The sequence below is a fragment of the Massilia rubra genome (assembly GCF_011682065.1).
In the GTDB taxonomy this organism is placed as follows: Bacteria; Pseudomonadota; Gammaproteobacteria; order Burkholderiales; family Burkholderiaceae_D; genus Telluria_A; species Telluria_A rubra.
Map to the genome: position 1 here is coordinate 1 of NZ_VUYU01000015.1, position 57,671 is coordinate 57,671.

Below are 57,671 nucleotides of genomic sequence, written 5' to 3' on the forward strand. Positions count from 1 at the left end.
CCGCCTGCTACGCAATCTTGCAAAACGCGCGGAACAGTTGGGCATGACACTTACCCCGGCTACCGCATGAACAACACCATGGCCGGGAGGGGGCGGCGGTGTTGTTTCTTAAGAGACCTGACACCGGCGGGGGTGGGCGGGGGTGGGTGCCGTGTATTGTTGGGCCCGTGTCCGAATGTCAGACCTGACACCCGTGGGGCTGCCACACGAAAATTGATCGATAGAACGTAAAAAAACCGCCGGGCGCGCAGCCCGGCGGTTTTTTGCACAGCCAGCCGGATCGGCTTAGCGGCGCATGCCGACCACTTCCACCGTCACGCGGCGGTTCTTGGCGCGGCCTTCAGCGGTTTTGTTGTCGGCTACCGGCTGGGTTTCGCCCTTGCCTTCGGTGTACACGCGCGCGGCGTCGACGCCTTTCGATACCAGGTAGGTCTTCACCGACGCGGCGCGGCGCAGCGACAACTTCTCGTTGTACGCGTTGCTGCCGATCGAGTCGGTGTGGCCGACCGTGATCATGACGTCGGTATCCATGCCTTGCAGCTTGCCGAGCAACTCGTCGAGCGATGCCTTGCCCGCCGGACGCAGCACTGCGCTGTCGAAGGCAAACAGGGCTTCGGCCGAGAAGGTGGTTTTTTCCGACGTCGGCACCGGCTTGGCTGGCTCGACCGGCGGCTGGGCCGCCGCTGGCGCGACGGTTGGCACTACCGCCGGCGGCGGCGGTTCAACCGGGGCGGCAACCGGGCGGGCGGCCGGACGACCGATCTTGTAGACCAGGCCAACCGAGAACAGGTCGACATCGCCGCGGTTGCCCACGGCGTCGTTGACACGGTAACGCTCGACTTCGCCGCGCAAGGCCAGCGCTTCGCTGAACTTGTATTCCAGGCCGAAACCGGCCTTGGCGTTGAGCTTGCGCTCGCTCGGGCTCGGATTGGTCACCGCGAACAGGCGGTTGCCGTTAAAGCGCGTGGTCGCTTTGGCATAGTTCATGCCGGCGCGGCCGAACACCGAGAAACGCTGCGACAGCGGCACTTGCGCCACCAAGTCCAGGTTGGCGCCACGGAAACCGGCTTCGCCGTTGAGCGTGCCGTTCTGGGTGGTGGTCGACTTGAAGCCGAACTTGCCCAGGTCGAACAAGCCCGCTTCGACCGCGAAGTACTGGTTCAGCTGCTTGCCGACGTACAGCTTGTAGCCGACATCTTTTTCATCGGCCGTGAAGTTGGTCAGCGCGGCGCCGTTGGCGGTCAGGCTGCGGATCAGGCGCACGTCGTCGATATTGGCGCGCGACTGGCCGACATTGCCGCCCACGTACCAGGCGCTGTTAGCCCATTCCGGATTGATGAAGACGTCGTCCGCCGCCGTCGCCTGCCCGGCTACCAGGGCGCAACCGATGGCGCCCACAAGGCCGGCTTTTTTTGTGAATGTCATTGTATTCTCTCGAAAGTTTTTTTATTTGGTGATTTTGTTATTGAGCAGGACGACAGCCTTGCCGCTCAACAAACGACCGTTCAGGACCGACGCACCGTCGCCAACCTTGATGTCTTCGCCGCCGGCGAGGATGGTGCCCTGGAACGCGCTCTTGGCGCCCAGATTGGTTTCGCCGAAAGGAATCCAGAACACATTGTTGTGCGACGCGCCATTGGTCAGTTCGACGATCGAATTGGCAGCCGTGGTCAGGTTCGACTTGGCGCGGAAGATGTAAGCGCCGCTGCCGTTCAGGGTCAGCTTGCCGGTCAGGTTGATGGCGCCCGAGTAGCAGTACACGCCAGGTTTCAGCACCAGGCCGCCGAGGTCGATGCCGGTATCCGAAAGGACGGTGCAAGGACGGTTGTTACCATTGATAACGGCCACTTGCAGGTCCTCGAAAGGACGGCTCAGCTCGAAACCCGATTTGACGTTGATGTAACCGATCGCTTGCGGCGGTTCCACATTTTGCACAGGGCCGCCAACGTTACCTGTCACGAAGGTCGTGCCGCCGGCGTTGTTGGTAATGGTGGTGCGCGCCAACACGGCGAATTCGTTGATGCTGCCCAGGCCAATGCCGCCATCGCTCGGAAAGTCAACCACCGGTGGCGTGGTGACCGGCGGTACGGTCACTGGTGGCACCACGACTGGCGGCACCACGACTGGTGGAACGACGACAGGCGGCACCACGACGACCGGCGGCGGGTCGATGATCAGCGCAGGCGTGACAGTCAGCGCTGCGGTGGCGCTCTTGTCGCCGGAGCTGGCCGTGATCACGGCATTGCCGACGGCAACGCCGGTGGCGCTGCCCGATTGGGCGATGGTGGCAATTGCCGTGCTGCCCGAGACCCAGTTCACATTGTTCGTGATGACGGCGGTCGAGCTGTCGGAATAGGTGGCGATCGCGGTGTACTGCTGGCTGGCGCCGACACGGACGCTGGCGCTGGCCGGGGTCACCGACAGGCCGGTCAGGCTCACTACCACGGGTGGCGTGACGGGCGTCATGGCCTCGACGCGCAGGGTGGCGGCGCCGGTTTTAGCACCGAAAGCGGCAGTAATGGCTGCGCTGCCAGGGGTCAGGCCGGTAGCCAGGCCGCCCGCAGGGCTAACCTGGGCGATGGCCGGCGAGGCCGAGGCCCAGGTCGACAGGTTGGTCACGTTGCGCGAGGTACCGTCGGCGTAGCTGGCGGTGGCCAGGAATTGCTGGCTGGCGCCGACCAGAACGGTGGCCGTGGCCGGGGTGACGCTGACGCTGACCAATTCCGCAGCCGGCAGGCCCAGGATCGGATCACGGCCGTGGTCGCTGCTGCCGCCGCAGGCGGCAAGCACCGCCGCAGCCAGCAGGCCGGTTGTGCAGAGCAAAGTTCTTGTATATTTTTGGATGTTCATTAAAGCGTCCTTGGGAATGAAAATTTCTCGCCGTTACGAGGTGTATCCGACATGATTATCTTACGCACCGCGCTATTCTGTTCGATAGCGAACATAACGACTTAAAGATCGGCAACATTGTACTTAAATACAACGGAAATGTCCCGCCGACCTCCGTTCCCACCCAAGTTTGGGAAAGAACGGATGTCGGCGGGTTAAACCGGGGTCTGACCTCGGTTAAGAAATTGTTGCGGGTGAGTTACTTGTTGACGCTGCGGGTGCCGACCACTTCCACCGTCACGCGGCGGTTCTTGGCGCGCCCTTCGGCGGTTTTGTTGTCGGCGACCGGTTGCGTTTCACCCTTGCCTTCGGTGTAGACGCGCGAGGCTTCAACACCTTTCGAGACGATGTAGGCTTTGACCGCTTCAGCGCGGCGCAGCGACAGTTTCTGGTTGTAAGCGTCGGTACCGACCGAGTCGGTGTGGCCGACGGTGACCATGACTTCGGTGTTCATGCCTTGCAGCTTGTTGAGCAGATCGTCCAGTGCCGCTTTGCCTTCCGGCTTGACCACCGACTTGTCGAAGTCGAACAGCGCTTCGGCGGCAAACGAGACTTTTTCCGAGACGGCAACCGGCGCGGCCGGGGCCGGCTGGACGATGGCCGGCGCCGGCGTCACGCTCGGTGCGGCTGGCGCCATCGGCGCGACCGGGACCGGGCGGCTCGCCGCCGGGCGGCCGAGCTTGTACACAAGATTCAGCGACGCCATGTCGACATCGCCGCGATTGCCGACGGCGTCGTTGACGCGGTAGCGCTCGACTTCAGCGCGCAGCGCCAGCGCTTCGCTGAATTTGTATTCCAGCCCCAGCCCCGCCTTGGCATTGAGCTTGCGCTCGCTCGGATTGGGATTGGTCACCGCGAACAGGCGGTTGCCGCTGAAGTGGGTGCTGGCCTTGGCGTAGTTCATGCCGACCCGGCCCAGCACAGAGAAGCGATCGGACAGGGGCAACTGCCCCACCAGGTCCATGTTGACGCCGCGAAAACCCGCTTCGCCGACCAGCCTGCCATTTTGCGAGGTGGTGGCGTCGAAGCCGAACTTGCCCAGGTCGAAAAAGCCTGCCTCGATCGCAAAGTAGCGGTTCAGTTGCTTGCCGACGTACAGCTTGTAGGCCAGGTCGCGCTCGTCGACCTTGAAGGACGACAGGCTGGCGCCGTTGGCGGTCAGGCTGCGGGTCAGGCGTTCATTGTCGATGTTGGCGCGCGACTGGCCGATGCCGGCGCCAATGTACCAGGCGCTGTTGGCCCACTCCGGATTGACGAAGGGCTCGTCGGCCCGGGCGGCCTGGCTTGCCAGCAGGGCGCAGCCGATGACGCTCAGGGCGCCGATGTGTTTTGCTAATGTCATGATGTTCTTTCGGAAAAATGGAAGGTCGGCTTATTTGCTGATCTGATTATTGCGCAGGGTAACCGCGGCGCCGCTCAGCGTACGACCGCTCAGCAGGGTCGTGTTGTCACCGACGGTAATGGCGGCCGACTGGCTCAGGATCGATCCCTTGAAGACGCCGTTCGCGCCCAGGGTGGTCGGTCCGGCCGGGATCCAGTACACGCTGGAAGCCGAGGCGCCGCCGCTCAGTGCGACCACGGCGTTGGCCGTGCTGTTGAGCGTGGAGGCGGTGCGGAAGATGTACACGCCCGGACCGTTGAGCGTGAAGGTGCCGGTAATGCTGATGGCGCCTGCATAGCAATACACGCCGGGAGTGAGCACCAGGCCACCGAGATCGACACCCGAAGCCGAATTGACGGTACAGGTTTGACCGTTGGCGCTGGTGACCGCAATCTGCAAGTCTTCCAGCGCGCCGGCCAGGATCTGGCCCGAGCTGTAGTTGGCGTAACCGGCGGCCTGGACCGGCGCGGTGGTTTGCGACGGCGCGCCGACATCGCCGGTGACCAGGGTGGTGCCACCGGAATTATTGGTAATCGAGGTACCCGCGAGCACGGCAAAGTTGGCGGCGCGACCGAGACTGATGCCCGAGGTAGGCGGCACGACCGGTGGGACGGTTGGCACTTGCGGCACGCCGGGAGGTTCGATCGGACCGACAACAGGCGGCACCACGGGCGGCACAACCGGTGGCGTGATCGGTGGCGTGACCGGAATCACGGGTGGCACGGTGACATTGAGCACGGCGCCGCCGACCTGGCCGCCGCTGCTGGCGCTGATGGTGGTGCTGCCGGCTGCGACGCCGGTCGCCATGCCGGACGCCACGATGGTGCCGTTGGCAGTCGTGCCCGACGTCCAGGTCACCGAATTGGTGATGATGGCGGTCGATTTATCCGAGTAGTTGCCGATGGCGACAAATTGCTGGGTCGCACCGGGCGCGATGGTCGCGCTCGACGGCGTCACCGTGATCGACAACAGGGTCACCACGGGCGGCGGCGGCGGCAACGGGGTCGTCACGACCAGGGTGGCGGCGCCGCTTTTGCTGGAAAAGGTGGCGCTGATGGCGGCGCTGCCGGAACTGATGCCGGTGGCCAGGCCTTTGGCCGGGCTCACGCCGGCAATGCCGGGCGAGGCCGACAACCAGGCCGAGTCGGCCGTCACATCGCGCGACGAACCATCGGCGTAGGTGGCGGTAGCGGTGAACTGACGCGTCTCGGCGGTCAGCACGGTGGCGTTGGCTGGTGTGACGGCAACGCTGACCAGGTTGGCGGCGGCCTGGCCGAGAATCGGGTCACGCCCCTGGTCCCCGCCCCCGCCGCAGGCGGCGAGGAAAGAAACTGCGAGCAATCCGACGACGCACATGAGTGCCGTCGCGTGTTTTTTGATAGTCATTCTGGTTCCTTCGGGTGAGCTTGTAGCCGGAAAACAGCAACGTCAGTCACTATTGCCTTTTGTCATGCCCCGCTCCGTTCGCCACCGTACATAGCCTTTTTAATTGAGGAATATTCATTACTCCAACAACACACTCAGCCGTAAACGCAAAAAAGCCGCCGGCCCCAAGGGGCGCGGCGGCTTTTTTAGTGAGGCGAAGGATTACTTGGCGGTACGGGTACCGACCACTTCAACCGTCACGCGACGGTTTTTAGCGCGGCCTTCAGCCGATTTGTTGTCAGCAACTGGCTGGGACTCGCCCTTGCCTTCGGTGTAGACGCGCGACGTTTCAACACCTTTCGACACGATGTAAGCTTTGACAGCTTCAGCGCGGCGCAGCGACAGTTTCTGGTTGTAAGCATCCGAACCGACCGAATCGGTATGGCCAACGGTAACCATCACTTCGGTGTTCATGCCTTGCAGCTTGTTCAGCAGATCGTCCAGGGCTGCTTTGCCTTCTGGCTTGACAACCGATTTGTCGAAGTCGAACAGGGCTTCAGCAGCGAACGAGACTTTTTCCGACACTGGCACTGGGGCCGGCGCTGGTGCTGGCATTGGTGCTGGCGCCGGTGCTGGCGTCGCTTCCGGCATTGGTGCTGGCGCTGGTGCTGGCATTGGCGCCGATGCTGCCGGACGACCCAGTTTGTAGACCAGGTTCATCGAGTACAGCTTGGTGTTACCGTTGCTGCGCAGTGCGTCGTCGATGCGATAGTTTTCAGCTTCGGCGCGCAGGGCCAGCGCTTCGGTGAATTTGTATTCCAGGCCAACGCCGAATTTCGGGTTCAGCTTCTTCTCGCTCGACTTACCAGCGAACAGGCCAACAGCGCGGTTACCCGAGAATTGGGTGGTCGCTTTGGTGTAATGCATACCGGCACGGCCGTAGACCGAGAAACGCTCGCTCATCGGCACTTGTGCGATCAGGTCCAGGTTCACGCCTTTGTACTTCTGTTCAGCGTTCATGACGCCGCCCAGGTTGTTGCGGGTTTGGACGTTGAAGTTGCCCAGGTCAAAGAAACCAGCTTCTACTGCGAAGTAGCGGCTCAGTTGCTTACCAACGAACAATTTGTAACCAACGTCTTTTTCGTCGGTGCTCCACGAATTGACGAACCCGCCTTGACTGTTCAGGTTTTTGATCACTGGAGCCGCTTTGGTGTAGCTGCGCGACTGGCCGATACCAGCGCCGATGTAGGTCGCGGTATTTGCCCACTCTGGATTCACGAATTGGTCTTGTGCCGATGCTTGTGCTGCCAGCATGGCGAAACCGATTGCGCTCAGAGTACCGATTTTCTTAGTCAGGGTCATGTTGTATTCTCTCGTATGTGTGTTGCGGGCAGACTTGGCCTACCCGTTGGTTTATCGCTGATGTCGTTATCGCTAATGCCTTTGTGCTTAGCTCGGTATCCACTATTCCTTAATCACAACACAGGTTCGGTTCGGTAGCGAACATAACTGTTTGGAAACTGAAAAATTTTCACCGAAAAACCACAAAGTGTGGCGCTATTGTCACACAGCCGGGCTTGTTTCGGTGGCGAGCAACTCTTCTTCTTGTTCTTTGCGCAAGGCAGCCATGTGGATGGCGTACTGCTCGAAACGCTTGTCGTCCTCGTCGACCGGGGTCCAGGACGGCACCTTGACGGTGTCGCCGGCATTGTCGACCGCCACGAACACCACCAGGCAGCGCGTGGTGCGCTTGCGCGCACCGGTCTTCGGCTCGGTAGCCGAGACATCGATGGCGATATGCATGCTCGAGTTGCCTGTATGGACAATCATCGCCTTGACTTCGACGATCTGGCCGATGAAGATGGGTTTATAGAAGCGGATGCCGCCGATATACACGGTGACGCAGTAATAACCGCTCCAGCCGACCGCGCAGGCATAGCCGGCCTGGTCGATCCATTTCATCACGGCGCCGCCGTGGACTTTGCCGCCGAAGTTGACGTCGGTCGGCTCGGCCAGGAAACGCAGGGTGATCTCGCGCGGACGCGCGGGGGTAATGTCGTTGCTCATCCAAATACTCCCTAAAGAGATACATTCGTCGCTCCCGCGCAGGCGGGAGCCCAATTTCGTTGCGACCCAGCAGCAGCAAATGTAAGGTACGCCAGCCGCATCAAACCATTTCCTGCGCCGTCTCGCGCACCGCCTGCAACAGCAGCTCCGCGCCCGGCGACAGCAAATGGTCTTTCTGGCGAATGATACCGAAGGCATCCATCTTGCACGGCAACTCGATCGGCAGGATGCTCAGCACCTTGAGCGAGGCGTAATAGCGCGCCACCTCGACCGGCATCACATGCAGCGAATCGGTCTGCTGCAGCAGCGCCGTGATCAGGAGCAGCGCGGTGGTGTCGACCACGTTCACGGGAATGTCGAGCCCGGCGCGGCGGAACATCATGTCGAAGCGGTGCCGCAAGATGCTGCCGTGCGGCGGCAGGATCCAGGGCTGGTCGGCGATGTGCTTCAGTTCGAGCTGGTCGACGCCGAGCAGCGGATGGCCCACGCGCACGACCGCGCAGGCCGGCTCCTCGTTCAGTTCTTCGTAGATCAGGCCGGCGGAATTGTCTTTTTCGAGGATGCGCCCGATCATGAAGTCGAGCATGCCGTGCTGCAGCTTGTCGATCAGGATATTGCTCGTCTCCATATGCGCGCCGATCCGCAGCATCGGCGCCTGCTCCTTGATGCGCGCGATCGCGCGCGGCAGCAGCGCCATGGCGGGCGTCATGATCACGCCCACCTCGACCTGCCCGGCCAGCCCGGCTTTGAGGGCGACGATGTCGTCGTGCGCCAGCGCCAGGCTGGTCAGCGCCATGCGGGCGTGGCGCACCATGGTTTCGCCGAACATGGTGGGCTCCATGCCGCGCGGCAGGCGCTCGAACAGCTTAACGTCGAGCATCTCTTCCAGATCCTTGATCTGTTTCGACGCCGCCGGCTGGGTCATGTGCAGCGCCTCGGCGGCGCGGTGGATGTTGCGGTGGTCGTCGAGCGCGATCAGCAGCAGCAGCTGGCGCGTTTTCAGGCGCGCCTTCAAAAACCAGTTGGGGTTGAGTGTCTCCATCATTGAATCATACCCCTGATTGATATCGATATGCGTTGCAACATACCGATCTGGATATCATTGGCAGCCCGGCGACGGATTGGCGGCCGGCCCGCTGGCCGTCTGCGGCACGAACTTGATGCTGCCATCATGGTTGTAATGAAGTTCCTCGAGCGCCACCGAACGGCGGAATTCGCCGCCACCGGGCAATTTGGCGTTGTGATAGAACACATAGGACTTGCCGTTGAAGTCGATGATGGCCTGGTGAATCGTCTTGACCTTGTCGTTCTTGTCCATGATCACGCCTTTGAAGGTCCACGGACCGGCCGGGCTGGCGCTGGTGGCGTAGACCATCTCTTCGGGAAAAAAGCGCGAGTACGACAGGTAATACGTGGCGCCGCGCTTGTGCACGTACGGCGCTTCGGTGAAGGAATCGATCGCGAGGCTCATGATCGGGCCGTCCAGCTCGGTCATATTGGGCTTGAGTTTGGCGTATTTGAGCACCGTATTGCCCCAGTACAGCCAGGCCTGGCCATCGGTATCGATGAAGACACCCGGATCGATGTCGTCCCACAAAATGTCGGTGTGCTTGGTCATGTCGTTGCTGACCAAGGCGCTGCCGCGCGCGTCCACGAAGGGGCCGGTCGGGCTGTCGGACACGGCCACGCCGATCGCCTTGCCGGGAATGGTCTTGTGGTCGACCGTGGAATAGAAATAGTATTTGCCGTCGCGCTTGGTCACATCGCCGGCCCAGGCATCGCGCCCGGCCCATGTGAAGGTGGAAAACTGCAGCGGCGAACCGTGGTCTTTCCAGGTTTTCATGTCGCATGAGGAATACACGCGCCATTCATTCATGACGTAATCCTTGCCGTCCGCTGTCGCTTCATCGTGCCCGACGTACAGATACACGCGGCCCTTGTCGACCAGGGCGGCCGGGTCGGCCGTGAAGATATTGCTGATGATGGGGTTGGCGGCCGAAGCGATGCCCGTGGCGAAGCCGAGCGCGAGTGCGCCCAGTGCGTACTTGATCATTGTTGTCTCCTGTTGCTTGTCGTTAGAATGAGATCGGGCGACCCGCGCAGGGCGGCCCACGTCAGGGCGACCCGCGCAGGGCGGCCCGCGCAGGGTGTCAGCCCGCCGCGCGCCGCGCCGCGCCCATGGCCATCAGGCGCTGCACCACGCAGAAGATGAACAGCAAGGCGCCGATCACGATCTTGGTCCACCACGAGCTGAGCGTGCCGTCGAAGGCGATCAGGGTCTGGATCGTGCCCAGCACCAGCACGCCGGACAGCGCACCGGCCACGTAGCCATACCCGCCGCTGAGCAAGGTGCCGCCGATCACCACCGCCGCGATGGCGTCCAGCTCGGTGCCCTGCGCATGCAGGCCGTAGCCGGACAGCATGTAGAACGAAAACAGCACGCCCGCCAGCGCCGCGCAAAAGCCGCTGAAGGCGTACACCAGCACTTTGGTGCGCGCCACCGGCAAGCCCATCATCAGGGCCGATTGCTCGTTGCCGCCGATGGCATACACGCCGCGCCCGAAGGCGGTAAAGTGGCCCAGGAAAATGGCCAGCGCCAGCATCACCAGTGCAATGAGCGCGCTCGGAGACACAAAGCCGCCCAAAAAGCCGAGCTGGGTTTGCGACATGGCCAGGTACAGCGGATCTTCGATGGTGATCGAGTTAATGCTGATCAGGTAGCACAGGCCGCGCGCCAGGAACATGCCGGCCAGGGTCACGATGAACGGTTGCAGCTTGAAGTAATGAATCATGGCGCCCATGCCGCCGCCGAACAGCGCGCCCAGCAGCAGGACCAGGGCGATCACCGCCAGCGGCGGCCAGTGCGCCACTTGCAGCAGCCAGGCCGAGATCATGGTGGCCAGCGCCAGCACCGAGCCGACCGACAGGTCGATGCCGCCGGACAAAATCACAAAGCTCATGCCGATCGCCAGCACCAGCAGGAAGGCGTTATCGATCAGCAGATTCAGGATCACCTGGACCGACAGCAAGCCCGGATACACGGCGCCGCCGATGCCGAGCATGGCCAGCAGCAGGACGACCGTGACCAGCGGCGTAAAGTAAGGCGACTTCATGCAGTCCTCGCACGCGAAAACAATTGTTTGAACTCCGCCGATTGCGACAGGCAAACGAGGAACACGACCACCGACTTGACCACCATGTTCACTTCCGGCGGCACGCCGAGCGAGTAGATGGTGTAAGTTAAGGTCTGGATGATGAGCGCGCCGATCACGCTGCCGACCAGGCTGAACTTGCCGCCGGCGAGCGAGGTGCCGCCCAGGGTGACGGCCAGGATGGCGTCGAGTTCGAGCAGCAGGCCGGCATTATTGGCGTCGGCGCTTTTGATATTCGAGCTGATCATCAGCCCGGCCAGGCCGGCGCAGGCGGCGCAAAACACGTACACGAAGATCATCAGCGAGGCCGTCTTCAGGCCCGCCAGGCGCGCCGCCACCGGGTTGATGCCGACCGCCTGGATGAACAGGCCGAGCGCGGTCTTGCGCATCATCAGCGCGATGACCGCGAACACCAGCGCCACCACGGTCAGCGAAAACGGCAGGCCGGCAAAATAGCCGCCGCCGAGGAAAAAGAAGGGTTCGTAGTAGACCGTGACGATCTGTCCATCGGTGAGCAACTGCGCCAGTCCCCGGCCCGCCACCATCAGGATCAGGGTGGCGACGATCGGCTGCAAACCCAGCGCCGAGACCAGCACCCCGTTCCACAGCCCGCACAGGAGGGCCGCGCCGATGGCGGCCGCCATGGCCCAGACCAGCGGCGTTTCGGCTTGCGGACCGCCGCCGATCAGCATGGCCGCCACCGTGCCCGACAGCGCCACCACCGCGCCCACCGAAATATCGATGCCGCGCGTGGCGATCACCAGGGTCATGCCGAGCGCGGCCAGCATGAGCGGGGCGGCGCGGTTGACGATGTCGATCAGGCTGCCGTACAGGTGGCCATCCTTGATGGAGACGTGAAAGAAACCGGGGATGGCGACCAGGTCGATCAACAGCAGCACCGCCAGCGCCGCCAGCGGGCGCAACAGCGGATGGCGCAGCAGCGACGCCAGCGCCGGCGTGGCGTTTTCTTTTGCGGCGGCCTGGACCGGTGCGGCCATCATGCCGCTTCCCCGGCGATCACTTGCAGCACGGACGTGTCGTCCAGTTCGCCGCGCTGGTATTCGCCGCAGGCCTTGCGATCACGTAGGACGACCAGGCGGTCGCTACAGCGCAAAACTTCGGGGAGTTCGGAGGAGATGAACAGAATTGCCATCCCTTTACGACAAAGTCCACTCACGTAATCCATGATTTCCTGTTTGGCGCGCACGTCGATGCCGCGCGTTGGTTCGTCGAGGATCAGCATCGCCGGCTTGGTTACCAGCCAGCGCGCCAGCAGCACTTTCTGCTGGTTGCCGCCCGACAGAGAACCAATCGGCGTGTCGATATCGGCCGTTTTAATGCCCAGCCACTTCACATAATCGCGCGCCAGCGCCTCTTGTTGATGCAGCGGAATGGCGCGCAGCATGCCGGCGCGCGCCTGCAAGGCCAACATCATGTTTTCGCGTACCGACAGCTCGAGAATGGCGCCTTCGTGCTTGCGGTCTTCGGAGCAAAAGCCGATGCCCGCTTCGATGGCGTCGCGCGGCGAAGCGAAGGGGTGGCTGCGCTCGCCGATGCGCAGCGTTCCGCTGTCGGCCTTGTCGGCCCCGAACAGCAGGCGCGCCGCTTCGGTGCGGCCGGAACCGAGCAGTCCGCACAGGCCCAGCATTTCGCCGGCGCGGATATCCAGGTCGAGCGGCGCCAGCGCGCCCTTGCGTCCCAGGCCACGCGCTTGCATCAGGACGGCTGGCGGTTCCTGGGCGGCGCCAGGATGCACCAGCTCGGCCGGATGCTCGCTGGCGTCGGGCGCACCGACCATCTTGTTCACCAGCGCCAGGCGCGACAGCTCGGCGCAGGCGTACTCGCCCTCGCGCTCGCCGTTGCGCATGACGGTGATGCGGTCCGAAATCGCGTAGGTCTGGTCCAGGAAATGGGTCACGAACAGGATCGCCATGCCCTGGTCGCGCAGTTTGCGCAGCACACGGAACAGCAACTGCACTTCGGCTTCGTCGAGGCTGGAGGTTGGCTCGTCGAGAATCAACACCCGCGCGGAAATATTGAGCGCGCGCGAAATCGCCACCATCTGCCGGATCGCCAGCGGAAAGCTGGACAACTGGGCGCGCACGTCGATGCGCACTTCCAGCTGTTCCAGCAGCCTGGCCGCCTGCGCGCGCATGCCGCCCCAGTCCACCATGCCGAACTTGCGCGGATAGCGGCCGATGAAGATATTCTCGGCCACCGACAGGTTCGGGCACAGATTGACTTCCTGGTACACCGTGCTGATGCCCAGGCGCTGCGCATCCTGGGTCGAGCCGGGGCGGATTTCCCGCCCTTCCATGACAATGGTGCCGCTGTCGGGCGCGTACACGCCGGTCAGCACCTTGATCAAGGTGGACTTGCCGGCGCCGTTCTGGCCCATCAGGGTGTGGATTTGCCCCGCATACAGGGTCAGGCCCACATCGCTGAGCGCCTTCACGCCGGGAAACTGCTTGCTGATGCCGTGCAGCTCCAGCACCGGAGCGGCGGCGTTCGGTGCCTTGATCATGGCCGGGCCTAGTATTTGCGGTTCGGCAGTTCCTTGGCAGCCACTTCAGCCGGGAACACGCCCTCGACCGTTGTGATGCGCTTCGGCACAGGTTTACCGGCCACGACATCGCGCGCGATCGACATCAGTTGCGGCCCGAGCAGCGGGCTGCACTCGACGGTGACGTTCATCTTGCCGGCGATCATAGCCTGGAACGCGCCTTTGACGCCGTCGATCGAAATGACGAGGATATCGACGCCCGGTTTCAGGCCGGCTTCTTCGATGGCCTGGATGGCGCCGATGGCCATGTCGTCGTTATGCGCGTAGAGCACCTGGATATCCTTGCCCTGCGCCTTGAGGAAGGCTTCCATCACTTCCTTGCCCTTGGCGCGGGTAAAGTCGCCGGTCTGGGAACGGGTGATTTTCAGCTTGGGATTGGCGGCGATGACTTCGGCAAAGCCGTTCTTGCGGTCGATGGCCGGTGCGGAGCCGACGGTTCCCTGCAATTCAACGATGTTGAAGGTACGATCGGGCGTTTTGGCGGCACGTTCGACCAGCCAGCGAGCGGCGCGGCGGCCTTCTTCCACGAAATCGGAACCGATGAAAGCGGCGTACAGGGTCGGATCGGTGACGTTGACAGCACGATCGGTGAGGATGACCGGGATTTTGGCGGCTTTGGCTTCGCGCAGCACGGTTTCCCAACCGGATTCAACGACCGGCGAGAAGGCGATGACATCGACGCGCTGGGCAATGAAGGAGCGGATCGCCTTGACCTGGTTTTCCTGGCGCTGCTGGGCGTCGGCAAATTTGAGGTTGACGCCTTCCTTCTTGGCCGCGTCCTTGATCGAAATGGTGTTGGCGGTGCGCCATTCGCTTTCGGCGCCGACCTGGGAAAAGCCGATGGTCAGCGGTTTGGCGGCCAGCGCCGGGAAAGCGGCGAAAGCGCCGAGCAATGCGGTGGCCAGAACGGCCCTGCGGGTGATGTTCATGTTTGTCTCCTGTTTATTAGGGGGTGGAATTCGGGACTCCTTTTTATTGCCCTATCTTATGAGAAAGTCACATAGTCATCCAATCAATTTTTTGATCGATGTGATATCGAAATTGGTATCGACTTGGAGCGTTACTTTCACCGCCGTCGTTCCCGCGCAGGCGGGAATCCCAGTTTGTCGAACCGTTGGTGGCTACTCCACGAACTTGGGTTCCCGCCTGCGCGGGAACGACGGGGTGGATCAAAGGCTTCGCAATAAGCGGACGCCATACAACCCTCCAGCCAACGAACCGGGCTTTGCAACAAACTTCACGACCAGCTTGCCGCCTGAGACAGCCACGATGGACTTCGGAATCGCAACATCGCGCGTGTATATTTCCTGTCCCGGAGACGCCTCGAGGTCAAGCGATGCAACCGTCTCGCCATTGACCAGTACATCGAACTTGCGCCCGGCGTCGAGGGCAGATATTCCACCGTGCTCGCTGCGCAGCATGGTGTGCATCTGTTCGGGTGTCAGCGCGGCGATGAGCTTCAAGGCCCAGTCCGACAGTGCGATCAGCATGCTGCGTGCGTCGTCGTTGCAGGCGTAGCGACAGGCATCGCGCAAGCCGCCATCAGCGCCGCCGCCAGGAAATGTCGTTTCATGACCGCCTTATTGTTGCTTGCTCTGGTAGCGATTCAAGTCTTGCGGGTCGACTGTGGGCCAGCCGTCCTTGTCCCACTTGATGTCGAGAATCTTGAGCTTTTGCAGGTAGTTGTCGGCGGTTTCGTAGGCATGCATGACCAGCAAGTCCTTGCCGTCGATGGTGTAGGCGCTGTTGTGGCCGACGCCTTTCCATTGCGCGTTGCCGTCGATGAGCAAGGAGCCGCCGCCCCTGGCCATGTCCTTGCCGCTGCGGTCGAGGTAGGGGCCGGTGACCTGTTTCGAGCGGCCCATGACCACGTGGTAAGTGCTCGCTTCCTTTTTGCAGCACAGGCCCCAGGAGACGAACAGGTAATAGTAGCCGTTCTTTTTGAGGATGTGCGGGGCTTCGATTTCGGCCGGGCCGGCTTCTTCCTCGGGCACGCCGGCCGGGCGCGTGCGCTGGGCGATGGTGTGCCAGGCTTGCGGCTCGGCCAGGCGCGTGCGCGAGGCGTCCAGCTTGACCATCTTGATGCCGCTCCAGAACGAGCCGAACGACATCCAGGGCGTGCCGCTGCTGTCGTCGACGATGTTGGGGTCGATGGCGTTCCAGTTGTCGCGGCCGGGGATCGATTGCAGGACCATGCCCTGGTCTTGCCATTGGTAGTTAGCGGCGCGCGGGTTCAGGGTGGCGTTGGTGGTCACGCCGATACCGGAGGTGTTTTTGCCGAAGCCGGAGACGGAATAGTAGAGGTAGTATTTGCCGTCGTGGAAATAGACATCCGGCGCCCAGATGTGGTCGTTGAAGCTGGGGGCGGCCTGTTTGGCCCAGGTGGGTTGGCCCGGGAAGACGCGGCCTTCTTCCTTCCAGTTGCGCATGTCTGGCGAACTGTAGAAGGTGATGCCGGGGCCGGTGCTGAACAGGTAGAAGGTATTGCCTTCCTTGGCCATGACGGGGTCGTGGACGCTGACTTGTTTGGCATGGGCGGCGGTGGTGAAGAGCAGGCTGGCGGCGCAGAGAAGAGATGGGATCAGTGACTGCATAGTAATCTCCGAATGAACAACTTCCCGTCGTTCCCGCGCAGGCGGGAACCCAAGTTAGTACCGTAGTCACAGGCGGCGCTACGTACTTGGGTTCCCGCCTGCGCGGGAACGACGAGGTTTGAGACTGAGGGAAAAGGAAGCTGGTTACCCTTCCAGCGCCACCACCACAACCGCTTTCGCCGGCACCGTCACCGTCAGTTTACCGCCACTCGCCTTGGCACTGAACGGCGCCGGTTTGATGGCCTGCGGGTTCTGGAAGGTGTTGTGCGCGTCCATGGCTGTTGCCGTCAGCACGCGGCCAGTCGCCGCAGCCAATTGTTTACCCGACACATTCACCACCACATCAGCCGGCTTGCCCGGATTGGTGTTGACCAGCGACAGATACAGCTTGCCATCCTTGGCGCGCGCCGCCGATGCGCTGATACCCGGAATGGTGGTCTCGCCCAAGGTGTACGCCGTATCGTCCACCACCGTCACCGGCAACGAGGTCGCGTCCTGGAACGGCACATACATGTGGAAGGCGTGATAGGTCGGGGTCAGGAGCATCTTGTCCTTTTCCGTCAGAATCATGGCCTGCAGCACATTGACCATCTGCGCAATATTGGTCATGTGAACGCGGTCGGCGTGCTGGTGGAAAATGTTGAAGTTGAGCGCAGCCACCACCGCATCGCGCAAGGTGTTCTGCTGGTACAGGAAGCCGGGCGTGGTGCCGGTTTCCACGTCGTACCAGGTGCCCCACTCATCCACGTACAAGCCGATTTTCTTCTCCGGATCATTCTTGTCCAGCACGGCGATGTTGTTCTTGATCATCGAATCGATTTTCAAGGTATTCGCCAGGGTCGAGATCCAGTGTGGCTCGGCAAAGCCGGTGGCTGCGCCCTTGCCTTCCCACTTGCCGGTCGGGATGGTGTAGTAGTGGAAGCTGATGGCCGAGGTCTGCCCCTTGGCGTTCTTGCTGATCACATCGGTCCATTTGGTGTCATGATCGTTGCCGCCGCTGGCGATCATCAGGGGCCGGCTTTCCTTCGGCGCCTTGAGCATCGTTTCGTAATTCTTGTACAGATTGGTGTAGTGCTCAGGCGTCATGTTGCCGCCGCAACCCCAGGCCTCGTTGCCGATGGCGAAGTACGCGACCTTGAACGGCTTCTCGTGCCCATTCTTGCGGCGCAGGTTGGCCAGGCTCGATTTGCTGTCAGAGGTCATGTATTCGACCCAGTCCGCCATTTCCTGCACGGTGCCGGAACCGAGATTACCGTTGACGTAGGCGTCGGCGCCCAGCAGGTCGACCAGATCGAAGAATTCGTGGGTGCCAACGGCGTTGCTCTCTTCCACCCCGCCCCAGTTGGTGTTGACCTTGACCGGACGCTTGGCGCGCGGGCCGACGCCGTCTTTCCAGTGGTATTCATCGGCGAAGCAGCCGCCCGGCCAGCGCACCAGCGGCACGTGCAGTTGTTTCAAGGCGCCGATGACGTCGTTGCGCCAGCCTTTGGTGTTGGGGATGTTGGAACTGGTGCCGACGTACATGCCTTCGTAGATGCCGGTGCCGAGGTGTTCGGCGAACTGGCCGTAGACATTCTTGTTGATGACCGGACCGGGCTTGCCGGCGTCGATGGTCACGTTGACCGCGGCGAACGCCGGCCACGCGCTGACGGTCACCAGGCTGATGGCGGCGATGCTGCGTTTGATGATGTGCATGTTTGTCTCCTGAATCTTTTTTATTGTAGGTAGTGTCTTAAATCCAGCCGGCATCGACTACGAAATCCTGGCCGGTGCACATGGCGCTGTCGTCCGAGGCGAGGAACAGGATCATGGCCGCGACGTCGTCGGGCATCAGCGGGCCGGGCAGGCATTGGTTGCGCTTGATGTCGGCCTTGCCGGCTTCATCGACCCACAGGTCGAGCTGGCGCTGGGTCATGACCCAGCCGGGCGTGACTGTGTTGACGCGGATGCCATGGGCGCCGAAGTCGCGCGCCAGGCCGCGCGTGAGGCCGACGGTGGCCGCCTTGGTGGCGGTGTAGACCGGGTAGCCGCCGTTCTTGGCGTGCCAGGACATGGAGCCGACGTTGATGATCGAGCCGGCGCCCTTTTTCTTCATGCCGGCCAGGACCGACTGGCAGGTGAAGAACATGGGGCGCTGGTTGATGGCGATGCGCTGGTCGTAGAACGCGACGCTGACGTCTTCGGTCTGGTGGCGCTGGTCGTTGGCGGCGTTGTTGACCAGGATGTCGAAATCGCCCAGTTGCGCGGCCAGTTCGGCCATGGTCGCTTGCAGGGCAGGGATATCGGTGATGTCGCAGTGGCGAAACAGCGGTGCGGGGGCGCCGGATTCGGCCACGCGCAGGCACAGCGCTTCGCTGGCGTCGCGCACGATGTCGACAAAGGCGACCTGCGCGCCCTGGGCGGCGAAGGACGCGACCAGCGACTCGCCGATGCCGGTGCCGCCGCCGGTGATGAAGACCCGCTTGCCTGAGAGGCTTGGGTAGGTGGCTGATTTTTTCATGGTGTCTCCAACGTTTTTATGTCGTCGTCCCCGCGATTTCCACCGTCGTTCCCGCGTAGGCGGGAACCCAAGTTCGTTGACCAGCCTATTGCTACGGTGCGAACTTGGATCCCCGCCTGCGCGGGGATGACGGAGCTGGATTTAGCGGGAGCGCCTGCGCGAGGGCTACGCTGCTTAATCCTTCGTCAGCGCCCCATCCCGGCGGCGCCATACGCCCGCATTGACATCGCGCAGCACTTCCGGCAGCAAACCCTGCGCCAGGTTCTGGTAGCACACCGGCCGCAAAAAGCGCTGGATCGCCGCCGTGCCCACCGAGCTGCTGCGCCCGTCCGACGTGGCCGGGAACGGTCCGCCATGCACCATTGCGGTCGATACTTCCACGCCGGTCGGCATGCCATTGGCCAGAATCCGCCCCACCTTGCGCTCGAGCACAGGCAGCAAGGCACGCACCAGTTCGGTATCGCCCTCGTCCATCTGCACGGTCGCGGTCAGCTGCCCTTCCAGGCCCTCGGTAATGGCGCGCATTTCTTCAACGCTGTCGCACGCGACCAGCAGCGACGCCGGTCCGAAAATTTCGCCATGCAGCGCCTGTTCGCCCAGGAAGGCCTTGCCGCTGGTGCGGAACAGCGCGGGGCCGCCCTTGCCTTCCGCGTGCGTCGCTTCTTTCAAGGAATCGACCGCCTCATGCTGCGCCAGCTTGTGCACGCCGCTCTGGTACGCCGAGGCGATGCCCGCCGTCAGCATCGTCCCGGCGTCGATACCCGATAAGGCCTGCGCTGCCTTCTCCGCAAAACGGTCGAAATCCGGCCCTTTCAAACCCAGCACGAGGCCGGGATTGGTGCAGAACTGGCCGACGCCCATGGTCATCGATCCGGCAAAGGCGGTGGCGATCTGCTCGCCGCGCGCGGCCAGCGCCGCTGGCATCAGGTAAAACGGATTGATGCTGCTCATTTCCGCATACACGGGAATCGGCTGCGCACGCGCGGCGGCCACGGCCATCAGCGCTTGTCCGCCCGAACGCGAGCCGGTAAAACCAACCGCCTTGATAGACGGATGCGCCACCAGGCCCTGGCCGATGCCGTTGCCGGTGCCCGTCAACAGGGCGAACACGCCTGCCGGCAACTTGCACAGTGCAATCGCCTTGACCACGGCGCGCGCCACCAGCTCGGACGTGCCGGGATGGGCGGAGTGGGCTTTCAGCACGACCGGGCAGCCGGCGGCCAGCGCGGCGGCGGTATCGCCACCGGCAACCGAAAACGCCAGCGGGAAGTTACTTGCCGCGAACACGGCAACGGGACCGAGGCCGATCATGCGCAGGCGCAGGTCGGGACGCGGCAGCGGCTGGCGCTCCGGCAAGGCGCTGTCGATCCGCACATCGGCCCACGACCCTTCGCGCAGCAGGTCGGCGAACAGTTTCAGCTGGCCCATGGTGCGGCCGCGCTCGCCTTCGAGACGGGCGCGCGGCAGGCCGGATTCGGTCATCGCACGCACGATCAGTTCGTCACCGAGTTCCAGGATCTGGGCCGCGATGGTTTCCAGGAAGGTCGCGCGGGCCTCGTTGCTGGTCGCGCGGAAGGGATCGAAGGCCGCTTCCGCCAGGCGACACGCTTCGTCGATCTGGGCGGCGTCGACCATGTGGAAGGACGGTTCGATCGGCTCGCGCGTGGACGGGTCGAACGCCTGGAAGGAGCCGCCGTTGCCGCGGACTGCGTGTCCGCCGATCAGTGCTTCACCGGTAATGGTCATAAAGCGTTCACTTTCGTAAAGGTGGATTGCTGACGGTCGAGGCGGTTGCGCAGGGCCGGGCCGAACACCGGAGATTCGATCTCGAACGTTTCGCCGGCCAGGACCGTGATGTTGTCGGCCACGCTCAGGGTGGCGGTGCCGAAGAAATGGATGTGGACGTCGCCGGCGCGGTTGAACAGGCCGTACTTGAAGTGGTGGTATTCCAGGTTGGCGATGGAGTGCGACATATTCTGCTCGCCGCTGACAAACGCCTTTTCCCAGCGCACGGCGCCATCGGCGGCGATGATGCGCGAGGTGCCGGCCACGTGGGCGGGCAGTTCGCCCACCAGCAGCGCCGGGCCGAGGCCACAATTGCGCAGCTTGGAGTGGGCCAGGTACAGGTAATTCTGGCGCTCGGTCACGTGGTCCGAGAACTCGTTGCCGATGGCGTAGCCGAGGCGGTGCGGCTGGCCGTCGTCGCCGATCAGGTACAGGCCGGCGATTTCGGGCTCTTCGCCGCCATCGAGGGCGAACTCGGGCATCTGCAAGGGCTGGCCGCTGGCGCGCACCACCGAGCCGTCGCCCTTGTAGAACCATTCCGGCTGCACGCCGCGCGCGCCGGCGGTGGGCTTGCCGCCTTCCACGCCCATGCGGAACATTTTCATGCTGTCGCTCAGGGTCTCGACGTCGCCGCCGATTTTCTTGTGCATGGCGTCGCGCGTATCGGCGCTGCCGAGGTGGGTGAGGCCGGTGCCGGTGACGTAGCAGTGAGCGGCATCGAGATGGTCGAGCGGCGCCAGCAGGCGGCCGGCGCTCGCCACGGCTTCGTAGGAATGGGTTTCCGCGCCGATGGCGGCGCTGGCCAGCTCGGCCAGCCTGGTCTTGCCGGCAATGGCTTGTTGCGCCAGGGCGTAGGTGCTGGCGTAGCCGTCGACGACGCGCAGTTGGTCTTGCTCAAGCACGGCAACGCGGCGGGCGCCGGCTTCATTGGTAAATTGGACGAGTAACATGGTTTGTCTCCGTGTACATCAGCGGTGTCAGGTCTGACATTCGGACACGGGCTCATCGGCAAAGCCGATGAGCCCGTGTCCGAATGTCAGACCTGACACCGCCGCTGAAGTTAATGGGAATGGCGTGGCACGGCCGAGCCGCGACTGCCGAGCAGGAAGTCGAAGTCGCAGCCTTCATCAGCCTGCAGCACGTGGTCGATGTAGAGCTTCTGGTAGCCGCTCTTGGCCACCGGCGCTTGCGATCCGGCACGGGCGGCCAGGCGGCTGGCCATTTCTTCATCGGAAATGTCCAGGTTCAGGCTGCCGTTGTGGCAGTCGAGCGCGATGAAGTCGCCATCCTGCACGATGCCGAGCGGTCCGCCCGCCATCGCTTCCGGCGCCACGTGCAGCACCACGGTGCCGTAAGCGGTGCCGCTCATGCGCGCGTCCGAGATGCGCACCATGTCGGTCACGCCCTGGGCCAGCAACTTGGGCGGCAAGCCCATGTTGCCAACTTCCGCCATGCCCGGATACCCCTTCGGCCCGCAATTTTTCATCACCAGGATCGAGTCGGCATCGACATCGAGGTCGGGGTCGAGGATGCGGCTCTTGTAGTGCTCGAAATCTTCGAAGACGACCGCCTTGCCGCGGTGTTTCATCAGGTGCGGCGAGGCGGCCGACGGCTTGAGCACGGCGCCGCGCGGCGCCAGGTTGCCGCGCAGGATGCAAATGCCGCCATCCTCGATCAGCGGCTTGGCCAGCGGACGGATCACCTCGTCGTCGTAGATCGGTGCTTCTTCGCAGTTCTGCCACAGGCTCTTGCCGTTGACGGTCAGCGCATCCTTGTGCGGCAGAAGGTTGCCTTCGCCCAGGCGGCGGATAGCGCCCGGCAGGCCGCCGGCGTAGTAAAACTCTTCCATCAGGTAGCGCCCGGACGGCAGCAGGTCGACGATGGTGGGGGTGCCCTTGCCGATCGCGGTCCAGTCTTCCAGCTCGAGCGGCACGCCGATGCGCCCGGCAATCGCTTTCAGGTGGATCACGGCGTTGGTCGAGCCACCGATCGCGGCGTTGACCTTGATCGCGTTTTCGAACGCTTCACGCGTGAGGATCTTGGACAGGCGCAAGTCTTCCTGCACCATCTCGACGATGCGGATGCCCGACATATGCGCCAGTACGTAGCGGCGCGAATCGACGGCGGGAATGGCGGCGTTGTGCGGCAGCGAAGTGCCGAGCGCTTCCGCCATGCAGGCCATGGTCGAGGCCGTACCCATGGTGTTACAGGTACCGGCCGAGCGCGACATGCCGGACTCGGCGGACATGAACTGGTGCAGCGTGATGGTGCCGGCCTTCATCTGTTCGTGCAACTGCCAGACGGCGGTGCCGGAACCGATGTTCTTGCCGTTAAGCTTACCGTTGAGCATCGGACCGCCGCTGACGACGATGGTCGGCAGGTCGACGCTGGCCGCGCCCATCAAGAGGGCCGGGGTGGTCTTGTCGCAGCCGACCAGCAGCACCACGGCATCCATGGGATTGCCGCGAATCGATTCTTCCACGTCCATGCTGGCCAGGTTGCGGGTGAGCATGGCGGTCGGGCGCAGGTTCGATTCACCGTTGGAAAACACAGGGAACTCGACCGGGAAACCGCCGGCTTCGAGGATGCCCTTCTTGACGTGTTCGGCCAGTTGGCGAAAGTGGGCGTTGCAGGGAGTCAGTTCGGACCAGGTGTTGCAGATGCCGATGATCGGCTTGCCTTGAAACTCGTGGTCGGGGATGCCCTGGTTCTTCATCCAGCTGCGGTACATGAAACCGTTTTTATCCTGGGTGCCGAACCACTCCGCGGAGCGCAATTTCGGCTTTTTCGTCTCAGACATGTATTCCTCCTGGTTATTCTGATGCCGTCTCGAACTCATGTCGTCGTTCGGCAGCGATAGAGGGAATACTAAAGATTCTTGGGATGCCTTTCCAATCACTTTTTTGGCGATAGTGATATCTGAATTGGTATCAATCCCCTGCGAATAGCCTTGGATTGATTTCAGCTTTTGCATTGTTTGTTTTCTTTGTCCTGGCGGGATAGACTGGGGCCTACGACATCAGCCCACGGAGCTGACATGAGCAATACTTCCACGGGTGTTCCCCCAAAGGCGAAAATTCACGCCCGAAAGCCGCTCGCAAGCGGGGCACAAATGCTGGCTGACGCAGTTGCCACGTTTGCCGATCCGGTACTTTCAAAAGACCAACAACGACGCACCTGGTTTACGCCGGCATATCAAAGGATCGCGCTCGCGGTCCCCCAAGAAAAACGTCTCGCAATTTTTCGGGAAATGAAGAAGGAACTGTCGGAATTGATCGCATCGCTCCAGGCCGATCAGCCAACAGCCACGAACGACGCCAGCGAGGGGCGTTTGCTCATGGAGGAACTGCGGCGCCAGGAACGCGCCAGGCGCATGGCGGACGTCAAGGCTGGGCGACTCATATCGTCGTCGACCTTGCGCGAGCGACTGGGGATGACTGCGCAGGCTCTCGGTGCGGCCGTCAGGGCGAAACGCATGTTCAGCGTCAATGGTCCGGAAGGCGAGCGGCTGTATCCCGCTTTCTTTGCGGACCCAAAGTACGAGCATCGCGATCTGGAGACCATATCAAAGGCCCTTGCGGACCTGTCTGGCAGCATAAAATTTGCCTTCTTCACCACCCCGAGTATTTCCTTGGGAAATAGGCGGCCACTGGATGTGATACCAACCCGGATGGATAGAATATTGTCACTGGCGCAGGGCCTGGTGGAAGAATAAGGATGACGGCCGCTCCGCTGAGTTCGCCTTCCGCATCTTTTTTCAAGCAACGACTACACCTGAAACGCGTGCAGCCATCCATGCTTGTGCGTGTGTCAGGGCACACTTCCGGTGAGCCCTACTTCGGGCGGTCCGGTGCGAATCGTTTCGACGATCCCGATTCAGGCTCCCCGACAGCTTTCGGCACATGCTACTTTGGCGAAGGCTTACTTGTCGCAGTGGCCGAAACATTGCTGCACGATGTGAGGCCAAAAAACGGTAGGTATTACATTGTTGCGGACCGCATAGAGTCACGCTTTGTACTCAGCTTTGCGGGCGCGCCATTGATGCTTGCCGACTTCACCGGCGCCGCTTTGAAAAGACTTGGCCTGCATGCGGGATTTTCAGGGACTGCCTCATATAAAAAGACCCAACGATGGTCCAAAGCCATTCACGACCATCCTGCCCATGTGGATGGATTCGTCTACATGGCACGCCATCTCAACACGGGACGGGCATTCGTATTGTTCGACCGGGCGAAGCCAAAAATTCACCTTGATGGCGCTCTGGCGCTGCCATTGCACCCGGAAGTGAGACGCGTCGCTATCGAGCTGGGGATAAAGAGCGCATAACGATCACACGAACAGGAACGTAGAGTCATGTAGCCTCGCCCCGGTCAGGCCCACCGAGAGCTAACGATCAACAGACAAACCGGCTCTCCGGCAAGCCGCGCACGCCCGGCACCGTCCCCGTGAACAGCCCGCCATCGGCATCCCCCGGATTGGCCAAGCCCACCCGCGCGCTGGTCGCGTACAGCTGGTCGAGCAGCGCCCCGCCGAACGCCACGCAACTTGGCTGGCTGGCCGGCAACGCCACAGTGCGGTCGACGGCGCCGTCCGGCGCATAGCGCACCAGCTTGCCCGCGCCCCACTGGGCGTTCCACAGATACCCGCGCGCATCGACGCACGAGCCGTCCGGCTCGCCCTCACCTTCGACCTGCGCAAACACGCGCAAGTTCGACAGCGCTCCGCTGACCACGTCGTAGTCGCAGCAACGGATCACCCGCTGCGGCGAATCGCAGTAGTACATGGTGGCGCCGTCGGGACTGAAACAGATGCTGTTGGCAATCGCCGCATGCGGCAGCGGCAGGCGCTCCAGGCGCAAGTCGCGGTTGAGCCGGTAAAAGCCGCCGATCGGCAGGCGCGGCTCGACTTCGTTGAAGGTGCCGAACACAAAACGCCCCTGCCGATCGCACCGCCCGTCATTGAGGCGCGTGGTCAACCCGGCCTCGACCTCGCAGACCGGCGTCACCTCCCCGCTCCCGAGCTCGAAAAAAGCCAGCCGCGTCGCCAGCCCGACCAGCAAGCGCTCGTCGTGATCGGTCAGCGCGAACGAGGCCAGCCGCTCCGGCATCGCCCAGCTGCGCGTGACACCCGTGGCCGGATGATGCGCCCACAAGGTGGAGCCGAGGATATCGGTCCAGAACACCCTGCCGCTGCGTTCGCACCACAGCACGCATTCGCCCAGCGCATTTTTCGCGTCGACCATTAACTCAAGCATCATTTCTCCACCGAAAATTTGTATCGGGATACGGTCGCATATTCTTCACCGGGGCGCAAGATGGTATTCGGAAATGCGCTTTGGTTGGGCGAATCGGGAAAGTGCTGGGGTTCGAGGCAAAAGCCGCTGCGATAGCCATAGGCCTGGCCCTTGCCCGTCAAGCTGCCGTCGAGGAAATTGCCGCTGTAAAATTGCACGCCCGGTTCCTCGGTGAACAGTTCGAGCACCCGGCCCGAGACCGGCTCGTGCGCACGCGCGGCCAGGGTCATCGCCCTGGGGGCCGGTTTGTTGAGCACGAAATTGTGATCGTAGCCGCTGCCGTGGCGCAGTTGTTCATCTTCAATACCGATGCGCTCGCCAATCGGGTGCGGCGTGCGAAAGTCGAACGCGGTGCCGGCCACCGGCGCCAGTTCCCCGGTCGGAATCAGGGTGCTGTCGATCGGCGTGTAGGCGTCGGCGTCGATCCGCAGCAGATGGCCGAGAATGTCGCCCTGGCCCGCCAGGTTGAAGTACGCGTGCTGGGTCAGGTTGACCGGCGTCGCCTTGTCGGTCACCGCGTCGAACGTCACCACCAGCTCGTCGCCGGCCGTCAGCTCGTATACCACGGTCACGTCGAGCGTGCCGGGATAGCCCTGCTCGCCGTCACGGCTGCGGTAGATCAAGGTCAGGCCGACCGAATCGCCTTCCTGGAAGGGGATCGCGCGCCACAGCACGCGGTGGTAGCCCTGCTCGCCGCCGTGCAGGTGGTGCGTGCCGTCGTTGGCGGGCAGTTGCACCACCTGGCCGTCGAGCGTGAAGCGGCCGTCGCGCAGGCGGTTGCCGTAGCGCCCGATCAGGGCGCCGAAGTACGGCGACTCTTTCACATACGGCGCCAGCGTGTCGAAGCCGAGCGTGATGTCGGCCAGCGCGCCGTGGCGGTCGGGCGTGTGGATTTCGGTGATGATGCCGCCGAAATCGGTGATCTTCAGCAGCAGCCCGTTTGGATTGGTCAGTGTGAACAAGGTGGCCGCCCTGCCGTCGGGCAGGTGGCCGAATGCGGATTGCGTGATGCTCGCTTGCACGGTGCTTCCTCGTTAAGGTGGCTCAGGCGATTGACGGGCGTCCGAACACGGGCATGCCCTGCTCGTCCCATCGTAATGGCTTGACGAAAGTATGGCGGTCGGGGTTCCACAGGGGGTCGCCGACAATCTCGGTGTAGGTACGAGCATGGTACACCAGCATCACGGTGTCGCCATCCTCGGCATAGGTAAAACTGTTGTGGCCCGGACCGTAGATACCGTGCTCGTAGCAGGTTTGCAGCACCGGCTCGGCCAGCTTGGTCCACGATGCCGGATTGAGCAGGTCGGCGTTCTCGTCGGCCCACAGCAGGCCCATCGCGTAGTTCTCGTCGGTGGCGCTGGCCGAGTAACTGATGAAAATCTTGCCGTTGCGCTTGATGACGGAGGGGCCTTCGTTAACCCAGAAGCCACGGATTTCCCAGTCGAATTCGGGTTTGCTGAGCATGACCGGCGGCCCGCCAAGCTGCCATGGCGTGGCCATCGGCGCGATGTACAGGTTGGAGTTGCCTTCGATCGCCTCGTCCTTCTGCGCCCACAGGTAGTACAGCACGCCGTCATGGGTGAAGGTGGTGGCGTCGAGACAGAAGGTGTCGATGCCGCTGTCGACTTGCCCCATGAATTCCCACTCGCCTTCGAGCGGGTTGGGATTGGTGTTGCGCACGGCGTACATGCGGTGCTGGAACAGCTTGTGTTTGATCTCGCGGCTCGGGGCGGCGGCAAAGTAGACGTACCACGCGCCCTGGTTGAAGTGAATTTCCGGCGCCCACAGCAGTTCGCTGTACGGTCCGGCATCCGGCTTGCGCCATACATCGATTGCGGGCGCGCCTGGCAATTCCGCAATGGTGCGCGCTCGGCGCACTTCGATGCGGTCGTATTCCGGCACCGAGGCCGTGAAATAGTAATAGCCGTCGCTGTGCTTGTAAATGAACGGATCGGCGCGTTGCGCGATCAGGGGGGACAGTGTCTGCATGGTCATTGGGTTTGCTTAAGCGGGTCTGGTAAATTACGTGGTGGCGAAGCCGGCGCTGCGCAGGTCGGTCTTGACCTCGTCGTAGTAGCTGTCGGTGATGCGGTACTTGAACATCAGCACGCCCATCAGGAAGTGGAAGAAGCCGGGGATGACGGTGAGCATCAAGGCGATGCCGCTCAGCGCCAGCGGGCTTTGCGCCTGGTTCGGCACATACTGGAAATAGGTCAGCAGCAGCCCGACCATGCCGCCGGCCACCGCCATGCCGGCCTTCTGGCATACCGAAATGCCGCCGAAGGCAAAGCCGGAGACGCGCTTGCCGGTCTTGACCTGGCCGTAGTCGATGGTTTCGGCAATCGCCGACCAGAACACCGGCGCATGCAGGTCGACCACGAACGAGAGCAGGAAGTACAGGATAAACGCGAGCAGCATGTCGCCCGGCTTCACGAACACGTACATCAGCACGCTGATCAGGGCCACCCCAAGCTGGGTGTAGCGGAACAGCTTGACCTTGCAATAGGACTTGGTGATCCAGGTCGAGGCGACCATCGACAGGATCGCGGCCGCCACGCCGGTCGACAAGAACGCCGCCACGGTATCGGTGTCGCCGCCAAGGTAATACATGGCGTAATAGATGGCGACCGAGCCGCGCACCACGTAGCCGACCGTGCCGGTCAGGCACACGCCGCACAGGATCAGCCATTGGTCGTTGCGCATCAGCAGCTTGAACTGTTCCATCAAAGGCTGCCGTTCGACCACGTGCACCACCCTTTCCTTGGTAGTGAACACGCAAAACAGGAACAAGCCGACGCCCATCACCGCCATCAGCGCCATGGCCGACTGGTAGCCGACGGCCAGGTTCCCCGCACCCCATTTGTCCGCCAGCTTGGGCACGATAATGGTCACCATAAAGGCGCCGACCTTGGCGAAGAACAGCCGGTAGCCGTTGGCCGACAGGCGTTCCTGCGGATCGCTGGTCAGTCCGCTGATCAGCGAAATATACGGAATGCCGACCCCGGCCGTCATCAGGGTCATCAGGATGTAGGTCGAATACGCCCACACCAGCTTGGCGTCATAGCCCCAGCCTGGCGTGGTGAACACGAAAAACACGCTCACGCCATAGGGAACGCACAGCCACAGCAGCCAAGGGCGATAGCGCCCGAAGCGCGCCGTGAAGCGGTCGGTCACCTGCCCCATGGCCAGGTCGGCCGCGCCGCCGATGACTTTGACCACCACGAACAGCAGCGCCAGGTGCTCGGTGCGCAAGCCGTAGATATCGGTGTAGAAGAAGGTGATGAGCAGCATCATCGACGAGATCACGACGTTGAGCGCCATGTCGCCGGTGCCGAAGCCCACTTTTTCGAGGGTGGATAATTTCTGGGAATTCTTATCGAGCGTATTCATGCAAACTTTCTCAGCCATACAAGGACAGAAAGCGCTGCGTTCAATTTCCACGCAACGCTTCCGGGACGATCGCCTGACAAACTTACGGGACCTTGAAGAACCGTAGCGAGCGGCTTCAGTTTCGTCCGAGACGCGGAGCCGTACGAAGGTACGGTGAGCATCGCAGGGCGAAAATGATGCCGCGCAGTAGGTTATTCGAGGTTCCCCTACATTTTGTAGCGCAGCGACAGGCCAACCACGCGGTCGTAGCGGCGAATGTCGCGCGGGTTGCTGGCGACGCCATGGTAATCGTGGTACTTACGGTCAAGCAAATTCTCCACGTCCACGGTCACACTCATCGCTTCGCTGATCTTGTAGGAGAGCGAGGCATCCATGGTCTTGATCGGGTCGACGATCAAGTCGAAACCCAGGCCACGGTAGTTGAAGGTGTCGACATACTTGTCGCGCCAGTTGTAGGCCACGCGGCCGGACCAGCCATCGCGCTCGTACAGGCCGACCACGTTGTACGACAGCTTGGACATGCCGACGAACGGTTTGAGCACGCCGCCGGTGTCGGTCAGGTCGCCCTTCATGTAGGTCACGTTCGCTTGCAGGCCGAAGCCGCCCAGCCAGCCCGGCAGCTTGTCGTAGAACTGCTGGTAAGACAATTCCGCGCCCTGCAAGGTGCCCTTGGACATATTGCGCGGCCGGTTCACGTCGTACACGATGCCGTTATAGGTTTCCTTGGTCGAACTGGTGAGGATGTAGTTCTTGAAGTCGTGGCGGAACACGGTGGCCGTGAGCGAGCCGGTCGGGGCAAAATACCATTCTGCCGCGGCATCGAAATTCTTGCCTTCGATCGGTTTCAGGTCCGGATTGCCGCCCGTGCCCACCGCTTGCACGGTGGTGCTCGGCACGTTGTAGGACACGCCCGGATTGAACTGGTCGAAGTTGGCCCGCTGCATGGACTTGCCGGCGGTCAGGCGCGCCTGCACTTCCGGCAAGATCATGGCCTTGAGGGTGGCGTTCGGCAACACGTCGGTCGACGATGGCGTACTCGATACCGGCACGATCACGCCATTCGATTGCGAGTAGCCGCTCAGCACACCCTTGGTCTGCACAACGCGCACCCCGACCGTGCCGTCGACCGGGATGGTCCCGGCCGTAAAACCATACTTGGCCTTGGTGTAGATGGCGTAGGTGGTTTCCTGGTTGTTGAACTGGGACAGCTTGTCTTCCGCCGACTTGCTGCCATCGCCGAACAGTTTGCGCAAGTCGCCGATATGGTCGTGCATGAAGCCCGCGCATGGCGTGACCCACGAAGCCATGCCGTAGTCGCCCGCCATCGGCATCGAATTGCAGGCCAGGCCCGGCACCGAGTTCAATGGAATATTGCCCGGCGCCGGACGGAAGCCGTCCAGCTCGTGCACATAGGCCGCATTGCGTTTGGCGACCCGCACGCCGGTCGAGACGTCCTTGATGAAGCCGTCTTCTTCCGGGGTCCAGGTGGCGTCGGCGCGCCAGTCGGTCGCGCGGCTTTCGGCATGGTTGTGATTGTCGAAGAAGGTGGCGACCCGGTAATTGTTCGGGTTGCTCATGTCGTAACCGGGATAGGAAAACTGCGCTCCCCCATTCACGTAGGTGTTGCCGGTGATGGTAGGCGGCGCCGCCACCAGGTCGACAATCGGAAACTCCTGGCGCACTTTGCTCAGTGTACGCGCCAGCTCGGTCGTCACGCGCCAGGTCGGCGACACGTTCCAGCGCGCACCGATGGCGCCCTGGCTGCCCAGCGAGTAATCGTGCGGCGCCTGGGTCGAGCCGAGCGCGAACGGATTGCTGTTGGTCGATGTCACCGTCTGCACCTGCTTGGTGCCGGGAATCAGGGTGAAGGCGGAATTCTTGTTCAGGCCAAGCGCGCCGACATAGAACTGGCGTTCGGCATCGTGATGGATTTCGGTCGAGATGCCTTCGGCAAAGAATTCGAGGGCCGCGTTCGGGCGCCACTGCAGCGCAACATTGCCGGCCACGCGCTTGCGCTGGCCCTGGTACAGCACATGGCCCAGCTCGTCCGGCGCGGAGATGCCGGCGCCGATGTCGGCCGCGCGGTCCTTCGGCGGCGAATTCCAGGTAATTTCGTCGTGGTAATTGCCATCCTGGTAGGACAAGCCGGCCAGCGCGCCGATCTCGCCGTAGCCGGTTTTCCAGCGGTTCGAGATCATGCCCGACAGGTTGGGATCGTTGGTTTTCGACTTGTCGCGGTTTTCCACGCGCGCCGTGAGGCTCGACGCGAACCCCTTGGCGTCGAACGGACGCGCGGTGCGCACATCGATCACGCCGGCGGTGCCGCCCTCGACCATCTCGGCGCCCTGGGTCTTGTACACGTCCACCCGTTGCAGCATGGCGGCCGGAATGTCGGCCAGGTACAGGCTGCGGCCCTCTTTGCCGGCGGTGAACATTTCGCGGCCGTTGAGCAGGGTCACGAGGCCAGGCAAGCCACGGATGACGACCTCGCGCGCTTCGCCGTTTTCGCGGCGGATCTGCACGCCGGTGATACGACCGAGCATTTCGGCGACATTCTTGTCCGGGAACTTGCCGGCTTCCTCGGCCACGATGGAATCGATCACTTCGTCCGAATTGCGCTTGATGGCCTGGGCGCTCTGGGCTGCCTTGCGCACGCCGGAGACCGTAACCACGCTGGTGGAATCAAGCGCAGTGGCATCCTGCGCCCATACCGAGGCGCCGCTCAGCATGCCGGCGCCGGCCAGGGCCACCACGATCAGCTTCAAGGTCAAGGGGGTGCGGGAAATGGCCGCGACGGGGCCTGGTGCGTGCGATGTCATACGTCTCCTTGGCGTTCTAGTTATATGATTCTTGGGTATTTTTAGCCCTTGAACCGGATAGTAAGGAAAGCCAAAGAATCAATCCAATCATATTTTTCCGGTTTTCGATACCGTTTTCGATATGGCATCGATTACCGCGTCCAGCCCTGCCCCGGCCGCCAGGCGCTCTTTGACTGCCGAGCAACCGATATGGATCTCGGGCGATTGCAGCAGGCTGTGCAGGGCGTCGGCCAGCGTGCGGACGCTGACGCGGTTCGCTTTGAGCGTCAGGCCGGCGTGCATCGCCCTGACGCGTTCGCCGTTGTCGAACTGGTCGTAGGCCATCGGCACGACCAGCTGCGGCGTACCGGCGCGCAAGGCGACGGCCGTGGTGCCGATGCCGCCGTGGTGCACCAGCGCCGCCGCGTCCGGCAGCAAGGCCGCCAGCGGGCAGTAATCCTGCCAGAACGCCGTTGGCGGCAAGTTGGCCGGCACATGCGCCCGGTGCGCCGTCAGGAACACGATGCGCCGGCCGAGCCGCTCCGCCGCCGCCAGTGCGCTGGCAAAGAACGCGGCCGCGTGCATGTTGGCGGTACCGTGGGTGACGATGATCGGGGCGCTGCCGGCGCGCATGAATTGCACGAGGCCCGGCGCAATCGATGCCTCCGGATGCGGATCGTACAGCGGAAAATCGCCGCACAGCAGCGGCGACGGCCAGTCCGGCTGGCGCGCGCCGAACCATTCCGGAAACAGGGTCACCGACAGATCGGGCGCGCTGTACATCTCGTCCATGTAGCTGGATATGGGCGCGCGCCCCTGCGCGCGGCGTATCGCGTTCAGTTCGGGCACGACGACCGGGTTGATGGCCGTGGACTCGACCATGTTCCACAGCCAGCGCCGCACTGTCAGCGGCAGCCAGCCCGGTATCGGGAACGGTCCCAGCACCGGCAAGTCGTGCACCGTGCGCAGGTTCGATGGCGCCAGGTAGGCGGCCACGATCCGGATATCGGGCCGTTCCGCGCGGCGCAGGTCGGCATGCGCCACGGCCAGCGGATGGACCAGCAAGGTGCACGGCTGGTCCGGCGGCAGGGCCGCGACAAAGGCGCGCATCGCTTCCATGCCGTCCCGGATGGCGCGCCATACCACGCCGAAACCGCGCCGCGGATGCCACAGGTCGGGATCGTCCAGGACCACCGGATCGGCCGGCAAGGGATGGCATTCCAGGCCCGCATGACGCACCAGCGGCTCGTGCATCTGGGGCGCGAGGATCGTGACCTTGTGGCCGCGCTCGCGCAGCCCGATCCCGAGCCGCAGGAATGGAAACAGATCGCCGGCCGAGCCGGTGGTGACGACGACAATATGCGGCAAAACGGTCGAATAATCGGACATGGCGTTTCCATAGAGGGGATAGGCGGCGCAAAGCGCCGCTCATCATACAGCGTCGCTCAGCTGCCCAGCTGCGGCCATTTGCGCTATCCTGCCTGGATTCTCTTCACTCAATGTACAAGGAATCGTCATGCGTTTCAGCCTCTCCCGCCCGCTGCTCGGCACCACGGCATTGCTGGCCGTATTAACCCTGCCGGTGAGCGGCGCCAGCGCCGCGCCGGCCGCCAGCACCGCACCGGCCGCCAGCGCCGCCGCAGCGACCCGGCTTCACAAACTGGCCGACGCCTTCTATCAGGCGCGCGCGCATTTCGATCCGCTGCTGATCACCGCCAATGGCGACAGCCGCTATAACAGCGAACTGGGAATGAGCATTTCGCCGAAAAGCCGCGCACGCCAGTTTGCGCTGTACCGGCGCCTGCAGACGCAATTGAAAGCCATTCCGCGTGCCCGCCTGAGCGAAGCGGACCAGCTCAATGACGACTTGCTGGCCTTCGAACTCGATAGCGGCCTGAGCCTGGAAAAATTCCCCGAACACCTGCTGCCGCTGAACCACTTCGATAACGTGCCCGGCACCCTGGCCAATTACGCCAGCGGCACCGGCTCGCAACCTTTGAATACGGTGGCCCAGTATCAGGATTACCTGAGCCGCCTGAACCAGCTGCCGGCCTGGATCGACCAGGCGATTGCCAACATGCGCGAAGGCGTCAAGCGCGGCATCGTGCAACCGAAAGCGATCACGGTGGCGATGCTGCCCCAGTTCCAGCAACTGCGCAGCGCCACGCCGGAAGCGAATATCTTTTACACGCCGATCAAGAACCTGCCGGCGGCGTTTTCGCAGGCCGATAAAGACCGGCTCAGCGCCGCTTATCGCAAGACAGTCGCCACCGGCCTGTCCCCTGCCCTCGAGCGGCTGGCGCTGTACCTGGAAAAGGAATACCTGCCCGCCAGCCGCGCCAGCGACGGCTGGAGCGCGCTGCCGAACGGCGCCGCGTGGTACCAGGCGCAGATCAAGGACCGCACCACGGTGTCGATGAATCCCGAACAGATTCACCAATTGGGATTGAAGGAAGTGGCGCGCATCGAACAGCAATGGGCGCTGCTCGGTCCCAAGCTCGGTTACAGCGGCGCGCCGGCGGGGCTGCCGCAATGGGTGGAGGCGCAGGACAAATTCAAGTCCTTCAAGACCGAGGCCGAGGTGCTCGATGCCTATCGCCAGATCGACAGCAAGATCAAGACCAAGCTGCCGGCGCTGTTTTCGCTGCTGCCGAAAGCGCCGCTCCAGTTACAGCTGGAGCCCGAACTGACGCGCGCCACGGCGTCCGACCATTACACGCCGGCGGCGGCCGACGGCTCGCATCCGGGCGTGTTCTGGGCGGTCGTGAACGATCCCAAAGACTACAGCCGCACCGGCATGGTCACCCTGTACCTGCACGAAGGCCAGCCCGGCCACCATTTTCACGCGGGACTGCTGAAGGAGCTCGACGTACCGGATTTCCGCAAATTCAATACCGAAAATCCGAATATCGGGGCGTTTACCGAAGGTTGGGCGCTGTATGCGGAAACCCTGGGGCACGAATTCGGTCTGTATGACGATCCGGAAGCGTATTTCGGGCACCTGAACGATGAATTGCTGCGCGCCGTCAGGCTGGTGGTCGATACCGGCATGCACGCCAAAGGCTGGACCCGGGAGCAGGCCATTGCGTATGCCAGCAAGACACTCGGCTACAGCGAAGCGCGCGCCAAGAACCAGATCGAGCGTTACATGGTGTGGCCGGCGCAGGCATTGAGCTACAAGATCGGCGCGCTGAAGATCCTGGAATTGCGCGAGCGGGCGCGCACGGCGATGGGCGACAAGTTCAGCCTGCCCAAGTTTCACGAAGTGGTGATCGGCGACGGCACCTTGCCGCTGCCGCTGTTAGAGGCGCGGGTGGATCGCTGGATTGCGTCGGCAAAGTAGAGAAAGCGCATGACGGGAGCGGCTGTGAAAGAGGGGTTTTCCGGCCGGCTCGGGAGTTTTCGTTATAGTAGCGTTTTATCTACTTAAGGAAACTCAACTGAATGCAAGCATCCCGTTATCTCGTCATCGACTTTGAAGCCACCTGCTGCGACAAGAGCACAGTGCCACGCGACCATATGGAAATCATCGAAATCGGCGCTGTGATGGTCGACGGCGCCAGCCTGGCCGTGGTCGATGAATTCCAGACCTTCATTCGCCCGGTGCGCCATCCGCAACTGACACCATTCTGCACCACGCTCACCTCGATTGAGCAAAAAGACGTCGACAGTGCGCCCCTGTTTGAAGAAGCGATCGGCCACTTCAAGACCTGGCTATATCAGTACAGCGACTTCGTTTTCTGCTCCTGGGGCGACTACGACCTGAAACAGCTGCACCAGGACTGCGCCTTCCACAAAGTGCCTTATCCGATCAGCGCCTCGCACGCGAACGTCAAGCGACTGATGGCGGAACGCCAGAAATTATCCAAGAAACCGGGGCTGGGAGAAGCCATCCGCCTGGCCGGCATGAAGTTCGAAGGCGCCCACCATCGCGGCATCGACGACGCCCGCAATATCGCGCGCCTGCTGCCTTACATCGTTGGCGACGCGCGCCTGCGCCGATAAGCACATCTGCAGCGTCCCTTACCTGGAGGGACAGCACCATCGTTACCCGAACCGGTCTTTCCTCGTGCTCTCTTAACGAGCGATAAAGAGCGTGCTCCGGGTCGCCGACGTGCGCCAAGGGGCCTGAGATAGGTGTGGTGGCGTCAGCTTACCGCCGGCACGGCGGGCGTCTTCCTCGGAAATTTATCCGATATTCGGCTATATTTGGTTAGCCGCTATTCGGCTATATTGACTTTAGCTGCCATTCGGATAAAGTTCATCTGTCTGAATAGCCGATATTTTCATAAATGTCTTCCTCACCCGCGTGCCATCTTCTCCTTACCGCGCAACAGCCCTAAATACCCGCGCAGACATAAGCGTGAGTTTTTGGCGAACATAGCCGGATGCGAGGCACACGCCGCGAGGCAGTGCGTGTACTGCTAGCGGTGGGCAGCACAGCAAGGCGCCGCTTATGGAAGCTGGAAATGACAAGAATTTATGCGCACTTGCTTAGGCCGCTGCGCCGGCAGGGAATGCATTCCAACGCAAGGAAACATCCAGTCCCTCCGCGACGACCTTCGCATCGGTCAGAAACTGAACGGCGGCTGTCGGCAACGGATAACGGCTGATGATGTCAATCCGCAGCGACTTGCCTTGTGCGGCGGGATACGCCTCGTACATTTGGCCACTCTCGACAAAACCGAAGTACGCGTTCAACTTGCTTTGCAACGCCAGCAAATGATCACGTTCATCAGTCCAGTCCCACGAGTCAAGGATCGACAGGACAACGCTGCCCGATACAGTTTCAGTGCCGACAGCGTCAACCACGCTAGGATTCTCAAGGCCCATCCTTCCCACCCTTTATGGTATTAATGGCGATGTATCGTCTTTCGTCTGCGTTCGCTTTTGGCCGTCAACCGAGCATGAATCCTTGCGGGGAAAGAAATCGTCAGGAAACACCACCTGTCCCGGTTCGAGTGGCAGCGCACTGGAAGCGAGTTTCTTCCCGAGCGCCGCAATTTCCGCCACGTAGACGGTGCGATCGAAACAATAATTCAGTGCGCGCGAGCCAGCTTGCATTGTCCAGTTGACGGTGGAATCGGTCATATCCACAGCGACGCTTTCCCAGCCGCCATCGTCGGCAATGCCACAGGCGCAGGTAAAAACCAGGTAATTCCCGCGACCGGAAAGACTGTGTTTCAACTCATCAAAACAGACCAAGGCACCATCGAAGTCCGCCTCTTCAAGCATGTCTTTCGCGTCGATGAATATGCGGACTATCGAAACATCTTCAAACACGATGCCATCCCGCCTCAGTTGCCTGCCAACCACCTCGTCGAGCGCGACGCGGAACGTGTTCACGGCTTGCCGAAGAATAGATAAAACGTCTGGTTGCCTCGTTCGCCAACACCCACCGCCACAGTGAACGGTCCCAGCGCGGTATTGACCGCGCCGAACATGGAACCGGCAAACTGCGCCCGTTCCATCTGGTCGCCGTTCAACCGCCGCGTCATTTTCCCCAATTCGACCGAACCGCCCAGATACACAGCGCGCATGCCCAGCAACGTCATTTTGCGCGTGTACACGCCGCGCCCGAACAGATAATCGCCGCCGAGGAACTGGCGTGCCTGGTAACCGGACAAATTCAAAAATCCACCCAGCGAAAACAATTCCATCAGCGGTAAATCGTCGCCCCACAGATGGCCCGCGCGCCCGGCCACGCTGAACCGGTGCGGGCCCCGGTTCCAGGCCATTTCGTGCCCCATTTCAAGCCGCTTGTATTCGACCGTGGCGCCGACCGAGGTCGGGGCAATGCGCGCATTCACAAAGCTGTAATTGCCGGTCGATGGAAACACCCAATCATCCAACCGGTCCTGAACATATTCAAGCTTGATGACGCCGATCTGACTTTTCTCGGTGGTCAGCTGCGACACGCCGATGCTCGGGTCCGAGCGTTCGGTGCCGCGTTCCAGCCCCACCTTGAAAGTGCTGTCGTCATCGACGTGATTGACCAGGTCGATGCCGATGGACGCCTGCTTGGCGCTGTAAGTCGCCACCGCCTTGTCGTTGATGATCAGGTTATCCTTGTTCTGCGAAAAACGTACGGACGGCGCCACGTACCAGCGGCTTTCACCGCCAAGCGGCTGGTACAGCTGCGAGGTAAACGAGTTGACCTGGCCGAGCGAAACGGTATTGCGCCACTCCAGCCCGGAGCGCGTCAGCCATTTGCCGCGATGCGCCAGCAAGATCGTAAAATCGCTTTCGCCGGCCAGGTCGGTCGACAGGCGCACGCCGGCTTGAAGGTAATTCGGCCCCCATTCCTTTTCGACCGGTTCGATCACCAGGGTGCGCCCTTCCGGACCATGCTCGAAACGGTGCGTGACGTTTTCGAAATCACCCGTCGAATACAGGCTGTTCATATTGGCGTGCAATTCCGCCGTGCTGAACGCCTGGCCCGCTTTGATCGAGAATTTGCGGTGAATGAGCCCCTCGCTGACGTGTTTCAACTGCCTGGTATCGATGCGCACCGAATTAACCTTGACCACCGCCGGATGGCGCGCCGCGCGCGCCGCCAGGTGCGCCTTGAAATCGGCGTCGGACAAGGCCAGCGGCGCCAGCCGGTCCGCCACCACGCGCGCAGCGGCCTCGCCCATGTCGATGGTCCTGGCGGAGTTTTCGAAGTCGGCCGCGCTGAAATCGCCCAGTTGCGGCAGGATCAGCACGTCTTTCGGCGTCAGTTCGCGCAGCGAGGCTTCGACATTCTGCTCGGTGAGGATATTGAGCATCTGCTGGCCAACGCCGAAGGCCGAGACGATCTTGTCGCGCTTGAGCAGCGGCGTGCCGAGGTTGACGGCAATCACAATGTCGGCCCCCATGGCGCGCACCACGTCGACCGGGAGGTTGCGCACCAGCCCACCATCGAGCAACGCGCGGTCGTCGATCTCGACCGGGGCGAACACGCCGGGCACCGACATGCTGGCCCGCATCGCGCGCGCGATGCCGCCGCGTTCGAGCACGACCATCTTGCCGTTTTCGATATCGGTGGCAATCGCGCGGAACGGAATGTCGAGCTCGTCGAAGTGGGTGACGTCGCCGGTTTTCGCGGCGAGGGTGTTGAAGAAGAATTCGATCTGCTGGCCGTAGTTCAGGCCGCGTGGCAGGCGCATTTCGGCGTCGGAAAAGCCGATCTCGCCGCTGACGATGTTCTTGCGCTCGGTCGCCTTGGCATAGGTGGAACGCTCCAGGCGCGGCGGGCTGTCGGTGAGGACATTGTTCCATTCCACGGCGGCGATGCGCTTTTCCAGCTCGTCCGGACGGTTGCCCATGGCGTAGGCCCCGGCCACGATCGAGCCCATGCTGGTGCCGACCACGTAGTCGACCGGGATGCGCATTTCTTCGAGGACTTTGAGCACGCCGATGTGGGCTACCCCGCGCGCGCCGCCGCCGGATAACACCAGGCCGATTTTGGGGCGCTTGGGAGGGTCGGCGGCGAGGACGGTGGCGTGAAGTACTGCGAGGAAGAGGAAGACGGAGGCGTGGAAGGCGCGCATGGGTTTTCGGTTGAATTCAGCGTGCTATGGGTCCCCGCCTGCGCGGGGACGACGGGTGTGAGGGCTTGATTAACCCGCTTATTCAGGTCGCAGCGGCGAAAAAGCATCCTTGCCGACGACGGTATTCCACTGCCGGACTTTATACCCGGTCACCACGCCATGCAGCAGGTACGGATCGGCCTTGGCAAACGCCTCGACCACCGCCGGCGATTCGCTCTGGAAGAACAACACCGACATATCGGCCGGATCGGAAAACGCCCCGCCCATGATCAGTTCACCGCGCTCCTGCGCTTCCCACGCCAGTTTCAGGTGCTCGCTGCGGTACTTGCCGCGCGTTTCAAGATAATCCGGGGCCAGCTCGTAACATAACAAATAGTGCATGCAATCTCCGTCAAAACGCCATCATAAAAACCGGTCGAGAATCTTCCGGCTGTGCTTGTCGATGGTGAACATATCGCGGATCAAAAACTGGATGCCGTGGTTATCGGCCACCAGCAGCGACGCGTCGCCGATCCGGCGGATATCTTCTTCGCCCTTGAGCGTAAACGCGGTATCACCCCGGTCGGTCTTGACTTCCCATGTGCAGGGCGTGGCAAAACTGCTGACACTGACAATATGGTGAATCACCGGCATGAATTCGCGCCCATCGAGTTCATCTTGCACCAATTCGCGAATTGCCGCTGGCAGTGCCGCCAAACTGTCGATCCAGCCGACTTCCTTGCCATTGGTCAGCACCATCGAAATACCCTGGTCCGGCGCCTGGATCGGAAAGGCCCGCACCGGCGAGACGCCGACATGCACTTCGCCGTCTTCCGCCGTCAAGGTCAATTTACCGAAACTGTCGCGGCTTAATGTGAATACCGAACTTGCTGCGCTTGCCATCATCAATCCTTGTCGTCCATATCCGTATCGACGTTGCGCGCCTGCGCTTCGTACAAGCGGAAATACGCGCCTTCACGCGCCATCAATTCGTCGTGGCTACCCTCTTCCATCACCACGCCGCGGTCCAGCACCACCAGCCGGTCGGCCCGGTGCAAGGTCGATAAACGGTGCGCGATGGCGATCGTGGTGCGGCCCTGCACCAGGTTATCGAGCGCTTTCTGGATTTCTTTCTCGGTTTCCGAATCGACCGAGGAAGTCGCTTCATCCATGATCAGGATGCGCGGATCGATCAGCAAGGCGCGCGCAATCGAAATGCGCTGGCGTTCGCCGCCCGACAAGCCCTGCCCACGCTCGCCCACCATCGAATCGTAGCCCTGCGGCAGGCGCAAAATGAATTCGTGCGCATGCGCCGCGCGCGCCGACGCGATGATTTCCTCGCGCGTCGCATGCGGCTTGCCGTAGGCGATATTCTCGGCGATGGTGCCGAAGAACAAAAACGGCTCCTGCAACACCAGCCCGATATTCTTGCGGTAATCCGACACCGCGAACGAGCGGATATCGACGCCATCGAGCAGGATCGCCCCTTCCGACACGTCATAAAAACGGCAGATCAGGTTGACCAGGGTGCTCTTGCCCGATCCGCTATGTCCCACCAGGCCCACGAATTCGCCCGCCTTGATATTGAGCGAAATACCGCGATTGACCGCGCGGTTGCCGTAACGGAAACCGACTTCGCGCAAATCGATGCGGCCTTCGATTTTATCGAGCTTGACCGGATTGGCCGGCTCCGGAACGCTCGATACATGATCGAGAATATCGAAAATGCGCTTCGCGGCCGATGCCGATTTCTGCGTCACCGACACAATGCGGCTCATCGAATCGAGACGGCCATAAAACCGGCTGCTGTAGGTAATGAACAAGGTCAGCACACCAACCGTAATGTTCTTGTTCGATACCAGCCAGATGCCGAATACCCACACCACCAGCAAACCGAGTTCGGTCAGGAACGACACCGTCGGTGAAAACAGCGACCAGACCCGGTTCAATTTATCGTTGACGGCCAGGTTATGTTTGTTGGCATCGCGAAAACGCGTCGCTTCGCGCTGTTCCTGGGCGAACGCTTTGACCACGCGCACGCCGGGAATGGTATCGGCCAGCACATTGGTCACTTCGCCCCAGACCCGGTCGATTTTCTCGAAGCCGGTGCGCAGGCGGTCGCGCACGATGTGGATCATCCACGCGATGAACGGCAGCGGCACCAGGGTAATCACCGCCAGCATCGGATTGATCGAACACAGGATCACCCCGGTCATGATAATCATCAGCACGTCGGAGGCAAAATCGAGCAGGTGCAAGGACAAAAACACGCAGATACGGTCGCTGCCGCTGCCGATGCGCGACATTAAATCGCCCGTGCGCTTGCCGCCGAAATACTCCAGCGACAGCTTCATCAGGTGCTCATAGGTGGCCGAGCGCAGGTCGGCGCCCATCCGTTCCGACACCAGCGCCAGCACATAGGTCTTGCCCCAGCCCAGCAGCCAGGCCAGCACGGCCGAGCCGAACAGGCCGGCCATGTACATCCACACCAGTTGCTGGTCGACCGGCTGCCCGTTCTGGAACGGTATCAACACATTATCCATCAGCGGCATGGTCAGATACGGCGGTATCATATGCGCCGCGGTACTGGCCAGCATCAGGAAAAAGCCGAGCGAGAGTTGCCCGCTGTACGGCCTGGCAAAGCGCCACAGGCGGAACAGGGTCCAGGTCGAGGGCGGCGTGTACAGCACCTTGGTGCAGATCGGACATTCATCCTGCCCCGGTTCGAGCGGCGCCTTACAGCTCGGGCACACATTCTGCTCGGCCGACTGCACCGGCAAGCCGCTCAGGAAACTGTCGCGCTGCTCGCTGAAATGGTCGAGCACGCGGATCGCGTGCAGGTTCTGCCCCAAAGTGAAGCGCCAGGCGTCCAGCAAACCTTGTTCGTCGAACAATTGCAGATGGCCAACACCGGCGTGATCGTGGTGCGTGAGCGACAATCCGGGACGGAAAGCCCACTCGCGCCACGCGCTTTCACCCGGCGCGCGCGCCAGCAAACGGCGGCTGGTGACCAGCACCAGACCTTTTTTGAAATGCAATTTGGCATCGAGGTCAACCTCGACGCCACTTAGAACGTTTTCCCCTGGTGCAAGTTTTTTAGCGACGTCAGCCTGCCAGTGTTCAGGCAGGGAAAGCGGCCCGGTGGCCGTCGTCATAGGAGAAACAGATGGATCTATAGTCATCGTAGTGCGGTTCCGGCTCTGGGCCACGAATTTACGGGCGGAAATTGTTCAACGTGGGCGCCGGCAGCAGGGCGCCCTGGAATGCCGCACCGGCATGCTGCGGAGCAGGCCCGCGCGACGCGTTCGGGAATCCAGACTGGCAGAAATCGGTTCAGCACGGTAAGCTTCGTCTCTAGCAAGTATACAACATGATGCGCTTCGAAAAGCCTCACGAGGTCTTAGGGCGTGAACAACGCCAAGCCTGTTATCAAGAAATAACGACATGACAAAGAAGAAAGAAATCAGTGTTCTGCGGGTAAGCCACCTGCGCGGACCCAACATCTGGACCTATCGCCCGGTGATCGAGGCGTGGCTGGATATTGGCGAGCTGGAAGAGTTTCCGTCGAACCTGCTGCCCGGCCTGTACGAGCGCCTGACCGTGTTGCTGCCGGGCCTGATCGAACATCGTTGCGGCGTGGGCGAGCGCGGCGGCTTTTTGGAGCGCCTGCGCGAAGGCACCTGGTCCGGCCACATCCTCGAACATGTCGTTCTTGAATTGCAGAACCTGGCGGGCATGCGCACCGGTTTCGGCAAGACCCGCTCCACCGGCCAGCGCGGCGTCTACAAGATGGCCTTCCGCACGCGCCAGGAAGAAGTCGGCCTGGCCGCGCTCGAGACCGGACGCACGCTGTTGATGGCCGCCATCGACGACACGCCGTTCGACCTGGACGCCGCCGTCGCCAAGCTCAAGGACATCGTCGACCGCCATTGCCTCGGTCCCAGCACGGCGCACATCGTCGAAGCGGCCACCGAGCGCAAGATTCCGTTTATCCGGCTCACCGACGGCAACCTGGTGCAGCTTGGCCACGGCGCCGCCCAGCGCCGCATCTGGACCGCCGAAACCGACCGCACCAGCGCGATTGCCGAAAGCATCGCCAGCGACAAGGACCTGACCAAGACGCTGCTGCAATCGTGCGGCGTACCGGTGCCCGAGGGCAGCCTGGTACGCAGTGCGGAGCAAGCGTGGGAGGAAGCGCAGGACATCGGCCTGCCGGTCGTGCTCAAACCCTACGACGGCAACCACGGACGCGGCGTCTCGCTCAACCTGATGACCCAGGCCGACGTCGAAAAAGCCTACCACCTGGCCGCACGCAAAGGCGACAGCGCCAGCGTCATCGTCGAGCGCTTCATCCCCGGCGACGAACACCGCCTGCTGGTGGTGGGCACGCGCATGGTCGCCGCGGCCAAGGGCGAGTCGCTCTGGGTCACCGGCGACGGCACGGGCGACATCATCGCGCTGGTCAACAGCCAGATCAACACCGACCCGCGCCGCGGCGAAGGCGAAGACGCGCCACTGAACCCGGTCAAGCCCGACGTCTCGGCCGAAATCATCCTCGAACTCGAACGCCAGGGCATGAGCGCGCACTCGGTGCCGCTGGCCGGCCAGAAGGTGCTGATTCAACCGAACGGCAACGTCGCCATCGACGTCACCGACCAGGTGCATCCCTCGATCGCGCACGCCGCCGCACTGGCCGCGCGCATCGTCGGCCTGGACATCGCCGGCATCGACCTGGTGGCCGAAGACATTACCCGCCCGCTCCACGAACAGCGCGGCGCCATCATCGAAGTCAACGCCAGCCCGGGCCTGCTGGCCCACCTGAAACCCGGCCAGGGCGCGGCGCGCCCGGTCGGCACGGCCATCATCGAGCACCTGTTCGCCGAGGGCGAAAGCGGGCGCATTCCCATCATCGGCGTGACCGGCACCAAGGGGACCAGCCTGATTGCGCGCCTGATCGGCTGCCTGATCAACCTGACCGGCAAGCACACGGGCGTGGTCAGCGGCCAGGGCCTGTTCCTCGACCAGCGCCAGGTCTCGGGCGAGAACGCCATGACCTTCGACGCCGGCCAGCGCCTACTGATCAACCGCACCGTCGAAGTGGCTGTTTTCGAAAGCAACGCGCGCATGATCCTGTCCGAAGGCCTGGCCTACGACAAGTGCGCGGTGGGCGTGGTGACCGACATGGAAGGCCAGGAAGCGCTGGCCGAATTCCACATCCATGACGCCGACGGCATGGCCAACGTCATCCGCAGCCAGGTCGACGTGATCCTGCCGGACGGCGCGGCGGTGCTCAACGGCGCCGACGCGCGCGTGGCGGAACTGGCCGGCTTGTGCGACGGGCGCGTGATTTTCTACGCGGTCGACCCCGAGTTGCCGGTCATCGTGGCGCACCGCGCCGCCGGCGAACGCGCGGTATTCATGCGCGGCCAGGACGTGGTGCTCGGCGACGGCGCGCAGGAAACGGTGCTGCTGCGCATGTCCACGCTCAAGCCGGGCACCGCCCAGTATCCCGAAACGGTGCTGGCGGCAGTGGCGGCGGCATGGGCGCTCGATGTTCCGGCCGCGCTGATCGGCGCCGGCCTGCGCACCTTCGACACGGCGGCGACCAAACCCACCAAAGCCAAACTTTAACAACACAGCGCCCGGCCAGACGGCCGGGCTGCCGGCAGTGTCAACGCCCGAGGGCGCAGCGACGCACCAGCGCAACACTTAGGATGAAACGCTTTATGGAAGTATCTCGCGTACGGGCCCTGCGCGGCCCCAACCTCTGGAGCCACCACACCTCGATCGAAGCGATCGTCGCCTGCACCAGTGCCGAACAAGATGTCGGCGCCCTGCCCGACTTCGAAGAACGCCTGCGCGCGCGCTTCCCCGAAATGAGCCCGCTGCAAACGCTCGGCCACCACGACCGCATCGCCATGGCCCAGGTGCTGGAACTGGCGGCGCTCGGCCTGCAGGCGCAAGCCGGCTGCCCGGTCACCTTCAGCCGCACCACCGCCACGCCCGAAGAAGGCATCTTCCAGGTCGTGGTCGAGTATTCCGAAGAAGTGGTCGGCCGCCTGGCGATGGACCTGGCCGCGCAACTGTGCGCCGCCGCCGCCGCCGACACCCCGTTCGACCTTGGCGCCGCCCTCCTGCAACTGCGCGACCTCGACGAAGACGTACGCCTGGGACCGAGCACCGGCGCCATCGTGCAGGCCGCCGTGGCGCGCAACATCCCGTTCCGGCGCCTGACCGACGGCAGCCTGGTCATGTTCGGCTGGGGCAGCCGTCAGCGCAAAATCCAGGCCGCCGAAATCGACAGCACCGGCGCGATTGCCGAATCGATCGCGCAGGATAAAGAACTGACCAAAAAACTGCTGCACGCGGCCGGCGTGCCGGTGCCGCTCGGCCGCGTGGCCGCCGACCCGGACGACGCCTGGGCCGCCGCGCTCGAAATCGGCCTGCCGGTCGTGATCAAGCCGAAGGACGGCAACCAGGGCAAGGGCGTCACCGTCAACGTCACCACGCGCGAACAACTGGTGGCCGGCTACCACGCCGCCGCCGAATTTCGCGACGATATCCTGGTCGAACGCTACCTGCCCGGCCACGACTTCCGCCTGCTCGTCATCGGCAACAAACTCATTGCCGCCGCCCGGCGCGACCCGCCGATCGTCGTTGGCGACGGCAAGCACACCGTGCGCGAACTGGTCGACCAGGTCAACCTCGACCCGCGCCGCGGCAATGGCCATTCGACCTCGCTGACCAAGATCCGCTTCGACGACATCGCGCTGGCCAGCCTGTCCAAGCAAGGCCTGGTGGCCGAATCGGTCGCCGCCAAGGGCCAGCGCGTGATCCTGCGCAATAACGCCAACCTCTCGACCGGGGGCGCCGCCAGCGACGTCACCGACGACGTGCACCCGGAAGTGGCCGCGCGCGCGATCGCCGCCGCCCATATGGTGGGGCTGGACATCTGCGGCGTCGACCTGGTATGCGACAGCGTACTCAAACCGATCGAAGAACAGAACGGCGGCATCGTCGAAGTCAACGCCGCCCCTGGCTTGCGCATGCACCTGTCACCCTCGTTCGGCAAAGGCCGCCCGGTCGGCGAAGCGATCATTGCATCGATGTTCGCCGACGGCGACGACGGCCGCATTCCGGTGGTCGCCGTGACCGGCACCAACGGCAAGACCACCACGGTGCGCCTGATCGCCCACCTGCTCACCGCCGGTGGCCTGCGCACCGGCATGACCAACACCGACGGCGTCTACATCGAAGGCCGGCGCATCGACAGCGGCGACTGCAGCGGCCCGCGCAGCGCGCGCAACGTGCTGCTGCACCCTGACGTGGACGCCGCCGTTTTCGAGACCGCCCGTGGCGGCCTGCTGCGCGAAGGCCTGGCCTTCGATCGCTGCCAGGTGGCCGTGGTCACCAACATCGGCGCGGGCGACCACCTGGGCCTGAACTACATCACCACCGTCGAAGACCTGGCCGTGCTCAAGCGCGTGATCGTGCAAAATGTCGCCGACAGCGGCGTGGCGGTATTGAACGCCAACGACCCTGCGGTAGTCAACATGGCCAACAACTGCCGTGGCAGCGTCACCTTCTTCACCGCCGATTGCGGACACCCGGTCATGTCGACCCACCGCGCCCAGGGACAACGCGTGGTGTACGTGGACGGCGCCATGCTCGTTGCCGCGCAAGGCAAGGTCGAACACCGCATCGCGCTAGCCGACGTACCGATCACGCGTGGCGGCAGCATCGGCTTCCAGGTCGACAACGTGATGGCGTCGGTCGCGGCGGCATGGGCGGTCGGCACCAGCTGGGACGACATCCGCGCCGGGCTCAAATCGTTCGCCAACGAGAGCGACAACGCGCCGGGGCGCTTCAACGTCTTCAGCTACCGCGGCGCGACCGTGATCGCCGACTACGGCCACAATCCCGACGCGATTTTGGCCTTGGTCGGCGCGGTCGAAAGCATGCCGGCCAAGCGGCGCTCGGTGGTCATCAGCGGCGCTGGCGACCGGCGTGACGAAGACATCCGCCAGCAGACCGAGATTTTGGGTGCCGCGTTCGACGACGTGCTGCTGTACCAGGACCAGTGCCAGCGCGGGCGTGCCGACGGTGAAGTCGTCGCCCTGCTGCGCCAGGGCCTGGCGGGCGCCGTGCGCACCACCCACGTGGACGAAATCGATGGCGAATTCATCGCCATCGACACCGCCCTGGCGCGCCTCGGCGAAGGCGACCTGTGCCTGATCCTGATCGACCAGGTCGACGAAGCCCTGGCCCACATCGCCGGCCGCATCGCCCAAGGCTAAGCCCCAACCGGGGTCTGACCTCTGATTCGAAACATTGCCCGTCAGAGGTCAGACAAACCGCCGAATGAAGCTCCAACCTCCTACAACCGGGGTCAGAGCTTTAATTCGAAACTATTTCCACTCTAAAAATTCCGCACAGTCCCACGAGTTCATTCACGGGACGTTCTCCCTCTGTAACTGCCCGATATCGACCAGGCTAACGACAGCATCAGCGTAAATCTCGACGGTACCCCCGATATATACGTGCAACTAATTGCTAATTAAAGCTCTGACCCCGGTTGTGAATTTTGATGCATTGATGCAATTAATTACGAATCAGAGGTCAGACCCCGGTTGTGGGAAAAGTTGCACAGGTAAAAATATTAATGTTGATAGACAGTTAAATAACATTTACACTTGGCCGCTTTAAGTACCCGCGCAGAAATAAGTGTGAGTTTTTGGCGAACATAGCCGGATGCGATGCAAGGCGCCCGACGCGACGCAGTGCGAGCACTGCGAGCGGAGGGCAACGCCGCAGCGCGCCGGCTATGGAAGACAAAAATCACAGTTATTTATGGCCGGGTACTTAGTACCGATCAAAGATACTCGACCGCCGGCCGGGCATCGCCAGCCCGAACAGAAAGCTAAACCTTGAACCCCTTTTTCCGCCTGCAGCGCGATACCTTGCTCGGCTTGCAGCGCCTGGTCGTCGGCGGCGCCGCCTTTTATGATGTGCCGCCCGTTCATCCCTGCGTGTTTTTCGCCAATCACACCAGCCACCTCGATACCACCGGCCTGCTGGCCGCCATTCCGCCGGCCATGCGCGACCGCACCCGGCCCGTCGCCGGGGCCGATTATTGGGACAAGACCGCCATGCGCCGCTACATCGCGCACACGCTGCTCAATGTGGTGCTGGTCGATCGCGAAAAAGGCGGCGCCGACGCGCTGCTGCCGCTGAAAAGCGCACTCGACCAAGGGGATTCGCTGATTGTCTTTCCCGAGGGAACGCGCAGGGATACGACCCTGCCGGGCGAGTTCAAGTCCGGCCTGTATCACTTGAGCAAGGACCGCCCGACCCTGGCGCTGATCCCGGTGTACCAGCAAAACCTGCACCGCGCGCTGCCCAAGGGCGCGCCGTTTCCGCTACCACTGCTGTGCCGCTCGCACTTCGGCGCGCCGCTCTACAACGACCACGGCGAAGACAAGGAAACCTTCATCGCCCGCATGCACCAGGCCGTTTGCGACCTGGCCGATACTTTCTGAGAAGACCACGATGACTCCCCTATTCATGCTTACCGGCCAGATCCTGTTGGCAATCCTGGTCCTCGCTTCGAGCGTCGGCTTCGTGCTGCGCCTCAGGAATCCCGGCAACGCCACCATCATCAACCTGAACGCCCGCATCAACGCGTGGTGGATCATGGCCGTCGTGCTGTTTTCGGCGCTGGTGCTGGGCCGCTATGTGACGATCGTGGTGTTCGGCTTCGCCTCGCTGATGGCGCTGCGCGAGTTCCTCACCCTCACGCCGACCAGGAAGAGCGATTACTGGCCGCTGTTCATCGCCTTTTTCATCGCCCTGCCGGCCCAGTACTGGCTGCTGTGGACCCAGTGGTACGGGCTGTTCGCGATCATGATCCCGGTGTATATCTTCTTCCTCATCTCGGCCGCCAGCGCGATCAGCCAGGATACCGACGATTTTTTGTCGCGCAACGCGCGCATCCTGTTCGCGGTGATGTTCTGCGTGTACGGCGTGAGCCACGCGCCGGCGCTGCTGATGCTCGACATCCCGAGCTTCCAGGGCCACAACGCCCAGTTGCTGTTCTTCTTCGTCTTTATCGTACAGATCAGCGATGTGCTGCAGTACATCTTCGGTAAACTCTTCGGCAAGCACAAGATGGTGCCCAAGCTGAGCCCCAACAAGACCTGGGAAGGCTTGATCGGCGGCGGCATGGCGACGATGGGAATCGGCGCGCTGCTGGCGTTTGTCACCCCGTTCACGCCCTTGCAGGCGGCCGGCATGGCCGCGCTGATCGTCATCGGCGGCGTCATGGGCGGCCTGGTGATGTCGGGCGTGAAGCGCTCGCTCGGCGCCAAGGACTGGGGCACCGGCATCGCCGGCCACGGCGGCTACATGGACCGCCTCGATTCGCTCGGCTTCGCCGCGCCGGTCTTCTTCCACATCGTGCGCTGGATCTGGGCCCTGCCCTGAGCTGAGTTGCCCGTAGTCCGACTACGCCGCCTCCACCTCCCTTTTCTTCCGCAAGCATCGCCGGTCCCCGCCCTCGCCGGCGGCGGACGGCGCTCGCCTTGATTTTCGTACAACTCCTGAAACGATGTGTAGTAATATTACATCGGCTTTATGCCGATCGCCAGCGGCGTCACAAAAACGACGTAGTAAGGACAAGGGCGCCGCTGCACATTCCCCTCTTCAGGAGTTGCACATGCATTCTCTAGGTAGTATTACTTCACGCATTCCCGCGCATGTTCTTATCACCGGCTTGTGCGCCAGCCTGCTGGCCGCCTGTGGCGGTTCCGACGGCGCCGACAGCAACTTGCCAGCACCGGCGACGAGGTCCGAATCGGTCCAGCGCGCCTCGGTCGCGATTGTGGCCGTGGCGCCCGGCACCATGCGCCTGCATTACCGCCGCGCCCAGCGCGACGAAGCCCAGTGGGGCGTCTACTCCTGGTCCGGCCCCGTCAAGCCGAGCGTGGAATGGATCAAGGACCGTTTCATGCTGGCCGCCAGCGACAGCTACGGCGGCTATGTGGATATTCCGGTCGACGCCACCAAAACCAGAATCGACTTCCTGCTCACCGACGGCAGCGGCAACAAGAACTGCGCGAGCGACCAGGCCGGCGATTTTGCGCCCGACATCGCCGCGCGCGGCCAGGAGCTCTGGCTGCTCGAAGGCGACTGCAAGGTCTACAACAGCGCCCCGGCGATCAGCTTGGGCAACCTGGCCAACGCCGGCGCGCACTGGCTTTCGCTGGACACCTTGGCCTGGCCCGGCACGCCGCTTGCCGCCAGCTACAAGCTGTTTTATGCCGCCAACGGCGGCATGGGCTCCGCGCCCGATGGCGTCACCGGCGCCGATGGCAGCATCGACCTGCGCGTTGCCGGCGCCTTGTCGCCGGCGCTGCAAGCGAAGTATCCGCACCTGGCTACGTCCACCGCGTTGACGGTGCCTAGGGCCGACCTGGCCGGCCTGCCGGCCAAGGTCAGCGGCCAGTTCGCCATCGCGCAATTCGATGCCACCGGCAAGCTGGTACAGGTCACGTCGCTGCAAACGAGCGGCCTGCTCGACGCGCTGTTCGCCCCGGCCGCCGCCAACAGCGCGCTGGGCGCGACCTTCAACCGCGCCGGCGTGCCGACCTTCCGCGTGTGGGCGCCGACCGCCAAATCGGTCGCGCTCAATGTGTACCCGGACCCCACGGCCGCCAGCGCCAGCCGCGTGCCGATGACGCGCGACGGCAGCAGCGGCGTGTGGCACTACACCGCCCCCAACGCCGCCTGGACCAACCGCGCCTACTACACCTACACCGTCAACGTGCTTTCGCGCTGGGCCAATAACACGGTGGTGAGCAACGTGGTCACCGATCCGTATTCATTGAGCTTGAACGCCAACGGCCAGCGCAGCTTTGTCGCGAACCTCGACAGCGCGGCGCTCAAACCGGCCGGCTGGGATGCGCATCCGCTTCCGCGCCTCGACCATCCGACCGACATCTCCTTGTACGAATTGCAGGTGCGCGATTTCAGCGCCAGCGACATGACGGTGCCGGCCAACCATCGCGGCAAGTTCCTCGCTTTTACCGATGTGAATTCGAACGGCATGCGCCATCTGCGCGCGCTGCAACGCGCCGGCATGAGCCACATTCACCTGCTGCCCAGCTTCGACATCGCCAGCGTGAATGAAACCGGCTGCGCCACGCCTGCCATTCCGGACGCCCCCGCCAACGCCGAGACGCAGCAGGCGGCAGTCGCCGCCGCCGGCGACAGCGACTGCTTCAACTGGGGCTACGATCCGGTCCATTACAGCGCACCCGATGGCAGCTTCGCCACCAACGCCAGCGACGGCGCGGTGCGCGTGCGCGAATTCCGGGCGATGGTCAAGTCGCTGCACGAACAAGGCTTGCGGGTGACGATGGATGTGGTCTACAACCATACCAGCGGCGCGCAGCAAAGTCCCCTGTCGGTGCTCGACAAGATCGTGCCGACCTACTATTACCGCCTCAATGCGAGTGGCGCCATCACCAACGACAGCTGCTGCGCCGACACCGCCGCCGAAAACGCGATGATGGCCAAGCTGATGACCGATTCCGTCGTCACCTGGGCCACCGATTACAAGGTCGACAGCTTCCGCTTCGACATCATGGGCATGGCGCCGCTGTCGGTCATCACCGACCTGAAAGCGAAAGTCGACCGCGCGGCGCAGCGCGACATCTACCTGTACGGCGAAGCCTGGAACTTCGGCACGGTCGGCAACGACGCGCGCTTCGTGCAGGCGCGCCAGGCGAATATGTTCGGCACCGGCGTCGGCTCGTTCAACGACCGCCTGCGCGACGCGGTGCGCGGAGGCGGCTGCTGCGATGGCGGGCTTGAGCTGATCAGCCAGCAGGGCTTCATCAACGGCGCCTTTACCGATCCGAATGCGAGCAGCGTGCAAACCAGGGACGACTTGCTGCGCCTGGGCGACTTGATCAAGGTGGGTTTGTCGGGCACCCTGCGCGACTACAGCTTCACCGACCGCACCGGGGTGCTGCGCAAGAATGCGGACATCGATTATGCCGGGCAGAAGGCGGGGTTTGCGGCCAGTCCGGCCGAGACCATCAACTACGTCGAAGCGCACGACAACCAGACCTTGTTCGACCTGAATGCCTTCAAGCTGCCGCAGTCGACCAGCCTGGCCGATCGCGTGCGCGTGCAAAACCTGGGCGCGGCCATCAATATGCTCTCGCAGGGCGTGCCGTTCTTCCACGCTGGGCAGGAGATCCTGCGTTCGAAGTCGCTCGACCGCGACAGCTATAACGCGGGCGACTGGTTCAATCGCCTCGACTTTTCGTACCAGTCGAATAACTTCGGCGTCGGTTTGCCGATGGCGGGCGTGAACAAGGCCAATTGGGAGTGGATGTCGCCGATTCTGGCCAATGCGCTGATCAAGCCCGATGCGGCGGCGATTGTGTCGGCGCGCGATTACTTTCTCGACCTGCTGGAGATTCGCAAAGACACCACCCTGTTCCGCCTGCGCAGCGCGAAAGAGGTGAGCGAGCGGCTCAGGTTCCACAACACGGGACCGCAGCAGATCGCCGGCCTGATTGCGATGAGCATCGACGGGCGGCGTTATCCGGGCGCGAAGTACGGCAGCGTGGCGACCTTCTTCAACGTCGACAAGGTCGCCAGGAGCATCACGATCGATGAACTCAAAGGACGCAAGCTGGCGCTGCACAAGGTGCAGCGCAAGTCGGACCATGACCGGCTGGCGAAGACGGCAAGCTACGAGCGCGCCAGCGGCACCTTCAGCATCCCTCCGCGCACGACGGTGGTGTTCGTGGAAAATGGTCCGTTCTGGCAGAACGACGAGTAGGCCAGCCAGGTTGCAAAACCGGGGACAGACCCCGGTTCGCCGTCCGCCGGTTTTGCAACACGCCGATACCCAGATCGGTATCGGCAGCCGCAAAAACATGATTGGAGCAATTCACGCGCGTCCCCTATTATTCGGGCAAACAAGAGCATCTAGTGTCCCGAGTTAGAAATTCGTTGATGATTAAATGTGGTGAAATCGTAACGAGACAAGGAACAAAGCGCAGACAGGCCGAGGCCTGGCGAACATTTGTGACGCAGTATCGGTGCGATTGTCGCCATATTTATTCAACGAATTTCTAACTCGGGACACTAGCTCAATAACGATAATGGAGACCCATGAACAATCCCGCCCTCGCCCGCGGCCGCTCCCGCGCGGACCGTCCGATCGTGCTCAAATCGCTGGTCGCGTCCCTGCTCGCCACAGGCATGCTGACGCATCTCTCCGTGGCCGCCCAGGAAGCCATTCCCGCCCCCGCTGATACGGCCGTGGTCACCGTCAGCGGCGTGCGCAAGGCGGCGCAAAGCGCGCAAGCGATCAAGAAGAACGCCGACCAGGTGGTCGACTCCATCGTCGCCGACGACATCGGCAAGTTCCCCGACAAGAACGTGGCCGAAATCCTGCAGCGCGTCACCGGCGTGCAGGTTCAGCGCGGCGGCGGCGAAGCCGGCACCGTGATCATCCGCGGCTTAGGTGGCGTGGTCGCGCTCCTGAACGGGCGCGAGTTCTTTTCCGATACCGGCCGCAGCCTGTACCTGGCCGACGTGCCGGCTTCCATGCTGCAGCGGATCGATGTCTACAAGACCCAGGGCGGCGACCTGCCCGAAGGCGGCACCGCCGGCGTGATCGATGTGCGCACCAACCGTCCCTTCGATTTCAAGGGCCGCCAGATCAACCTGAACCCGCGCGTGGAAAACCGCGACAAGGCCAGGACCAATAATCCCGACGTGAGCGCGATGTTCAGCGACCGCTGGAAAACCGGCATCGGCGACATCGGCGCGCTGGTCGGCTTGTCGTACCAGCGCGGGCGCTATCACGATGAAGTGGCCTTCGCCGGCTTTCCGCTCCCGATCGACAATGGCGTGACCGGCGCCGAGAACTTCGGCCGCTTCATGGGTAACGGCGACCGCAAACGCGAGGCGGGCAACTTCGCGCTGCAATGGCGCCCGGCGCCGACCGTGGAAGTATTCGCGGAAGGCTTCCGCACGAATATCGACCACCGCTACCAGAATAATTTCATGATTGGTTTCCCGCCGCACTTCGCCGGCGCGACCATCACGACCAAGCCGGGCACCAACAATCTCGATACCATCACGCGCCTGAACCAGGACGCGCCGGGCTTTGCCTCGACCCAGGCCTACCAGCACGATGTGACCAACGAGCAGGTGGCGCTGGGTGCGCGCTGGGACGCCACGCCGAACCTGCGTTTCACCACCGAGGCGGCGCGTACCGCCAGCTACTTCAAGGAGCGGCGTGTGATTTTCGATTTCGATTACACCGCGCGCGGCTTCGTGGGCGCGGTGCGCTCGGGCGGCGGCTACATGGACTTCCCGGGCACGAACATGGAAGACCCGGACGACGCCAGGTTCCGCGTGCGCGGCGGCACAGACATCGCCAACGCGCGCCAGGGCACGTCGAACGACTGGCGCGGCGATGTGGTGTACGACGCCACCGATAACGGCATCCTCGGTTTCGTGAAGGAGCTGGCCGGCGGCGTGCGCCTGGCCGAGCGCAAGGCGTCCTCGCGCGGCATTCGCGATATGTGGTACGACAATAGCCCGCAAAAGGGCGCGCCGGCCAGTCAATTCCCGGGCTTGTGGACCTTGTCGGCGCCGACCGGCGGCAACTATGGCGTGGACCGCTACGTGGTGGCCGACCATAACTACATCCTCGATCACACCGACGTGGTGCGCACCATCCTGACCGGTTCGGCGGCGCAGCTGGAAGACAATCCGCTGTCGTACTACAGCGACGTGGAACGCACGTCGGCCTTGTATGCGAAGGCCAAATTCGGCTTCCATCTGGGTGTGCCGATCAGCGGCGTGGTGGGCGCGCGCGTGGTGCGCACCGAGCAAACGCTCAAGGGCAATTCGTCGATCGTCGGCGTGGTCGCGCCGGTGTCGGTCGATACCAGCCGCACCGACGTGCTGCCGAGTTTTGCGCTGCGCGCGGACCTGGCCCCGACCCTGGTGGCGCGCGTGGTCGCCGGCCGCGCGGTCGAGCGGCCGGCATTTGCCGATTACAATCCGGCGCTGCGCCTGGTCGAAGGCGTGGCGGCGACCCCAAACTCGTCGGGCATCCTGGGCACCGGCGCGGCGGGCAATCCGAATCTGCGGCCGACCAGGTCGGATAATATCGACGTGGCGCTGGAGTGGTATTTTGCGCCGACCGGCTCCCTGACCGGGACTGTTTTCCAGCACAAGTTCACCGACCGTTCGGTGGAAAAGGCGGCGCGCGAAATCATCAATGGCCGCGAGTACGATGTGACGCGCCGCTACAACCTGGCCAAGGCCAACCTGGAAGGCTTCGAGATGAGTTACCGGCAGTTTTACGACTTCCTGCCGGGGATGCTGAGCGGGCTGGGAATGGAGGCGAATTTTACCTACATCACCGGCAAGCAAACCAATCCGGATGGGCGCGAGTCGGCCTTTTTGGGGATGTCGAAAACATCGTATAACCTGGTCGGGCTGTACGAGAAGGAGGCGTGGTCGGCGCGGCTGGCGTACAACTGGCGCTCAAAGTTCATGGCCGAGGAGCGCTATCGCGGCAATGACAAACTGGACTTGTATGTGGCGCCTTTACGCTCGCTCGATGGCTCCTTGTCGTACCGGATCAACAAACAGCTGACCGTGACCCTGGATGGGAATAATCTGCTGGACCAGCCGTATCACGATTACTTCAACAAGGACCCGGGCCTGGTGCGCGATACGCGCCGCTATGACCGCACGGTGGGATTGGCCTTGCATTACAAGTATTAGTATACTTGTAACCACCGTCGTTCCCGCGCAGGCGGGAACCCAAGTTTTGTGATTCGCCCGAAACTGCGGTATGGACTTGGGTTCCCGCCTGCGCGGTAAGTCGGTTCCGGCAATGCCGGAGACGACGAGTCGCTGGCGGCAGAAACGACGCGCTATCGGTTGCTGGCACTCGCGATACGCGCCGCAATCGGCACAAGCGCCCGTCATCGGCCACCTCCCTCCGGCACCATTCCCCCCACAATGGTAAGCTTTTGCTTTTTGATAAACACGCATCGCGATCCCTTGCGAGCCACGTAGAAAGCTTCCATGAAACAGAACTATATCAACGGCGCCTGGGTCGACGCCGCTTCGTCGTCCGCCAATATCAACCCGTCGAATACGAACGACATCATCGGCCATTACGCCCAGGCCGACGCGCAGCAAACCGAGCTGGCGATCGCCGCCGCCGCTGCCGCCGCACCGGGCTGGGCGCTGTCCAACATCCAGATGCGGGCGGACGCGCTCGACAAGATCGGCAGCGAAATCCTGGCCCGCAAAGAAGAGCTCGGCACCCTGCTCTCGCGCGAAGAAGGCAAGACCCGTCCCGAAGGCATCGGCGAAGTCGCCCGCGCCGGCGCCATCTTCAAATTTTTCGCCCAGGAATGCCTGCGCCTGCGCGGCGACAAGCTGCCATCCGTGCGCCCCAACGTCGACGTGGAAGTCACGCGCGAGCCGGTCGGCGTGGTCGGCATCATCGCGCCGTGGAATTTTCCGATCGCCATTCCGTCCTGGAAAATCGCACCGGCGCTGGCCTACGGCAATTGCGTGCTGATCAAGCCGGCCGAACTGGTGCCGGCCAGCGTCTGGGCCTTGACCGAAATCATCAGCCGCGCCGGCCTGCCGCCGGGCGTGTTCAACCTGGTGATGGGTCGCGGCAGCGTGGTCGGCCAAGCCTTCCTGCATGACCGCCGCGTCAACGCGATCAGCTTCACCGGCTCGGCCGCAACCGGCGCCAAGGTGGCGCTGGCGGCCATCGGCCGCATGGCCAAGGTGCAGATCGAGATGGGCGGCAAGAATCCGCTGATCGTGCTCAACGACGCCGACCTCGCCACCGCCGTCAACTGCGCGGTGCAGGGATCGTTCTTCTCGACGGGCCAGCGCTGCACGGCGTCGAGCCGCCTGATCGTCGAAAAAGGCATCTACCCGGCCTTTGTGGCGGCCGTGAAAGAAAAGCTGGCTGCCTTGACCGTCGGCGACGCGCTCGGCGCCGGCATCGATATCGGCCCGGTGGTCGACCAGAGCCAGCTCGACCAGGATATGGCATACATCGGCATCGGCCGCGAGGAAGGCGCCACCCTGGCCTTCGGCGGCGAGCGGATCGAGTGCGCCACGCCGGGCTTTTTCCTGCGCCCGACCTTGTTCACCGATTGCAGCAACGACATGCGCATCAGCCGCGAAGAAATCTTTGGCCCGGTCGGCATGGTGATTCCGGCCGATAGCTACGAGCACGCGCTGGCGCTGGCCAACGATACCGAGTTCGGCCTGGCCAGCGGCATCGTCACCACCTCGCT

The 57,671-nt window shown here is 62.7% G+C and carries 42 protein-coding genes (1 of these 42 running past the window's edge); 11 read left to right on the forward strand and 31 right to left on the reverse strand.

Annotated features, from left to right (window positions below):
- Positions 1-285: 285 nt before the first annotated feature.
- The 19 genes from F0185_RS20745 to F0185_RS20835 all read right to left on the reverse strand — a co-directional run bounded on the left by F0185_RS20745 (position 286) and on the right by F0185_RS20835 (position 23,096).
- Positions 286-1,425 (reverse strand): OmpA family protein, encoded by a 1,140-nt coding sequence (locus F0185_RS20745; RefSeq protein ID WP_167227665.1) that lies wholly within the window; start codon positions 1,423-1,425, stop codon positions 286-288.
- A gap of 21 nt (positions 1,426-1,446) precedes the next feature.
- Positions 1,447-2,850 (reverse strand): ice-binding family protein, encoded by a 1,404-nt coding sequence (locus F0185_RS20750; RefSeq protein WP_167227667.1) that lies wholly within the window; start codon positions 2,848-2,850, stop codon positions 1,447-1,449.
- Between the two features lie 238 nt (positions 2,851-3,088).
- On the reverse strand, positions 3,089-4,231 hold the full coding sequence (locus tag F0185_RS20755; RefSeq protein ID WP_167227669.1) for an OmpA family protein: 1,143 nt from the start codon (positions 4,229-4,231) through the stop codon (positions 3,089-3,091).
- Positions 4,232-4,261: 30 nt separating this feature from the next.
- Positions 4,262-5,656 (reverse strand): ice-binding family protein, encoded by a 1,395-nt coding sequence (locus F0185_RS20760; protein ID WP_167227671.1) that lies wholly within the window; start codon positions 5,654-5,656, stop codon positions 4,262-4,264.
- Positions 5,657-5,857: 201 nt separating this feature from the next.
- A complete protein-coding gene (locus tag F0185_RS35485) occupies positions 5,858-6,997 on the reverse strand; it encodes an OmpA family protein (protein ID WP_167227673.1) in 1,140 nt (379 codons plus the stop codon).
- A 201-nt stretch (positions 6,998-7,198) separates the two neighbouring features.
- Positions 7,199-7,702: an acyl-CoA thioesterase gene (locus F0185_RS20770; RefSeq protein ID WP_167227675.1), complete on the reverse strand. Its 504-nt coding sequence runs from the start codon at positions 7,700-7,702 to the stop codon at positions 7,199-7,201.
- Positions 7,703-7,802: 100 nt separating this feature from the next.
- Positions 7,803-8,744, reverse strand: coding sequence for a LysR family transcriptional regulator (locus F0185_RS20775; protein WP_167227678.1), 942 nt, complete (start codon positions 8,742-8,744; stop codon positions 7,803-7,805).
- A gap of 57 nt (positions 8,745-8,801) precedes the next feature.
- Positions 8,802-9,755, reverse strand: coding sequence for a glycoside hydrolase family 43 protein (locus F0185_RS20780; protein WP_167227680.1), 954 nt, complete (start codon positions 9,753-9,755; stop codon positions 8,802-8,804).
- A gap of 97 nt (positions 9,756-9,852) precedes the next feature.
- Positions 9,853-10,815, reverse strand: coding sequence for a galactofuranose ABC transporter, permease protein YjfF (gene yjfF, locus F0185_RS20785; protein ID WP_167227682.1), 963 nt, complete (start codon positions 10,813-10,815; stop codon positions 9,853-9,855).
- Entirely contained in the window at positions 10,812-11,852 is a 1,041-nt protein-coding gene (locus F0185_RS20790) for an ABC transporter permease (protein ID WP_229477128.1), read from the reverse strand. Before F0185_RS20790 ends, yjfF begins: the two co-directional genes overlap by 4 nt.
- On the reverse strand, positions 11,852-13,378 hold the full coding sequence (locus F0185_RS20795; RefSeq protein WP_167227686.1) for a sugar ABC transporter ATP-binding protein: 1,527 nt from the start codon (positions 13,376-13,378) through the stop codon (positions 11,852-11,854). Before F0185_RS20795 ends, F0185_RS20790 begins: the two co-directional genes overlap by 1 nt.
- Before the next feature lie 8 nt (positions 13,379-13,386).
- Positions 13,387-14,346, reverse strand: coding sequence for an ABC transporter substrate-binding protein (locus F0185_RS20800; protein ID WP_167227688.1), 960 nt, complete (start codon positions 14,344-14,346; stop codon positions 13,387-13,389).
- Between the two features lie 240 nt (positions 14,347-14,586).
- On the reverse strand, positions 14,587-14,907 hold the full coding sequence (locus F0185_RS20805) for a DUF6805 domain-containing protein (protein WP_167227690.1): 321 nt from the start codon (positions 14,905-14,907) through the stop codon (positions 14,587-14,589).
- A 90-nt stretch (positions 14,908-14,997) separates the two neighbouring features.
- Positions 14,998-16,011: an arabinan endo-1,5-alpha-L-arabinosidase gene (locus tag F0185_RS20810; RefSeq protein ID WP_167227692.1), complete on the reverse strand. Its 1,014-nt coding sequence runs from the start codon at positions 16,009-16,011 to the stop codon at positions 14,998-15,000.
- Positions 16,012-16,155: 144 nt separating this feature from the next.
- Entirely contained in the window at positions 16,156-17,706 is a 1,551-nt protein-coding gene (locus tag F0185_RS20815; RefSeq protein WP_167227694.1) for an alpha-N-arabinofuranosidase, read from the reverse strand.
- A 37-nt stretch (positions 17,707-17,743) separates the two neighbouring features.
- Positions 17,744-18,511 carry an SDR family NAD(P)-dependent oxidoreductase gene (locus F0185_RS20820; protein ID WP_167227695.1) on the reverse strand — a complete coding sequence of 256 codons (768 nt, stop codon included), beginning with the start codon at positions 18,509-18,511 and terminating at the stop codon, positions 17,744-17,746.
- Between the two features lie 174 nt (positions 18,512-18,685).
- A complete protein-coding gene (locus F0185_RS20825; RefSeq protein ID WP_167227697.1) occupies positions 18,686-20,257 on the reverse strand; it encodes an aldehyde dehydrogenase (NADP(+)) in 1,572 nt (523 codons plus the stop codon).
- Positions 20,254-21,246 (reverse strand): AraD1 family protein, encoded by a 993-nt coding sequence (araD1, locus tag F0185_RS20830; RefSeq protein WP_167227699.1) that lies wholly within the window; start codon positions 21,244-21,246, stop codon positions 20,254-20,256. The genes F0185_RS20825 and araD1 overlap by 4 nt, the downstream gene beginning before the upstream one ends.
- Positions 21,247-21,356: 110 nt before the next feature.
- On the reverse strand, positions 21,357-23,096 hold the full coding sequence (locus tag F0185_RS20835; protein WP_166891833.1) for an IlvD/Edd family dehydratase: 1,740 nt from the start codon (positions 23,094-23,096) through the stop codon (positions 21,357-21,359).
- Positions 23,097-23,333: 237 nt separating this feature from the next.
- Between F0185_RS20835 and F0185_RS20840 the strand changes: the two genes are divergently transcribed.
- Complete coding sequence (locus F0185_RS20840; RefSeq protein ID WP_167227700.1) at positions 23,334-24,011, forward strand: hypothetical protein; 678 nt, start codon at positions 23,334-23,336, stop codon at positions 24,009-24,011.
- A gap of 80 nt (positions 24,012-24,091) precedes the next feature.
- On the forward strand, positions 24,092-24,622 hold the full coding sequence (locus F0185_RS20845) for an RES family NAD+ phosphorylase (protein ID WP_223164547.1): 531 nt from the start codon (positions 24,092-24,094) through the stop codon (positions 24,620-24,622).
- Between the two features lie 67 nt (positions 24,623-24,689).
- Here F0185_RS20845 and F0185_RS20850 read toward each other — a convergent pair whose 3' ends face one another.
- The 6 genes from F0185_RS20850 to F0185_RS20875 all read right to left on the reverse strand — a co-directional run bounded on the left by F0185_RS20850 (position 24,690) and on the right by F0185_RS20875 (position 33,166).
- A complete protein-coding gene (locus F0185_RS20850; protein ID WP_167227703.1) occupies positions 24,690-25,553 on the reverse strand; it encodes an SMP-30/gluconolactonase/LRE family protein in 864 nt (287 codons plus the stop codon).
- Positions 25,550-26,611 (reverse strand): aldose epimerase family protein, encoded by a 1,062-nt coding sequence (locus F0185_RS20855; RefSeq protein ID WP_167227705.1) that lies wholly within the window; start codon positions 26,609-26,611, stop codon positions 25,550-25,552. Before F0185_RS20855 ends, F0185_RS20850 begins: the two co-directional genes overlap by 4 nt.
- Positions 26,612-26,633: 22 nt before the next feature.
- Complete coding sequence (locus F0185_RS20860) at positions 26,634-27,584, reverse strand: glycoside hydrolase family 43 protein (protein WP_223164548.1); 951 nt, start codon at positions 27,582-27,584, stop codon at positions 26,634-26,636.
- Between the two features lie 27 nt (positions 27,585-27,611).
- Positions 27,612-28,979 carry an MFS transporter gene (locus F0185_RS20865; RefSeq protein WP_167227707.1) on the reverse strand — a complete coding sequence of 456 codons (1,368 nt, stop codon included), beginning with the start codon at positions 28,977-28,979 and terminating at the stop codon, positions 27,612-27,614.
- A gap of 206 nt (positions 28,980-29,185) precedes the next feature.
- Positions 29,186-31,798 carry a TonB-dependent receptor gene (locus F0185_RS20870; RefSeq protein ID WP_167227709.1) on the reverse strand — a complete coding sequence of 871 codons (2,613 nt, stop codon included), beginning with the start codon at positions 31,796-31,798 and terminating at the stop codon, positions 29,186-29,188.
- Positions 31,799-31,885: 87 nt separating this feature from the next.
- Positions 31,886-33,166, reverse strand: coding sequence for a glycosyltransferase (locus tag F0185_RS20875; RefSeq protein WP_167227712.1), 1,281 nt, complete (start codon positions 33,164-33,166; stop codon positions 31,886-31,888).
- A gap of 127 nt (positions 33,167-33,293) precedes the next feature.
- Between F0185_RS20875 and F0185_RS20880 the strand changes: the two genes are divergently transcribed.
- Both F0185_RS20880 and F0185_RS20885 read left to right on the forward strand, forming a co-directional pair.
- Positions 33,294-35,120 carry a DUF885 domain-containing protein gene (locus F0185_RS20880; protein WP_167227714.1) on the forward strand — a complete coding sequence of 609 codons (1,827 nt, stop codon included), beginning with the start codon at positions 33,294-33,296 and terminating at the stop codon, positions 35,118-35,120.
- A gap of 101 nt (positions 35,121-35,221) precedes the next feature.
- A complete protein-coding gene (locus F0185_RS20885) occupies positions 35,222-35,782 on the forward strand; it encodes a 3'-5' exonuclease (protein ID WP_167227716.1) in 561 nt (186 codons plus the stop codon).
- A 489-nt stretch (positions 35,783-36,271) separates the two neighbouring features.
- Here the strand turns inward: F0185_RS20885 and F0185_RS20890 are convergent, their stop codons facing one another.
- The 6 genes from F0185_RS20890 to F0185_RS20915 all read right to left on the reverse strand — a co-directional run bounded on the left by F0185_RS20890 (position 36,272) and on the right by F0185_RS20915 (position 42,446).
- Positions 36,272-36,610: a DUF6572 domain-containing protein gene (locus F0185_RS20890; RefSeq protein ID WP_308623971.1), complete on the reverse strand. Its 339-nt coding sequence runs from the start codon at positions 36,608-36,610 to the stop codon at positions 36,272-36,274.
- 12 nt (positions 36,611-36,622) lie between these two features.
- The gene (locus F0185_RS20895) at positions 36,623-37,123 is read right to left on the reverse strand and encodes a hypothetical protein (RefSeq protein ID WP_167227720.1); all 501 of its coding nucleotides are present in this window, start codon (positions 37,121-37,123) and stop codon (positions 36,623-36,625) included.
- A complete protein-coding gene (locus F0185_RS20900; RefSeq protein WP_167227729.1) occupies positions 37,120-39,312 on the reverse strand; it encodes a patatin-like phospholipase family protein in 2,193 nt (730 codons plus the stop codon). The genes F0185_RS20895 and F0185_RS20900 overlap by 4 nt, the downstream gene beginning before the upstream one ends.
- Positions 39,313-39,390: 78 nt before the next feature.
- On the reverse strand, positions 39,391-39,693 hold the full coding sequence (locus tag F0185_RS20905) for a YciI-like protein (protein ID WP_167227731.1): 303 nt from the start codon (positions 39,691-39,693) through the stop codon (positions 39,391-39,393).
- Between the two features lie 21 nt (positions 39,694-39,714).
- Positions 39,715-40,194, reverse strand: coding sequence for a cyanophycin metabolism-associated DUF1854 family protein (locus tag F0185_RS20910; protein ID WP_370664046.1), 480 nt, complete (start codon positions 40,192-40,194; stop codon positions 39,715-39,717).
- 2 nt (positions 40,195-40,196) lie between these two features.
- Entirely contained in the window at positions 40,197-42,446 is a 2,250-nt protein-coding gene (locus tag F0185_RS20915; protein ID WP_167227733.1) for a cyanophycin metabolism-associated ABC transporter, read from the reverse strand.
- A gap of 289 nt (positions 42,447-42,735) precedes the next feature.
- On the opposite strand from F0185_RS20915, the gene F0185_RS20920 reads away from it, so the two are divergent.
- The 7 genes from F0185_RS20920 to F0185_RS20950 all read left to right on the forward strand — a co-directional run.
- The gene (locus F0185_RS20920; RefSeq protein ID WP_167227735.1) at positions 42,736-44,922 is read left to right on the forward strand and encodes a cyanophycin synthetase; all 2,187 of its coding nucleotides are present in this window, start codon (positions 42,736-42,738) and stop codon (positions 44,920-44,922) included.
- 95 nt (positions 44,923-45,017) lie between these two features.
- Entirely contained in the window at positions 45,018-47,588 is a 2,571-nt protein-coding gene (gene cphA / locus F0185_RS20925) for a cyanophycin synthetase (protein ID WP_167227737.1), read from the forward strand.
- Positions 47,589-48,218: 630 nt separating this feature from the next.
- Positions 48,219-48,830, forward strand: a complete 612-nt coding sequence (locus F0185_RS20930) for a lysophospholipid acyltransferase family protein (RefSeq protein ID WP_167227739.1) — start codon at positions 48,219-48,221, stop codon at positions 48,828-48,830.
- 10 nt (positions 48,831-48,840) lie between these two features.
- On the forward strand, positions 48,841-49,773 hold the full coding sequence (locus tag F0185_RS20935) for a phosphatidate cytidylyltransferase (RefSeq protein ID WP_167227741.1): 933 nt from the start codon (positions 48,841-48,843) through the stop codon (positions 49,771-49,773).
- Positions 49,774-50,005: 232 nt separating this feature from the next.
- The gene (locus F0185_RS20940) at positions 50,006-53,146 is read left to right on the forward strand and encodes an alpha-1,6-glucosidase domain-containing protein (protein WP_167227742.1); all 3,141 of its coding nucleotides are present in this window, start codon (positions 50,006-50,008) and stop codon (positions 53,144-53,146) included.
- Positions 53,147-53,481: 335 nt separating this feature from the next.
- Positions 53,482-56,121 carry a TonB-dependent receptor gene (locus F0185_RS20945; protein WP_167227744.1) on the forward strand — a complete coding sequence of 880 codons (2,640 nt, stop codon included), beginning with the start codon at positions 53,482-53,484 and terminating at the stop codon, positions 56,119-56,121.
- Between the two features lie 306 nt (positions 56,122-56,427).
- Positions 56,428-57,671 carry the 5' portion of an aldehyde dehydrogenase family protein gene (locus F0185_RS20950; protein ID WP_167227746.1) on the forward strand. Its footprint extends 187 nt past the window's final position, so only the first 1,244 of its 1,431 coding nucleotides appear in the window; the start codon lies at positions 56,428-56,430; its stop codon lies off the right edge, out of view.

Coding starts and splice junctions, on each gene's coding strand:
- F0185_RS20745 (WP_167227665.1), bottom strand. CDS start 1,425: ATGACATTCACAAAAAAAGCCGGCCTTGTGGGCGCCATCGGTTGCGCC.
- F0185_RS20750 (WP_167227667.1), bottom strand. CDS start 2,850: ATGAACATCCAAAAATATACAAGAACTTTGCTCTGCACAACCGGCCTG.
- F0185_RS20755 (WP_167227669.1), bottom strand. CDS start 4,231: ATGACATTAGCAAAACACATCGGCGCCCTGAGCGTCATCGGCTGCGCC.
- F0185_RS20760 (WP_167227671.1), bottom strand. CDS start 5,656: ATGACTATCAAAAAACACGCGACGGCACTCATGTGCGTCGTCGGATTG.
- F0185_RS35485 (WP_167227673.1), bottom strand. CDS start 6,997: ATGACCCTGACTAAGAAAATCGGTACTCTGAGCGCAATCGGTTTCGCC.
- F0185_RS20770 (WP_167227675.1), bottom strand. CDS start 7,702: ATGAGCAACGACATTACCCCCGCGCGTCCGCGCGAGATCACCCTGCGT.
- F0185_RS20775 (WP_167227678.1), bottom strand. CDS start 8,744: ATGGAGACACTCAACCCCAACTGGTTTTTGAAGGCGCGCCTGAAAACG.
- F0185_RS20780 (WP_167227680.1), bottom strand. CDS start 9,755: ATGATCAAGTACGCACTGGGCGCACTCGCGCTCGGCTTCGCCACGGGC.
- yjfF (WP_167227682.1), bottom strand. CDS start 10,815: ATGAAGTCGCCTTACTTTACGCCGCTGGTCACGGTCGTCCTGCTGCTG.
- F0185_RS20790 (WP_229477128.1), bottom strand. CDS start 11,852: ATGGCCGCACCGGTCCAGGCCGCCGCAAAAGAAAACGCCACGCCGGCG.
- F0185_RS20795 (WP_167227686.1), bottom strand. CDS start 13,378: ATGATCAAGGCACCGAACGCCGCCGCTCCGGTGCTGGAGCTGCACGGC.
- F0185_RS20800 (WP_167227688.1), bottom strand. CDS start 14,346: ATGAACATCACCCGCAGGGCCGTTCTGGCCACCGCATTGCTCGGCGCT.
- F0185_RS20805 (WP_167227690.1), bottom strand. CDS start 14,907: ATGCTGATCGCACTGTCGGACTGGGCCTTGAAGCTCATCGCCGCGCTG.
- F0185_RS20810 (WP_167227692.1), bottom strand. CDS start 16,011: ATGCAGTCACTGATCCCATCTCTTCTCTGCGCCGCCAGCCTGCTCTTC.
- F0185_RS20815 (WP_167227694.1), bottom strand. CDS start 17,706: ATGCACATCATCAAACGCAGCATCGCCGCCATCAGCCTGGTGACCGTC.
- F0185_RS20820 (WP_167227695.1), bottom strand. CDS start 18,511: ATGAAAAAATCAGCCACCTACCCAAGCCTCTCAGGCAAGCGGGTCTTC.
- F0185_RS20825 (WP_167227697.1), bottom strand. CDS start 20,257: ATGACCATTACCGGTGAAGCACTGATCGGCGGACACGCAGTCCGCGGC.
- araD1 (WP_167227699.1), bottom strand. CDS start 21,246: ATGTTACTCGTCCAATTTACCAATGAAGCCGGCGCCCGCCGCGTTGCC.
- F0185_RS20835 (WP_166891833.1), bottom strand. CDS start 23,096: ATGTCTGAGACGAAAAAGCCGAAATTGCGCTCCGCGGAGTGGTTCGGC.
- F0185_RS20840 (WP_167227700.1), top strand. CDS start 23,334: ATGAGCAATACTTCCACGGGTGTTCCCCCAAAGGCGAAAATTCACGCC.
- F0185_RS20845 (WP_223164547.1), top strand. CDS start 24,092: ATGCTTGTGCGTGTGTCAGGGCACACTTCCGGTGAGCCCTACTTCGGG.
- F0185_RS20850 (WP_167227703.1), bottom strand. CDS start 25,553: ATGATGCTTGAGTTAATGGTCGACGCGAAAAATGCGCTGGGCGAATGC.
- F0185_RS20860 (WP_223164548.1), bottom strand. CDS start 27,584: ATGACCATGCAGACACTGTCCCCCCTGATCGCGCAACGCGCCGATCCG.
- F0185_RS20865 (WP_167227707.1), bottom strand. CDS start 28,979: ATGAATACGCTCGATAAGAATTCCCAGAAATTATCCACCCTCGAAAAA.
- F0185_RS20870 (WP_167227709.1), bottom strand. CDS start 31,798: ATGACATCGCACGCACCAGGCCCCGTCGCGGCCATTTCCCGCACCCCC.
- F0185_RS20875 (WP_167227712.1), bottom strand. CDS start 33,166: ATGTCCGATTATTCGACCGTTTTGCCGCATATTGTCGTCGTCACCACC.
- F0185_RS20880 (WP_167227714.1), top strand. CDS start 33,294: ATGCGTTTCAGCCTCTCCCGCCCGCTGCTCGGCACCACGGCATTGCTG.
- F0185_RS20885 (WP_167227716.1), top strand. CDS start 35,222: ATGCAAGCATCCCGTTATCTCGTCATCGACTTTGAAGCCACCTGCTGC.
- F0185_RS20890 (WP_308623971.1), bottom strand. CDS start 36,610: ATGGGCCTTGAGAATCCTAGCGTGGTTGACGCTGTCGGCACTGAAACT.
- F0185_RS20900 (WP_167227729.1), bottom strand. CDS start 39,312: ATGCGCGCCTTCCACGCCTCCGTCTTCCTCTTCCTCGCAGTACTTCAC.
- F0185_RS20905 (WP_167227731.1), bottom strand. CDS start 39,693: ATGCACTATTTGTTATGTTACGAGCTGGCCCCGGATTATCTTGAAACG.
- F0185_RS20910 (WP_370664046.1), bottom strand. CDS start 40,194: ATGGCAAGCGCAGCAAGTTCGGTATTCACATTAAGCCGCGACAGTTTC.
- F0185_RS20915 (WP_167227733.1), bottom strand. CDS start 42,446: ATGACGACGGCCACCGGGCCGCTTTCCCTGCCTGAACACTGGCAGGCT.
- F0185_RS20920 (WP_167227735.1), top strand. CDS start 42,736: ATGACAAAGAAGAAAGAAATCAGTGTTCTGCGGGTAAGCCACCTGCGC.
- cphA (WP_167227737.1), top strand. CDS start 45,018: ATGGAAGTATCTCGCGTACGGGCCCTGCGCGGCCCCAACCTCTGGAGC.
- F0185_RS20935 (WP_167227741.1), top strand. CDS start 48,841: ATGACTCCCCTATTCATGCTTACCGGCCAGATCCTGTTGGCAATCCTG.
- F0185_RS20940 (WP_167227742.1), top strand. CDS start 50,006: ATGCATTCTCTAGGTAGTATTACTTCACGCATTCCCGCGCATGTTCTT.
- F0185_RS20945 (WP_167227744.1), top strand. CDS start 53,482: ATGAACAATCCCGCCCTCGCCCGCGGCCGCTCCCGCGCGGACCGTCCG.